This is a genomic window from Inhella sp., from assembly GCF_027532025.1.
Taxonomy (GTDB): domain Bacteria; phylum Pseudomonadota; class Gammaproteobacteria; order Burkholderiales; family Burkholderiaceae_C; genus Inhella.
In genome coordinates this window covers 1-54,717 of the sequence record NZ_JAPZSY010000006.1, presented here as the reverse complement: position 1 = coordinate 54,717, position 54,717 = coordinate 1, and the positions used below count along the sequence as shown (strand labels likewise).

The 54,717-nt window shown below is 68.0% G+C and carries 56 protein-coding genes and 1 tRNA gene (1 of these 57 only partly in view); 25 read left to right on the top strand and 32 right to left on the bottom strand.

Annotation, left to right across the window (positions count from 1 at the left end; genetic code table 11):
• Positions 1–365 carry the 5' portion of a BadF/BadG/BcrA/BcrD ATPase family protein gene (locus tag O9335_RS01840; RefSeq protein WP_298382685.1) on the bottom strand. The gene continues 571 nt to the left of window position 1, outside the view, so 365 of the gene's 936 nt are visible here — the first part of the coding sequence; its start codon is at positions 363–365; its stop codon lies off the left edge, out of view.
• 172 nt (positions 366–537) lie between these two features.
• On the opposite strand from O9335_RS01840, the gene O9335_RS01835 reads away from it, so the two are divergent.
• Positions 538–1,593, top strand: coding sequence for a hypothetical protein (locus O9335_RS01835; protein ID WP_298382682.1), 1,056 nt, complete (start codon positions 538–540; stop codon positions 1,591–1,593).
• 56 nt (positions 1,594–1,649) lie between these two features.
• On the opposite strand, the gene gstA is transcribed toward O9335_RS01835, so the two are convergent.
• Positions 1,650–2,258: a glutathione transferase GstA gene (gene gstA / locus O9335_RS01830; RefSeq protein ID WP_298382679.1), complete on the bottom strand. Its 609-nt coding sequence runs from the start codon at positions 2,256–2,258 to the stop codon at positions 1,650–1,652.
• Positions 2,255–4,558 carry an EAL domain-containing protein gene (locus tag O9335_RS01825; RefSeq protein ID WP_298382676.1) on the bottom strand — a complete coding sequence of 768 codons (2,304 nt, stop codon included), beginning with the start codon at positions 4,556–4,558 and terminating at the stop codon, positions 2,255–2,257. Before O9335_RS01825 ends, gstA begins: the two co-directional genes overlap by 4 nt.
• A 237-nt stretch (positions 4,559–4,795) precedes the next feature.
• On the opposite strand from O9335_RS01825, the gene O9335_RS01820 reads away from it, so the two are divergent.
• The 4 genes from O9335_RS01820 to O9335_RS01805 all read left to right on the top strand — a co-directional run bounded on the left by O9335_RS01820 (position 4,796) and on the right by O9335_RS01805 (position 8,886).
• Positions 4,796–6,325: an alpha/beta fold hydrolase gene (locus O9335_RS01820; protein ID WP_298382673.1), complete on the top strand. Its 1,530-nt coding sequence runs from the start codon at positions 4,796–4,798 to the stop codon at positions 6,323–6,325.
• Positions 6,322–7,116 carry an ATP-binding cassette domain-containing protein gene (locus O9335_RS01815; RefSeq protein WP_298382670.1) on the top strand — a complete coding sequence of 265 codons (795 nt, stop codon included), beginning with the start codon at positions 6,322–6,324 and terminating at the stop codon, positions 7,114–7,116. Before O9335_RS01820 ends, O9335_RS01815 begins: the two co-directional genes overlap by 4 nt.
• The gene (locus O9335_RS01810) at positions 7,113–8,339 is read left to right on the top strand and encodes an ABC transporter permease (protein WP_298382667.1); all 1,227 of its coding nucleotides are present in this window, start codon (positions 7,113–7,115) and stop codon (positions 8,337–8,339) included. The genes O9335_RS01815 and O9335_RS01810 overlap by 4 nt, the downstream gene beginning before the upstream one ends.
• Before the next feature lie 61 nt (positions 8,340–8,400).
• Positions 8,401–8,886, top strand: a complete 486-nt coding sequence (locus O9335_RS01805) for a hypothetical protein (protein WP_298382665.1) — start codon at positions 8,401–8,403, stop codon at positions 8,884–8,886.
• A gap of 30 nt (positions 8,887–8,916) precedes the next feature.
• On the opposite strand, the gene O9335_RS01800 is transcribed toward O9335_RS01805, so the two are convergent.
• The 5 genes from O9335_RS01800 to O9335_RS01780 form a co-directional block, all read right to left on the bottom strand.
• Positions 8,917–9,762 carry an ABC transporter substrate-binding protein gene (locus tag O9335_RS01800; protein WP_298382663.1) on the bottom strand — a complete coding sequence of 282 codons (846 nt, stop codon included), beginning with the start codon at positions 9,760–9,762 and terminating at the stop codon, positions 8,917–8,919.
• Positions 9,759–11,012: a DEAD/DEAH box helicase gene (locus tag O9335_RS01795; RefSeq protein ID WP_298382661.1), complete on the bottom strand. Its 1,254-nt coding sequence runs from the start codon at positions 11,010–11,012 to the stop codon at positions 9,759–9,761. The genes O9335_RS01800 and O9335_RS01795 overlap by 4 nt, the downstream gene beginning before the upstream one ends.
• On the bottom strand, positions 11,009–11,317 hold the full coding sequence (locus O9335_RS01790; RefSeq protein WP_298382658.1) for a VOC family protein: 309 nt from the start codon (positions 11,315–11,317) through the stop codon (positions 11,009–11,011). Before O9335_RS01790 ends, O9335_RS01795 begins: the two co-directional genes overlap by 4 nt.
• Before the next feature lie 276 nt (positions 11,318–11,593).
• Entirely contained in the window at positions 11,594–12,283 is a 690-nt protein-coding gene (locus O9335_RS01785) for an NAD(P)-binding oxidoreductase (RefSeq protein ID WP_298382656.1), read from the bottom strand.
• Between the two features lie 9 nt (positions 12,284–12,292).
• Entirely contained in the window at positions 12,293–12,949 is a 657-nt protein-coding gene (locus tag O9335_RS01780; protein WP_298382655.1) for a hypothetical protein, read from the bottom strand.
• Between the two features lie 55 nt (positions 12,950–13,004).
• Here O9335_RS01780 and O9335_RS01775 point away from each other — a divergent pair, with 55 nt between their 5' ends.
• Positions 13,005–14,009 carry an AraC family transcriptional regulator gene (locus O9335_RS01775; RefSeq protein WP_298382652.1) on the top strand — a complete coding sequence of 335 codons (1,005 nt, stop codon included), beginning with the start codon at positions 13,005–13,007 and terminating at the stop codon, positions 14,007–14,009.
• A gap of 263 nt (positions 14,010–14,272) precedes the next feature.
• Here the strand turns inward: O9335_RS01775 and O9335_RS01770 are convergent.
• The 6 genes from O9335_RS01770 to cysS all read right to left on the bottom strand — a co-directional run bounded on the left by O9335_RS01770 (position 14,273) and on the right by cysS (position 19,746).
• Positions 14,273–14,365: transfer RNA gene (locus tag O9335_RS01770), tRNA-Ser, on the bottom strand.
• Between the two features lie 28 nt (positions 14,366–14,393).
• Positions 14,394–15,662, bottom strand: coding sequence for an aspartate kinase (locus O9335_RS01765; protein ID WP_298382650.1), 1,269 nt, complete (start codon positions 15,660–15,662; stop codon positions 14,394–14,396).
• Positions 15,663–15,746: 84 nt separating this feature from the next.
• A complete protein-coding gene (gene tilS / locus O9335_RS01760; RefSeq protein WP_298382647.1) occupies positions 15,747–16,667 on the bottom strand; it encodes a tRNA lysidine(34) synthetase TilS in 921 nt (306 codons plus the stop codon).
• Between the two features lie 16 nt (positions 16,668–16,683).
• Positions 16,684–17,655, bottom strand: coding sequence for an acetyl-CoA carboxylase carboxyltransferase subunit alpha (locus O9335_RS01755; RefSeq protein WP_298382645.1), 972 nt, complete (start codon positions 17,653–17,655; stop codon positions 16,684–16,686).
• Positions 17,656–17,719: 64 nt separating this feature from the next.
• Positions 17,720–18,370: a DNA-3-methyladenine glycosylase gene (locus tag O9335_RS01750; RefSeq protein ID WP_298382643.1), complete on the bottom strand. Its 651-nt coding sequence runs from the start codon at positions 18,368–18,370 to the stop codon at positions 17,720–17,722.
• Positions 18,370–19,746, bottom strand: coding sequence for a cysteine--tRNA ligase (cysS, locus tag O9335_RS01745; protein ID WP_298382641.1), 1,377 nt, complete (start codon positions 19,744–19,746; stop codon positions 18,370–18,372). The genes O9335_RS01750 and cysS overlap by 1 nt, the downstream gene beginning before the upstream one ends.
• Positions 19,747–19,905: 159 nt before the next feature.
• Here cysS and O9335_RS01740 point away from each other — a divergent pair, with 159 nt between their 5' ends.
• From O9335_RS01740 to O9335_RS01720, 5 genes are all read left to right on the top strand, one after another.
• Complete coding sequence (locus tag O9335_RS01740; RefSeq protein ID WP_298382638.1) at positions 19,906–20,427, top strand: tetratricopeptide repeat protein; 522 nt, start codon at positions 19,906–19,908, stop codon at positions 20,425–20,427.
• Between the two features lies 1 nt (position 20,428).
• Positions 20,429–20,992 (top strand): peptidylprolyl isomerase, encoded by a 564-nt coding sequence (locus O9335_RS01735; RefSeq protein ID WP_298382635.1) that lies wholly within the window; start codon positions 20,429–20,431, stop codon positions 20,990–20,992.
• The gene (locus O9335_RS01730) at positions 20,989–21,492 is read left to right on the top strand and encodes a peptidylprolyl isomerase (RefSeq protein WP_298382631.1); all 504 of its coding nucleotides are present in this window, start codon (positions 20,989–20,991) and stop codon (positions 21,490–21,492) included. The genes O9335_RS01735 and O9335_RS01730 overlap by 4 nt, the downstream gene beginning before the upstream one ends.
• Positions 21,493–21,626: 134 nt before the next feature.
• A complete protein-coding gene (locus O9335_RS01725) occupies positions 21,627–22,259 on the top strand; it encodes a UDP-2,3-diacylglucosamine diphosphatase (RefSeq protein WP_298382629.1) in 633 nt (210 codons plus the stop codon).
• Complete coding sequence (locus O9335_RS01720) at positions 22,256–23,020, top strand: zinc-dependent peptidase (protein ID WP_298382626.1); 765 nt, start codon at positions 22,256–22,258, stop codon at positions 23,018–23,020. Before O9335_RS01725 ends, O9335_RS01720 begins: the two co-directional genes overlap by 4 nt.
• A 42-nt stretch (positions 23,021–23,062) precedes the next feature.
• On the opposite strand, the gene clpA is transcribed toward O9335_RS01720, so the two are convergent.
• Complete coding sequence (gene clpA / locus O9335_RS01715; protein WP_298382622.1) at positions 23,063–25,399, bottom strand: ATP-dependent Clp protease ATP-binding subunit ClpA; 2,337 nt, start codon at positions 25,397–25,399, stop codon at positions 23,063–23,065.
• On the bottom strand, positions 25,396–25,755 hold the full coding sequence (gene clpS / locus O9335_RS01710; RefSeq protein WP_298382619.1) for an ATP-dependent Clp protease adapter ClpS: 360 nt from the start codon (positions 25,753–25,755) through the stop codon (positions 25,396–25,398). Before clpS ends, clpA begins: the two co-directional genes overlap by 4 nt.
• 246 nt (positions 25,756–26,001) lie before the next feature.
• Here clpS and O9335_RS01705 point away from each other — a divergent pair, with 246 nt between their 5' ends.
• A complete protein-coding gene (locus O9335_RS01705) occupies positions 26,002–26,226 on the top strand; it encodes a cold-shock protein (RefSeq protein ID WP_298382616.1) in 225 nt (74 codons plus the stop codon).
• Between the two features lie 108 nt (positions 26,227–26,334).
• On the opposite strand, the gene O9335_RS01700 is transcribed toward O9335_RS01705, so the two are convergent.
• Both O9335_RS01700 and asd read right to left on the bottom strand, forming a co-directional pair.
• Positions 26,335–27,204 (bottom strand): UDP-2,3-diacylglucosamine diphosphatase, encoded by an 870-nt coding sequence (locus O9335_RS01700; protein WP_298382613.1) that lies wholly within the window; start codon positions 27,202–27,204, stop codon positions 26,335–26,337.
• 22 nt (positions 27,205–27,226) lie between these two features.
• Positions 27,227–28,138, bottom strand: a complete 912-nt coding sequence (asd, locus tag O9335_RS01695) for an archaetidylserine decarboxylase (protein ID WP_298382610.1) — start codon at positions 28,136–28,138, stop codon at positions 27,227–27,229.
• A 64-nt stretch (positions 28,139–28,202) separates the two neighbouring features.
• Between asd and O9335_RS01690 the strand changes: the two genes are divergently transcribed.
• Positions 28,203–29,846 (top strand): aminotransferase class III-fold pyridoxal phosphate-dependent enzyme, encoded by a 1,644-nt coding sequence (locus O9335_RS01690; protein ID WP_298382608.1) that lies wholly within the window; start codon positions 28,203–28,205, stop codon positions 29,844–29,846.
• A 54-nt stretch (positions 29,847–29,900) separates the two neighbouring features.
• On the opposite strand, the gene O9335_RS01685 is transcribed toward O9335_RS01690, so the two are convergent.
• Positions 29,901–30,515, bottom strand: a complete 615-nt coding sequence (locus O9335_RS01685; protein WP_298382604.1) for a hypothetical protein — start codon at positions 30,513–30,515, stop codon at positions 29,901–29,903.
• A gap of 128 nt (positions 30,516–30,643) precedes the next feature.
• On the opposite strand from O9335_RS01685, the gene O9335_RS01680 reads away from it, so the two are divergent.
• From O9335_RS01680 to phoR, 9 genes are all read left to right on the top strand, one after another.
• Positions 30,644–31,855, top strand: a complete 1,212-nt coding sequence (locus O9335_RS01680) for a glycosyltransferase family 1 protein (protein WP_298382599.1) — start codon at positions 30,644–30,646, stop codon at positions 31,853–31,855.
• 35 nt (positions 31,856–31,890) lie between these two features.
• On the top strand, positions 31,891–32,562 hold the full coding sequence (locus O9335_RS01675; protein WP_298382596.1) for a winged helix-turn-helix domain-containing protein: 672 nt from the start codon (positions 31,891–31,893) through the stop codon (positions 32,560–32,562).
• Positions 32,563–32,663: 101 nt separating this feature from the next.
• Positions 32,664–33,647: a PstS family phosphate ABC transporter substrate-binding protein gene (locus O9335_RS01670; protein WP_298382593.1), complete on the top strand. Its 984-nt coding sequence runs from the start codon at positions 32,664–32,666 to the stop codon at positions 33,645–33,647.
• Positions 33,648–33,774: 127 nt separating this feature from the next.
• Positions 33,775–34,728: a phosphate ABC transporter permease subunit PstC gene (gene pstC, locus O9335_RS01665; protein ID WP_298382590.1), complete on the top strand. Its 954-nt coding sequence runs from the start codon at positions 33,775–33,777 to the stop codon at positions 34,726–34,728.
• Positions 34,728–35,663, top strand: a complete 936-nt coding sequence (gene pstA, locus O9335_RS01660; RefSeq protein WP_298382587.1) for a phosphate ABC transporter permease PstA — start codon at positions 34,728–34,730, stop codon at positions 35,661–35,663. Before pstC ends, pstA begins: the two co-directional genes overlap by 1 nt.
• Positions 35,664–35,716: 53 nt before the next feature.
• Positions 35,717–36,511 (top strand): phosphate ABC transporter ATP-binding protein PstB, encoded by a 795-nt coding sequence (gene pstB / locus O9335_RS01655; RefSeq protein ID WP_298382584.1) that lies wholly within the window; start codon positions 35,717–35,719, stop codon positions 36,509–36,511.
• A gap of 13 nt (positions 36,512–36,524) precedes the next feature.
• Positions 36,525–37,229, top strand: coding sequence for a phosphate signaling complex protein PhoU (phoU, locus tag O9335_RS01650; RefSeq protein WP_298382581.1), 705 nt, complete (start codon positions 36,525–36,527; stop codon positions 37,227–37,229).
• Positions 37,230–37,276: 47 nt separating this feature from the next.
• Positions 37,277–37,969: a phosphate regulon transcriptional regulator PhoB gene (gene phoB / locus O9335_RS01645; RefSeq protein ID WP_298382578.1), complete on the top strand. Its 693-nt coding sequence runs from the start codon at positions 37,277–37,279 to the stop codon at positions 37,967–37,969.
• 6 nt (positions 37,970–37,975) lie between these two features.
• Complete coding sequence (gene phoR / locus O9335_RS01640; protein ID WP_298382575.1) at positions 37,976–39,214, top strand: phosphate regulon sensor histidine kinase PhoR; 1,239 nt, start codon at positions 37,976–37,978, stop codon at positions 39,212–39,214.
• 55 nt (positions 39,215–39,269) lie between these two features.
• Here the strand turns inward: phoR and icd are convergent, their stop codons facing one another.
• Genes icd through hemN form a run of 3 tightly spaced genes read right to left on the bottom strand, consistent with a single transcriptional unit; the run spans position 39,270 to position 42,677 of the window.
• Positions 39,270–40,523 (bottom strand): NADP-dependent isocitrate dehydrogenase, encoded by a 1,254-nt coding sequence (gene icd / locus O9335_RS01635; RefSeq protein WP_298382573.1) that lies wholly within the window; start codon positions 40,521–40,523, stop codon positions 39,270–39,272.
• Between the two features lie 49 nt (positions 40,524–40,572).
• A complete protein-coding gene (locus O9335_RS01630) occupies positions 40,573–41,232 on the bottom strand; it encodes a sulfite exporter TauE/SafE family protein (RefSeq protein WP_298382570.1) in 660 nt (219 codons plus the stop codon).
• The gene (gene hemN / locus O9335_RS01625; RefSeq protein WP_298382568.1) at positions 41,232–42,677 is read right to left on the bottom strand and encodes an oxygen-independent coproporphyrinogen III oxidase; all 1,446 of its coding nucleotides are present in this window, start codon (positions 42,675–42,677) and stop codon (positions 41,232–41,234) included. The genes O9335_RS01630 and hemN overlap by 1 nt, the downstream gene beginning before the upstream one ends.
• Positions 42,678–42,771: 94 nt before the next feature.
• Here hemN and fnr point away from each other — a divergent pair, with 94 nt between their 5' ends.
• Entirely contained in the window at positions 42,772–43,509 is a 738-nt protein-coding gene (gene fnr, locus O9335_RS01620) for a fumarate/nitrate reduction transcriptional regulator Fnr (RefSeq protein ID WP_298382565.1), read from the top strand.
• A 41-nt stretch (positions 43,510–43,550) separates the two neighbouring features.
• Entirely contained in the window at positions 43,551–44,849 is a 1,299-nt protein-coding gene (locus O9335_RS01615) for an NAD(P)/FAD-dependent oxidoreductase (protein ID WP_298382562.1), read from the top strand.
• Here O9335_RS01615 and O9335_RS01610 read toward each other — a convergent pair whose 3' ends face one another.
• From O9335_RS01610 to O9335_RS01570, 9 genes are all read right to left on the bottom strand, one after another.
• Complete coding sequence (locus O9335_RS01610; RefSeq protein ID WP_298382559.1) at positions 44,850–46,223, bottom strand: UDP-glucose/GDP-mannose dehydrogenase family protein; 1,374 nt, start codon at positions 46,221–46,223, stop codon at positions 44,850–44,852.
• A 113-nt stretch (positions 46,224–46,336) separates the two neighbouring features.
• Positions 46,337–46,555 (bottom strand): hypothetical protein, encoded by a 219-nt coding sequence (locus O9335_RS01605; RefSeq protein ID WP_298382556.1) that lies wholly within the window; start codon positions 46,553–46,555, stop codon positions 46,337–46,339.
• A 25-nt stretch (positions 46,556–46,580) separates the two neighbouring features.
• Positions 46,581–48,014, bottom strand: a complete 1,434-nt coding sequence (ccoG, locus tag O9335_RS01600; RefSeq protein ID WP_298382553.1) for a cytochrome c oxidase accessory protein CcoG — start codon at positions 48,012–48,014, stop codon at positions 46,581–46,583.
• A gap of 7 nt (positions 48,015–48,021) precedes the next feature.
• A complete protein-coding gene (ccoP, locus tag O9335_RS01595; protein ID WP_298382551.1) occupies positions 48,022–48,948 on the bottom strand; it encodes a cytochrome-c oxidase, cbb3-type subunit III in 927 nt (308 codons plus the stop codon).
• Complete coding sequence (locus O9335_RS01590) at positions 48,941–49,114, bottom strand: cbb3-type cytochrome c oxidase subunit 3 (protein ID WP_298382549.1); 174 nt, start codon at positions 49,112–49,114, stop codon at positions 48,941–48,943. Before O9335_RS01590 ends, ccoP begins: the two co-directional genes overlap by 8 nt.
• Positions 49,111–49,779 (bottom strand): cytochrome-c oxidase, cbb3-type subunit II, encoded by a 669-nt coding sequence (ccoO, locus tag O9335_RS01585; protein WP_298382547.1) that lies wholly within the window; start codon positions 49,777–49,779, stop codon positions 49,111–49,113. The genes O9335_RS01590 and ccoO overlap by 4 nt, the downstream gene beginning before the upstream one ends.
• A gap of 10 nt (positions 49,780–49,789) precedes the next feature.
• Entirely contained in the window at positions 49,790–51,223 is a 1,434-nt protein-coding gene (gene ccoN / locus O9335_RS01580; RefSeq protein ID WP_298382545.1) for a cytochrome-c oxidase, cbb3-type subunit I, read from the bottom strand.
• A 180-nt stretch (positions 51,224–51,403) separates the two neighbouring features.
• A complete protein-coding gene (gene ccoS / locus O9335_RS01575) occupies positions 51,404–51,610 on the bottom strand; it encodes a cbb3-type cytochrome oxidase assembly protein CcoS (protein WP_298382542.1) in 207 nt (68 codons plus the stop codon).
• Positions 51,611–51,621: 11 nt separating this feature from the next.
• Positions 51,622–53,790: a heavy metal translocating P-type ATPase gene (locus O9335_RS01570; RefSeq protein WP_298382539.1), complete on the bottom strand. Its 2,169-nt coding sequence runs from the start codon at positions 53,788–53,790 to the stop codon at positions 51,622–51,624.
• A 35-nt stretch (positions 53,791–53,825) separates the two neighbouring features.
• Between O9335_RS01570 and O9335_RS01565 the strand changes: the two genes are divergently transcribed.
• On the top strand, positions 53,826–54,275 hold the full coding sequence (locus O9335_RS01565) for a DUF192 domain-containing protein (RefSeq protein WP_298382536.1): 450 nt from the start codon (positions 53,826–53,828) through the stop codon (positions 54,273–54,275).
• Positions 54,276–54,318: 43 nt separating this feature from the next.
• Here the strand turns inward: O9335_RS01565 and O9335_RS01560 are convergent.
• A partial coding sequence (locus tag O9335_RS01560; RefSeq protein ID WP_298382533.1) for a Fe-Mn family superoxide dismutase occupies positions 54,319–54,717 on the bottom strand: 399 nt, incomplete at its 5' end.

Sequence of the window (54,717 nt, the reverse complement as noted above, 5' to 3'; positions counted from 1 at the left end):
CGGCCGTCGGTGTCCAAAGCGATGGCCAACTCCGCCGGGCGGGCGACCAAGAAGGCTTGCGCCAGCGGCGCCGACGCCGCACCGGACAAACCCAGGCCGAGGGCGCAATCGGCCCAATCGGGCGCGCGCTCCAGCCCGGCGTCGCGGGCGGCTTCGTGCAGGGCCTCGCCCACGTGCTGCCAAGCCTGGTGGGCGCCCTGGCCCAAGGCCGAAGGGCCTGCCCGGCCCTCGCCCAGGCGGCGTCCCTGGGCATCGCTCAAACGCAGGCGGGTGGTGGTGCCGCCGCCGTCCACGCCCACCCAAAAACGGACCCGTGCAGCCCCCGTGGGCGGGCGATGGTGATGGCGAACGGTCCAAGGCGGCATAATGGATACCACTCTAATACCAACAAGAAGCGTGGTCAATTGGTATTTGAGTGGAATGAAGTCGCAGGCCGTTGCAACCGCCCTGACAGTGTGCCCGCCCGTGCCACCCGCAGACCAGTCGGGTGGACCCGCTATCCTCAGGGCTTCAGCCCCGGTTGTTGTTCTTCGTCCCGTGAGCACGCACTTCCCCGCCAAGGCCGCCGCCATGACCCGCCTGTTGGAGCGCCTGACGCGCGCGGCCGCCCGGCACCCACGCTGGGTGCTGGCCTGGCTGACGCAGCAGGAGCAGCAGGGCCGCGCCCAGGGCAACCGGGCCGGCGCGTTGGACGCTCTGGTGCTGCGCTTTCACCTGCTGGAACACCGCGGCCGCGCCCTGGAGTTGCAGGGCGAGCTCCAACGCGCCGCGCTGGAAGCCGACCCGGCACAAATGCCGCTGCAAGCCGCCCGCGTGGCCGAAGCCCAGGGCCGACTGGCCTACCAACAGGGCCACTACCTGGACGCGACCGAGCATTGGTCGCGGGCGCTGGACTGGGCCGAAGCAGCGCACGACGCGCACCTGGGCATCTCGGCCCGCATCGGCCTGGGGCAGATCCACTACGCGATGGGCGCCTGGAGCACCGGCTTGCGCTGGCACCGCGACGCCTTGCAGCGCCTGGCGGGCCTGGACGACAGCTACCTGGCCGCCAAGGTCGCCATCAACCTGGGGGTGGGGCACCTCGAAAGCCAACAGCTCGAGGACGCCGAACGCCAGTTCGCCCACGGCCTGGCCGCGGCCCGGCGCGGCGGCCACCGCGAGTTCGAGGCCGAGGCGCATTGGCACCTGGCGCAAACGGCGCTGGCGCGCGGCCAAGTGCCGCTGGCCGTGGCCGACTGCCGACTGGCGCTCAACCTGGCCAGCCAGTTGCAACACCACTGGCTGGAAGCCGCCGCGAGCCGCACCTGGACGGAGATCGCGCTGGTGCGCGGCGACGAGGCGGCCGCCATCCGCAGCACCCGCCACGGCCTGGCCCTGGCCGAGCGCATCCAATCCAAGGCCGAGCAGCGCCGCGCCCACCTGCAGCTGGCCAAGCTGTTGGAACGCCAGGGGGACGCCCAGCAGGCGCTGCACCACCTGTGGCGGGTGGTGGAGCTGCAGGCCGACGTGGAACGCCAAGCCGGCGCCGGCGGCGCCACCGCCCTGACCCGCCTGCCCCGCGCGCTGGACGAGGGACCGGGGTACCGGTCCTAGCAGGCTGCGCGGCAGAAACGCAGGCTGTCGCGCAGACGCCTAGGCGCCCACCGCGATCACTTCAACAGGCCCTCGGCCTTGAGCGCCGCCTGCACGGCCGGACGGGCCGCGATGCGCGCGTGATAGGCGGCCAGGTTCGGCCAGTCGGCCAGGTTCAGGCCGACGTAGTGGCCCCAACCCAGCACGGTGAACAGGTAGGCATCGGCCACGCTGAAGCCGCTGTCCAACAAGAACTCGCGGCCCGCAAGGCGGGCGTCGGTCCAGCTCAGGCGCTTTTTCAGGGATTCGGCTGCCACGGCCTTGGCCGCTGCGTCGTAGGCTGGGTAGAACAAAGGCCCGAAGCCCTTGTGCAGTTCGCTGGTGATGAAGTTCAGCCACTCCTGCAAGCGCGCGCGGGCCAAAGTGCCGTTGGGCGGTGCGAGGTGTTGGTCCGGCACTTGGTCGGCGATCCACTGGACGATGGCCGGGCCTTCGGTGAGGCGCTCGCCGTCGTCGAGCTCCAGCACCGGCACGTAGCCCTTGTCGTTGATGGCGTGAAAGTCGCCGCCGTCGGCCGTTTTGTGGCTCTTGGTGCTGACGCGCACCGTCTCGAACGGCAGGCCCGACTCCAGCAGAACGATGTGGGGCGACAGGGAGCAAGCTGCAGGGGCGTAGTAAAGCTTCATGAGCGGGTCGTTTCAGGGGGTGTCGGGAGGGGGGGCTGCTGACGCAACCAGGTGGTGAGTTCGTCGGCGGTCAGTGGCTTGGCGAACAAATAGCCCTGGGCGCCTTCACAGCCGCAGGCGATCAGCAAGTCTCGCTGCGCTTCGGTCTCCACGCCCTCGGCCAGGGTGCTCAAGCCCAAGGCCTTGGCCATTTGCACGACGGCGCGCACGATGCCGGCCGCGCCCTCGCTTTCGGTGGCGTCGCGCACGAAGCTTTGGTCGATCTTCAGCTTGTTGACGCGCAGCCGCTTGAGGTAGCTAAGGCTGGAGTAGCCGGTGCCGAAGTCGTCGATGGACAGCCCGATGCCCATCGCCCCCAGGCGGTCGAGCGTGGCGATGACAGCGTCCTGCTCTTGCATCATGACCGACTCGGTGACCTCCAGCTCCAAGCACTCGGCGGGCAAGCCGGTGAGCGCCAGGGCTTCGGTCACCTGCTCGTCCAAACGGGAGCGGCGGAACTGCAGCACGCTGATGTTGACGGCCACCCGCAACAGCGGCAAGCCCATGCCCATCCAGGTGGACGCCTGGCGGCAGGACTCGAACAGGGCCCAGGCGCCCATTTCGACGATGAGCCCGCTGTCCTCGGCCACCGGGATGAATTGCGCGGGTGAAACGGGGCCCCACTCCGCCGAGTTCCAACGCATCAGCGTCTCCACGCCCACGACGCGGCCACTGGCCAAATCCACCTGCGGCTGGTAGCGCAGCGACAGCTCACCTCGCTCCAGCGCCTTGCTCAGGCGCGAGCGCAATTGCATCCGGGCCACGGCCTCGGCGTTCATGGCCGGGTCGTAGAAGCGGTAGCCCTGGCGGCCTGCCGCCTTGGCGCGGTACATGGCGGTGTCGGCCGCCTGCATCAGGGTGTTGAAGTCGGCCGCGTTGTCGGGGAACAGCGCGATGCCGACCGACAAGTGCAAGGGCAGGTCGTGGCCCTCGATGGCCACACTGCGCTGCGACAGGGCCATCACCTTTTCGGCCACGGTGGCCACCTCGTTCTGGTCCTGCACCTCGGGCAGCACGATGCAGAACTCGTCGCCCCCCTGGCGCGCCACGGTGTCGGCCTGACGCAGCAGGCCTTGCAATTCGTGCGCCAGGTGCTGCAGCAAGGCGTCGCCCGCTGCGTGGCCCAAGGTGTCGTTGACCTCTTTGAACTGGTCGAGGTCGATGAACAGCAGCGCCACCCGGTGGCGCTGGCGCGCAGCCATGGCCATGGCGCGCTCGGCGCGGTCGCGCAGCAGCTGCAGGTTGGGCAAGCCGGTCAGCGCGTCGTGCTGCGCTTGATGCTCCAGGGCGGCGCGGCTTTCGGCGACGGCGCGCTCGGCCTCCAAGAGACGGTCGCGGTCGCCGAGCTGTTGGGTCTGACGCAGCACGGCCAGCAGCAGGATGACCAAGCCCAGCACCACGAGCACGCCGCGCGGCGTGTCGCCCAGGCGGTCGGTCAGCACCAGCAAGCCCAAGGCCGCCGAGGCCAGGCCCACCATGGTGAGCGGCAACAGGCGCAGCGCGCCCTCGCACAGGCGGTCGTAAGCCGGGTCGCGGTTGATGTCGGTGCGCAAGCCCGCCGAGCCCAGGCCCAGCAGCAAGGCCGAGCCCGAAAACCACAGGCTCAAGAGCGACCCGTTCGCCACCGAGCCGCCCAGCAGGCCCACGTTCCAGGCCATCCATCCCGTGGCTTGGCCCACCAAACCCAGCCCGATGAGCGTGCCGGCCCAACTCGGGCGCTGGCGCTGGTGCAGCATGGCAATGACGGTGGTGACCGCCGCACTGACCATCACCACCGGGTAGGCGGCCGATGCAGCCACCAGCCAGGCCGAGCCGCTGGGCGCGCGCGGCAGGTACAGGGTGAGCGCAAACGCCAAGGCGGCCGTGGCGCCGCCCAGCACGTCCAAGCCCACACGGCGCCACACCGGCGGCTTGGCTGGGTCCTCCAACAACCCCAGGAAGCCCAGCAAGAAGCCCAGGCCCAGGGCCAGGAAGAAGAGGTCCGACGGCGCCACCGGCGGCCACCAGTCGAAGACCAGCTGAACGGCGTACGCCAGTTGCCCGAACATCAGCAGCAGCAAAGACACCGCAAAGGTGCGGCGCGCCCGGTTGTCCAGCGCCCAATCGGCCCGCCCGACGCCCAGCCAAGCCACCCAGGCGGCCGTGGCGTAGGCCACCGTCCAGTGCGCGTTGTCGGCCCACTCGGCCCAGGGGGCTTGGGGATCGGCGGCGGCCCAGGCCCACAGGGCCCAGGCCAAGGCGCCGCCCGTCAGGGTCAGCACCAGCGGCAGTCGTCGTGGCTCGTTGCGGCCCAATCCATCCCCTTGGCTGTTCGATCGACCGGCGCAGTGTAAGAAGGCGTCCGGATGCCGGCCACCCCGAAGTCGCAGGGGCGCCACTCGTGCGCTCAAGACAGCCGTCTGCCCGTCGGATGGGCCATTCGCCGACGCAGGGCGCCGCGCATCGCCACCGACCCGAATAATCCGCCCCACTTCGACGACCTTGGAGGGCCCCCGCCCATGAAACCTGCCCGTCTTTGCTTGCCTCAGCGCCTGGGCGTGCCAACCGCGATGCTGGTGGCCGTGCTGGCCAGCCTGGCCGCCGCCGATGCCGCCGCCGCGCCCACGCTCACGCTCAAGGGCTGCCGCCTGCCCGGCTACCCCACCGAGTTGCAATGCGGCACCTTGGCGCGCCCCTTGGACCCCGCCCGGCCACAGGGCCCGCAGATCCAGCTGCGCGTGGTGGTGGTGCCCGCGCTGGCGCGCAACAAGCTGCCCGACGCCGTCACCATCCTGGCCGGCGGCCCGGGCCAAGCGGCCGCGGAAATGGCCCCGCTGATCGCGCCTCGCTTCAGCCGCTTGAACCAACGGCGCGACCTGGTGTTCGTCGACCAACGCGGCACGGGCGAAAGCGCCCCGCTGGAGTGCAAAGAGGAAGAGGAGCCGTACCGCGGCCTGGAGGCCCTGCTCGACCTGGAGCAGCAGTACGCCTTGATCGACCGCTGCCGCGAGCGCCTGATGAAGCTGCCGCACGGCGACTTGCGCTTCTACACCACCACCCTCGCCATGCAGGACCTGGACGCCGTGCGCCAAGCCCTGGGCGTGCCGCACTGGAACCTGATCGGGGCCAGCTACGGCACGCGCGCCGGCCTGGAGTACCAGCGCCTGTTCCCTCAGGCGGTGCGCCGCAACGTGCTCGACGGCCTGGCCCCACCCGACATCGCGCTGCCCAAGAGCTTCAGCACCGACACCCAGGCCGCGCTGGACGCGCTGCTGGCCAGTTGCCAGGCCCAGCCCGGCTGCCAAGCCGCTTACCCCAAGCTGGCCGAGCAATGGCAGCAGGTGCTGGCCGGTTTGCCCCGGCGGGTGGAGCTGCGCCACCCCCTGACGGGCAAGGCCGCCACCGTGACGCTGGACCGCCAGCACGTGATCAGCGCGGTGCGGCCGCCGCTCTACATGCCGGCGCTGTCGGCCGCCGTCCCCGCGGCCATCGCTGCGGCGGCTCAGGGCGACTTCAACAGCCTGCTGGCGCTGTCCAACGGGCTGGGCGGGGGCCGACGGGGCGGCTTGGCCGCGGGCATGCACTTCTCGGTGGTCTGCGCCGAAGACCTGCCCCGCGTGGCCGACAACCGCGACGCCCCCGGCCGCGACTTCAGCGATTTCGACCGTCGCCGCTACGAGCGCATCTGCGCCAACTGGCCGCGCGGCACCGTGGACCCGGCCTTCTACACCGTGCCGCCCGCCACCGCGCCCGTGATGTTGACCAGCGGTGGCGCCGACCCCGTGACCCCGCCCCGCCACGGCGAGCGCGTGACCGCCGCGCTGGGCGCCCAAGCGCGACACGTGGTGGTGCCGGCCGCCGGCCATGGCGTGACCAACCTGCCTTGCATGCGCGACGTGGTGGCCCGCTTCATCGAAGCGAAGAGCGATGCCGAGGCCCTGGCCGTGAAGCTGGACTGCGCCGCCACCATGCCGCGGCCCCTGGCCTACGTGCCGCCCAACCCCGAGCTGCCGCCCGTCAAGAAGAACCAACCGGAGGGTTCGAAGTGATCCACATCGACCAAGTGGCCAAGCGCTTTGCCGTGCCGGCCCCCAAGACATCGAACTTGATGGGGTGGCTGAAGAAGCCCGCCCCGAACTGGGTGGAAGCCGTCAAGGGCGTCAGCCTGAAGGCCGACAACGGCTGCATCACCGGCCTGTTGGGCCCCAACGGCGCCGGCAAGACGACGACGCTGCGCATGCTGGCCGGCTTGTTCGCGCCCGACCAGGGCCGCATCCAGGTGGACGGCCTGGATGTGGTGACGCAGCCCCAGGCAGCGCTGGCGCGCATGGGCATCCTGGGTGACGCCCACGGCCTGTACCCGCGCCTCACGGCCCGCGAGAACATCGTGTACTTCGGGCGCCTGCAAGGCATGACGCGCGAGGCCGCGGAAGGGCGCGCCGAACACCTGGCGGACTTGCTCGACATGCGCAAGATCCTGGAGCGCCGTGCCGACGGCTTCAGCCAGGGCGAGCGCATGAAAACCGCCTTGGCCCGCGCCCTGGTGCACGACCCGGCCAACCTGGTGCTGGACGAACCCACCAACGGCCTCGACGTGCTGGCCACCCGCGCGCTGCGCGAGACCCTGCGCAGCCTAGCGCGCGACCAGGGCAAATGCATCGTGTTCTCGACGCACATCATGCAAGAGGTGGAGTACCTGTGCGACGAGGTGGTGGTCGTCAGCCAAGGCCGTTCGCTGGCCCACGGCAGCGTGCCCGAGCTGCTGGCCCAAACCGGCCGCGATCGTTTCGAGGACGCCTTCGTGGCCCTCGCCTTCCCCGACATCCAGGAGGCCGCATGAGCCGCACCCTCAACCAAGCGGTGACGCACCCCAACGCTGGTGTGCTGAACCACATCGTCATCGTCTTCATCAAGGAGCTGGTGGACGCCCTGCGCGACCGCCGCACCCTGATGCGCATGGTGCTGCCCGGCATCTTGGTCGGCCCGATCATGCTGTTCGCGCTGAGCGCACTGATCGCCCAGTTCGAAGCCCAGTTTGAGAAACGCGAGGTCCACGTCTACGGCGCCGCCCACGGCCCGACCTTGGTCAACTTCATCGAGCGGCAGAACTACACCCTCGTCAAGCTCGACGGCGCGGGCCCTGAAGAGGCCTACGAGAAAAAGCTGCGCAGCGGCACGTTGGGCTCGCCCGTCCTCGTCATCCCGGCCGACTTCGAGGCCGAGCTGGCGCGCGGCGATCAGCCCACGGTGGAGGTGGTGACCGACAGCGCCAACATGCGGGCCCAGGTGGGCTCAGGCGCCGTCGCGAACCTGGTGCGCAACTTCGGCAGCGAGCGCGCCCAGCTGCAGCTCCTGCTGCGCGGCGTGTCGCCCGAGGTGATGCAGCCGGTGCAAATGACCGAACGCGACCTCGCCAGCCCCGGTGCCCGCGCCACGCGCATCACCAGCATCGTGCCCTTCGTGCTCATCATGCCGGTGCTCTACGGCTGCTTGGCCGCCGCGCTGGACGCCACCAGCGGTGAGCGCGAGCGCGGCTCGCTGGAGCCCTTGCTGACCAACCCGACCAGCCACCACGCCATCACCCTGGGCAAATGGATGGCGGTGGCGCTCATGGGGGCAGCCGTGGCCGCCTTGTCGGCCTTCGGCTTCCTGCCCGGGCAGTGGCTCATCAAGAGCGATGCCCTGGCCGCGCAGTTCCGCTTCGGCTGGCAGGAGGCCAGCCTCTTTACCGCCCTGCTGGCGCCCCTGGCCATCGCCGCGGGCGGGCTGTTGATGGCCATGGCCATCCGCACCAAGACCTTCAAGGAGGCCCAGGCCAGCGCCAACCTGGTGCTCATGGTGTTCAGCCTGGTGCCACTGATCCCGATGCTGAACCCGGGCGCCGACGCCGCCTGGCACTACTGGGTTCCGGGCTTGGCCCAGTACCAGCAGATGATGTTGGTGCTCAAGGGCGAAGCGCTGGGTCTGGCGCGCGTGCTGCCCCCGCTGCTGGCTGCAGCGGCCATCGCGGGGGTCAGCGTCTGGTACGTGGCCCGCGAGATGCGAGCCGCCGCCAGCCGCTGAAAGGGGCATCGCTCGGCACCTACAGTTCGGGGGCCTCTTCGGAGGCCCCTTGTTCATGCGCATGGCCCAGCCCCCCCAAGCTCCACTGCCCGCCCACCTGCAAGCCGCCCTCGAGCAGAGCCGCCGGCTGGTGCGCAAGCGCGCGCTGATGGCCGCCGGGGTGGCGGTGGTGCCCTTGCCCGGCTTGGACTGGGCCACCGACGTGGCCGTTCTAATGCGCGTGCTGCCGCAAATCAGCCAGGCCTTCGGCCTGAGCCCCGAGCAGGTGGAGCGCCTGGCGCCCGACCGCCGCGTGGTCGTCTACAAGGCCATCTCCACGGGGGGCAGCCTGCTCATCGGACGGCTCGTGACGCGCGACTTGGTGATGAAGCTTCTGCAGGTGGTGGGCGTGCGGCTGACCACCCAGCAAGCCGCCAAGTTCGTGCCGCTGGCCGGGCAGGCGGTGTCGGCCCTGTTGACCTACACCGCTCTCAAGGCCGTGTGCGAGATGCACATCCAGCAATGCCTGGCCGTGGCGCAGCAACTGGCCCTGCCCGCCCCGGATTGAAGCGGCCGGCCCCGCCCTGATCCACCCCGCTCAGTCCGCCGGGCCCTTCGCGGCTTCGAGCAGCTGCTGCACCTCGCCCGCCTTGGTCATGCGCTCCAAGGCCTGCGCGAAGCGTTGGGCCACGCTGCCAGGCGCGGCCCGCACCCGCTGGTTGTCGGCCCCCTCGGGTTGGTCGGATCGGAAGTGGGGGTTGGGCTCCAAGCGCATGTGGGGCGAGGCCTTGGCAAAGGCCGCGTGGTAGCGGCTGTCGCCCCCGCAGCAACGCCGGTGCACCTTGAGCTGGCTGCGCCATTCGGGCCGCATGCGCAGCAGGTGATCGACCGACAACTGGCTGTAGACGTAAAAGTCGCCCCGCTCGCGCAACAGCATTTCCACACCCCGCTGCAGCGAGGCCGACACCACCTTTTCGATGGGAATGGCGGCGCGCTCGGCCTCCGTCAGGTCCTCCAGGTACTGCGGCTGACCGGGGTTGCGCAACAGCCGGCGGCCGGCCAACTGGCGCAGGTGGGTCACCTCGGGCAGGTCGGGGCGCGAAACGCCGACCAATCCCCCCGGCAAGCCGTTGGACATGAACAGCAGGTAGGTGTTGCGCTCGTCGTCGAAATCCATGCCGGGGTAGAAGTCCACCTCGCCGCGCTTGAGGGCCTCGATCATGCGCAGCTTGGGCAGGCGCTCGACGCGCAAGTCGCAGCCGATGCGTTTGGCCGCACGCGTGAAGAGTTCCAGGTACACGCCCGAGTCGTCGGGCGCCTCGGCCATCAAGGGCGGTCGGGCTTCGGGCCGGTAACCCATGGTGAGGGTGCAGGCCTGGGCCAAGCCCGCGCCCCAGAAGGCCCAGGCGACGAGCCCATGCCGCCATCGATGCCCAGGTCTCATGCGGTGCTCCCGTTGGGTGGATGCAGGCCGGCGGCCCGCAGTTTGTCCTTCTTGCTCGGGCGCCGGCCCTCGATGCCGCCGGTGGCCTGCATCTCCGAGGCCACGGCCCGGGGCTCGAAGCCGCGCACCTGCTCGCGCGGCACACGTTGTCCCTGGCGCTTTTCGATGAGGCGGAAGTGCGACTCGGCGTTGGTGGGGCTGTCGGCGCAAACGAAGCTGACCGCCGTGCCGGCATGCCCCATTCGGCCGGTGCGCCCGATGCGGTGCGTGTAATCGGCCGCCGAGCGGGGCAACTCATGGTTCACCACCGCGTCCAAGGCCGGGATGTGCAGACCGCGCGCCGCCACGTCGGTGGCCACCAGCACCCGCACCCGGCCTGACTGCAGGGCCGCCAGCACCTCGGCCCGGCCCCCTTGGCTGAGCTCGCCGTGCAAGGCCGCCGCCTGGATGCCATGAGCCCACAGCTTGTCGGACACGTGCTCAGCGGCATACCGCGTGGCCACGAAGACGATGACGCGCTGCCAGCCTTCGGTGGCCAGCAGGTGGCGCAGCAGCGGCGTGCGCTGCGCTGCATCCACCTGGATGCAGCGTTGCCGGATGTCGGGCGGCGCACTGGCCAAGGCGATGCGCAGTGGGTCGCGCAGCAGCCCCTCGGCCAAGCCCTGCAAGGCTGCGGGGAACGTGGCGCTGAACAGCCCCGTCTGCCGAGTTGCGGGCAGCAGGCCCTCGATGCGCCGCCACTCGGCCTCGAAGCCAGCCGCCAACAAGCGGTCGGCCTCGTCCAGCACCAGGGTGCGCACATGCGCCAGGGTGAGACCGTTGTGGTCGATCAGGTCGAGCAACCGACCCGGCGTGGCCACCATCAAGTCACAGCCGCCGCGCAGGGCCATGAGCTGCGGGTTGATGGAAACGCCGCCAAAGGCCAGGCCGATCTTGAGCCGCCGCGGCAACGCAGCGGCCAGGCCCCTCAGGGTTTCGGCGGTTTGCACCGCCAGCTCGCGCGTGGGGGCCAGCACCAAGCCACGGGGCCCCGCGGCCGCAGGAGCCTCAAGGGCCATGGCCAGCAGCGGCAAGGCAAAGGCCGCCGTCTTGCCCGAACCGGTTTCCGCCAGCGCCAGCACGTCGCGGCCCGCCAACCCCGGGGGGATGGCGGCGACCTGGATGGGCGTGGGCTCGATGAAGCCCGCCTCACGGGCCGCGTTGAGCACGGACGGCGGCAAGCCCAGTTCGGCAAACGACCGGGGCGTCATGCCAAGACCTGCCCGACCACGAGGCGATGCCCATCGGGCGTGACGATGGCGAACTCGCGCTGGCCCCAAGGTCGGTCGGCCAAGGGCAGCCAGATCTCGACGCCCTTCTCCAGGACCTCGCGGTACATCGCCTGGGCGTCGTCCACGTGCAGGTAGGCGAACCAGGAATGATCTTGCGCCTTCGACATCGGCACCGCGTCGGGGCAGTGGCCCAGGCGAAGCTGGCAAGCGCCGCGGCTCAAAAAGGCCCAACCCTCGACCTGAAAGTCCTCCTCGAAGCCCAGTTGGTCGACGTAGAAGCGCACCGAGCGCGCTAGGAGTCTGCGCGGCAGAAGCCCAGGCCGTCGCCGAGATTTCGGGGGCGACAGGCTAGGCGCTGGCGACGCCGCGTGGCGGGCTACGTCAGGAGCCGGCAACGACGCTTGTCGCCCCCGGGGCTCGGCCCGAAGGGTGGCCCCTGGATCCGGCGCATGCGGTGTCGCTCCGTCTTGTGACACGAGTCCACGGCGGCGTCGCGCCTAGCCAGCGCCGGACCAGGGGCCCCGCCGGCCTGGGCTTCTGCCGCGCAGACTCCTAGACGGTCATGCGTGGCTCGTGGTGGTGGCGGACATGTGAGCCTTGCCCGCGACGAGCGCCACCGCGCGGCCATGGGTCAACGGTTCACCCAGCACGGCCACGACCCTGCGCGCGAGGGATTCGCGCGAGACTTTGGACAGGAGCGAGTCGCCCGGCCGCATCTCCTGAGCTGGCAGGGCGGACGGTGCGTCGTCCAGCAGCATCGGCCGAAGAGCGGTCCACTCGAGACCGGAGCCCGCCAGCAGGCGTTCGCTGCGGGTGTGGTCGAGCATCGAGTGGCGCACCTGGCTCAGCCGCAGGAATGCGCGGCCCCACCAGGGGATCCGGGGCCAGCTGTCGCCCGCCCCGAAAGCACTGACATAAACGATGCGGCGCACGCCCTCGCGCTGCATCGCTTGCACGATCGTGGCCACCGATCGCGACGTCAGGTCCGCGGGCGACACCAGTGGCGCGAATGGCGAACGTGTGCGGCGCGAGATCCCCAGGCACACAGCCACGGCATCAGCACCGCCCATCACGCGCGCCACATCGGCGGGCTCAGTGGGGTCGCCCAGGATGGGCTCATCCGCGCCCGTGAGCGTGCTGCGCTGCGCCTCGGATCGAACGACGGCCCGCACGGACCATCCATCCTTGGCGGCCAGGCTCACGACGTGCCGGCCAGTGGCGCCGGAGGCGCCAAACACCACGAGTCTCATCGTCACTCCTCAAACGTCGGGCAGCACGACATCAAAGGCGCCCATCGGCAGGCCATCGATGCCCGGGACCAGGCGGACCAGCATGCGCTCGCGCAGTTCCGCGTCTGTGATCCGACGGACGAACGAGTCGCGCTCGTTGCCGGGCTCGCCCGCGAACCAGACTTCGGTGGCCAGCGGCGCCCGTCCAGCCATGGAGACCCTCAGGTGGATGTGCGCCGCGCGCTTGATGAGCCCGCCGTAGCGCCCGTAGCTGCGGGGCCGGATGGTCGTGAACGCATAGCGGCCGCTCGCGTCGGCCTGCTGCACGCCGTAGCCGGAAAAGCCGGGGTCGCGATCAGCCCGGCTCTCCACCGCGTAGCGGCCCCGAGCATCCACCTGCCAGATTTCGACCCGGGCGCCCGCCAGGGGCTGGCCGGCGGTGTTCATGACACGGCCCTGGAGCAGCATCCGCTCGCCCTCGGCACGGCGACCACCAGCGCCCGCAGTCAAGTCATTGCCCTCGGGCAGTGGGCTGAGCGGTCGGGCGCTGAAAAACGGAAGTCCCCTCGGATCGGGCGGGTAGAAAGGCCCGACTGTGACCGCAGGTGTGGGCTTCATCCGTCCGGACGCCTGCGCGGCTCCCATGAACGGAAGGATGGTCACCACACGGGCGATCCAGCCCAGCATGCGGCGCCGGCCTGCGTGAGAAACTGGTTTCATCAAACGTGCTCCTGCATCACCAATGGCCACGACGATAGGCATGCATGCGGCGCCACGCGCGGCCGAAAGTGCGGCACACGATGCCGATCGTTCGCCCCGGGCAGTGTTGATCGCGCAGGTCTTGGATTCCCTGCGCTTCCACGGCTGGTTCTTCTGCGTCAGTGAGTTGAGCGCGCCATGGGCGCTGCAACTGCCGGGCGGACGCCTGGCGGCCATCCATGCCGTCCTTGAAGGCGAATGCGTCGTGACTTTGGCGGGCGACGGAACGACCCTGCATCTGAGTGCCGGAGATGTCGTCGTGCTGCCGCGCGACGAGGTCCACGCGATGTCCGACCGTGCGGGCCGACCCGTTGTCGCGGTCACGGCGATCGCCGGCATCGACAGGCGCGATCGCCGCGCGAGCAGCCTCAGCTACGGGGGTGGCGGGGCACTGACCCGACTGCTGACGGCCAGCTTTACGGCCGAGATGCGTTCGGCACAGGCCATCGTGGCCGGTCTGCCCGCGATCATGGTCCTGCGTGCGGCGACACCGGAGTGCAAGCGGCTGTCACCTGCGCTGGCCCTCGTTCGGGAAGAGGCCGCGCAGCCCGGCGGTGTGTCATCCGCAGTGCTGCGGCGTACCGCCGAGATCCTGTTCGTCCAGGCCCTGCGTGAGGCACTGCTGGACACGCGGCCCGCCACCGGCTGGCTGGCTGCCGCCTCCGATTCACGGCTGGCCCCCGCGCTCCTGGCCCTGCACGAGCAGCCTGAGCGTCGCTGGACACTGGTCGAACTGGCCCACTGCACGCATCTGTCACGTACTGCGTTCCTCGAGCGCTTCCAGGCTTGCCTGGGTCAGACGCCGACGGAGTACCTGCAAGGGTGGCGCCTGCAACTGGCAGCGCAGAGGCTGCGCGAAACCCAGGACAGCGTGACCCAGATCGCGATGAGCGTCGGATACGACAACCCCTCAGCCTTCGCCCGTGCCTTCAAGCGACTGCTGGGTCAGTCACCGAACGAATTCCGCGCCGCGCGGCCGGCAGTCTGAACCAAGCTGAGCCCACCGTCTGCGGGATCGTGACCCATGCGCCGACTCTCAGGTCGAGACGGTTCGTCTGCAGCGAGAGTCACTTGCCGTTGTCCACGGGGGCGTCGACGTACGACATGCTGATCTCGGCGACGAGCCGCTTGCCCCCCCATCAGTCGGACCGACCAGAGGTGCAGTCAGGCGCTCCAAAAGCAAAAAGCCCCGCGTGGTGCGGGGCTCTGTGCGCCTCTTGGGCCCGCTGAGCAGGCTGGAAGGCTTTGTTTTGGCGGAGTCGGAGGGATTCGAACCCTCGATGCAGGTTTTGCCCACATACTCCCTTAGCAGGGGAGCACCTTCGGCCACTCGGTCACGACTCCAGCGCGAAGCCGCGCATTATGGCAGAAATCAGGCGGCGACCTGATCCAGGTCGAAGGCCTTGTGCAGCGCGCGCACGGCCAGCTCCATGTACTTCTCGTCGATCACCACCGAGGTTTTGATTTCGCTGGTCGAGATCATCTGGATGTTGATGGCCTCCTCCGACAGGCAACGGAACATCTTGGCGGCAATGCCCACGTGCGACTTCATGCCGATGCCCACGATGGACACCTTGCAGATCTTCGGGTCGCCCAATACCTCGGCGGCCTGCACAGCGGGGCCCACGGTGTTTTTCAGCAGATCCAGCGTGCGCGCGTAGTCGTTGCGGTGCACGGTGAACGAGAAGTCGGTCTTGCCGTCGTGGCTGACGTTTTGAATGATGACGTCGATGTCGATGTTGGCATCGGCCACCGGGCCCAGGATCTGGAAGGCGATGCCCGGCTTGTCGGGCACGCCCAGCAGGGTCACCTTGGCTTCGTCGCGGTTGAACGCGATGCCGGAGACGACGGCTTGTTCCATCTTTTCGTCCTCTTCAAACGTGATCAGGGTGCCAGATTTGGCTTCTTCGTGAATGTCGATGTCCCAGGGCGTGAAGCTGGACAGCACGCGCAGGGGCACGCGGTACTTGCCCGCGAACTCCACCGAGCGGATCTGCAGCACCTTGCTGCCCAGCGACGCCATCTCCAGCATTTCTTCAAAGCTGATGGTGTGCAAGCGCCGGGCCTCGGGCACGATGCGCGGGTCGGTCGTGTAGACGCCGTCCACGTCGGTGTAGATCAGGCACTCGTCGGCCTTCATCGCCGCGGCGATGGCCACCGCCGAGGTGTCCGAGCCGCCGCGACCCAAGGTGGTCACGTTGCCGTCGTCGTCCACCCCCTGAAAGCCCGTGATGACGACCACCTTGCCAGCCGCCAAGTCGGCGCGCACTTTGGTGTCGTCGATGCTTTGGATGCGGGCCTTGGTGTAGCTCTGGTCGGTGCGAATGGGCACCTGCCAGCCGCTGTAACTCACGGCCTCCAGGCCTTCGTTCTGCAACGCGATGGACAGCAGCCCGACCGACACCTGCTCGCCCGTGGCGGCAATGGCATCGAGTTCGCGCTGGATGGTGGGCGTGACGACCTCGGGGCTGAGTTCCTTGGCCAGCCCGAGCAGGCGATTGGTCTCGCCCGACATGGCCGAGGGCACCACCACCAGTTGGTGGCCGGCGCGCACCCACTTGGCCACGCGTTTGGCAACGTTGCGAATGCGCTCCGTGGAGCCCATGGACGTGCCGCCGTATTTATGAACGATCAAAGCCATGCGGTGTGCAAGTGGTTGACTGGCGAAAGAGCCGGCGATTCTAGGCACCCGCGCCAGCGCGACCCGGGGAAACCCGGGGCAGCGTCACTTCGTGGCTGGCGAATGCTCAAAGGCCAAGAGGCCCTGCTGCGAACGCAGCCAGCCACCCGGCGCAGGCCATCGCGCCCCCTGCCCCCTCCACTCGCGGCCCAGGCGCTCCAGCAAGGCCACCGGCACCCCGGCAGGCAACTGGGCCTGGAGCCAAGCGCGCAAGGCGTTGTGTCGGCGGGCCGGTGGCAGGCGAACCCAAGCGGCGTGGCACAGGCGACCGCCGTCGCCGACGCAAGGCGGGAGGTCCTCCTCGGCCACCTCGTCGGCCAGCGCGCGGGCTTGCGCGGCGTGAGCGGCCACCTGCCCCAGCACGGTCACCGCGTGCGGGAAGGCCTCTTCCAAGGCAGGCATCACGGCCCGACGCAGTCGGTTGCGGGCGAAGCGCGGGTCGGCGTTGCTCGGGTCCTGGACCCAAGGCAGTCCGCTGGCCTCGGCCACGGCAAGCAGCGTCGCACGGCGGTGGTGCAGCCAGGGGCGCTGCCAGGCGATGCCGTCGGCCGACACCCAGCGCTCGGGCATGGCCGCCAAGCCAGCGGGCCCAGCCCCGCGCAAGGCCTGCAACAAGACGGTCTCGGCCTGGTCGTCGGCATGGTGAGCCAGCAGCACGAGCGAGGCCCGCACCTCCCGGGCGGCCTCCGCCAAGGCGGCGTACCGGCCGCGCCGCGCCCAGGCCTCGACACTCTCGCCGACGGCCGGCGCACCGGCCAAGCGCCGCACCCGCAAGCGCACCGGCAGCCCGGCGGCCGTCAGGCGCTCGACCACGGCCTGCGCCTGCGCCTCCCAGGCAGCGGCTTCAGGCTGCAGGCCATGGTTGACATGCAGTGCCACGACCTCGACGCCCAGCAAAACGCCCTGCCGGGCGGTGGCCCACAGCAGGGCGGTGGAGTCGGCGCCGCCGCTGAACGCGACGGCCACCGTGGGGCGCAAAGGGTCAGCGGGCCTTGGTGTCGCTGAATCGGCCATAGGCCAGCAGGCGCTCCTGACGGCGGTCGAGCAGTTCGCGGGGGCGCAGATCGCTGAGCTGGCGCAGCGCCTCGCCCAGGGCCCGCTTGAGCGCCGCGGCCGTGGCCTTGGCATCGCGGTGGGCGCCGCCGATGGGTTCGTTCACGATCTTGTCGATCAAGCCCAGCGCCTTGAGCCGGTGGGCGGTGATGCCCAGCGACTCGGCCGCCTCGGACGCCCGGTCGGACGACTTCCAGAGGATGGACGCACAGCCTTCGGGCGAGATGACCGAGTAGGCGCTGTACTGCAGCATCAGCACTTGGTCGGCCACACCGATGGCCAGCGCGCCGCCGCTGCCGCCCTCGCCGATCACGGTGGCGATCAAGGGGACTTCCAACTGGGCGAACTCAAAAATGTTGCGGCCGATGGCCTCGCTCTGACCGCGCTCCTCGGCGCCGATGCCGGGGTAAGCGCCCATGGTGTCGATGAAACAAAACACCGGCAAACCGAACTTTTCGGCCAGCTTGGCCAAGCGCAATGCCTTGCGGTAGCCCTCGGGGCGCGGCATGCCGAAGTTGCGCAGCGCGCGCTCCTTGGCGTCGGCCCCGCGCTGGTGGCCGATGACCATGCACGCCTGGCCGTTGAAGCGAGCCAGGCCGCCCACGATGGCGAGGTCGTCGGCGAAATGACGGTCCCCGTGCAGTTCGACAAAGTCGGTGAACATCTCGCGGGCGTAGTCCAGCGTTTGTGGGCGCTGCGGATGGCGGGCGATCTGGTAGATCTGCCACGGTGCCAAGCCGGCGTAGATGTCCTTGGTGAGTTGCTGGCTCTTCTTGGAGAGACGGTCGATCTCCTCCGAGATGTCCACCGCCGACTCGCTTTGCACGTAGCGCAGCTCGTCGATCTTGCTTTCCAGCTCGGCGATGGGGGACTCGAAGTCGAGGAAGTGACGTTTGCTCATGGCGCGATTGTCTCAGCTTGGGCCCGGTTGACCAACCGATCGGTCGGGAAACTCCCAGGTTGGATCAGTAGTCCACCGGCAGCGGATCCAGGCTGCGCCAGAGGTACCAAGTGGCGACTGAGCGGTAAGGCGCCCAGGCTTCACCCACCTCGCGCGCCTCCGCCCGGCTCACGGGCTCGCCCGAAAAATAGTGAACGCTGATGCCTTTTAGTAGCCCGATGTCATCCAAAGGCAGCACGTTAGGGCGCATCAAGTGGAAGATGAGAAACATCTCCGCCGTCCAGCGGCCGATGCCGCGGATGGCCACCAACTCGTCGATGATGGCCTCGTCGTCCATCTGCGCCCACTGGCGGACGTGCACCTGACCGGCTTCGAAATGCTGCGCCAGGTCCCGCAGGTACTCGGCCTTGCGCGCCGACAGCCCAGCGGTGCGCAGCGCGGCGACGTCCTGCTGCAGCACCGCGGCCGGCGCGATTTTGTGGGTGGGCGCTTGGAGCAAGGCCGCGAAGCGCTCCCACACCGATTGGGCCGCCTTGACCGAGATCTGCTGCCCCGTGATGGAGCGTGCCAGGGTGGTGAACGCGTCGCCCCGGCTGGACAAGCGGGCTTCGCCGAACCGCGGGATCAGCTTTTTCAGCACGCGGTCGCGACGGATCAGGTGCTTGCAAGCATCGTCCCAGTAGTCGGGGGCAGCCCCGGCGTGGCGCGGTCCCATCAGCCTTTGACCCAGGTGGTGCCGCTGGGGCCATCTTTGAGGATGATGCCCGCCGCGCTCAGCTCGGCGCGGATGGCGTCGGCACCGGCGAAGTCACGTGCCACCTTGGCCGCAGCGCGCGCGGCGATGCGCTCGGCGATCCAGGCTTCGTCCACCGCGCCGCCGCGACGCTGCAGGTAAGCGCGCGGGTCGCTTTGCAACACACCCAGCGTGCCAGCCAAGGCCTTGAGCAGGCCTGCGCGCTCGACCGAGCGGGTGCGATTGACCTCGCCCGCCAGCTCGAACAGCACGGCCAGCGCCTGGGGGGTGTTGAAGTCCTCGTCCATCGCCGCCTTGAAGGCGGCGGCGCTGGGCTCGCTCCAGTCGATCGCGACCTCGACCGGAGCCACGGCGTCGAGCGCGGTGTACAGCCGGGTGAGCGCCACTTCGGCGTCGTCCAGGTGGGCGTCGCTGAAGTTGAAGGGACGCCGGTAGTGCGTGCGCAGCATGAAGAAGCGCAGCGTCTCACCGTCGTACTTGGCCAGCACATCGCGGATGGTGAAGAAGTTGCCCAGGCTCTTGGACATCTTTTCGCCGTCGACGTTCAAGAAGCCGTTGTGCAGCCAGTACGTGGCAAAGGCCATGCCCGCCCCCTGGCTCTGGGCGATTTCGTTCTCGTGGTGCGGGAACTGAAGATCGGCACCGCCGCCGTGGATGTCGAACGCTTCACCCAGCAGCGCGCAGCTCATGGCCGAGCACTCGATGTGCCATCCAGGCCGGCCGGGACCGAACCGTCCGCCATCGAACTTGGCATCGGCGGGCTCCTCGGGCTTGGCGGCCTTCCAAAGCACGAAGTCGAGCGGGTCGCGCTTGCTGTCGTCGACCGCGATGCGCTCGCCGGCGCGCAAGTCGTCCAGGCTCTTCCCGCTGAGCTTGCCGTAGCCCTCGAAGCGGCGAACGGCGAAGTTCACGTCGCCGTCGTCGGCTTGGTAGGCCAAGCCCCGGGTTTCCAGGCGCTCGATGAGGCCGATCATCTGCGGCACGTACTCGGTGGCGCGGGGCTCGTGGGTGGGCGGGGTGATGCCCACTTGGGCGAAGTCCTGGTGCATCGCCGCGGTCATCTCCTGGGTCAACTGACGGATGGGGATGCCGCGCTCCAAGGCGCGCTTGATGATCTTGTCGTCGATGTCGGTGATGTTGCGCGCGTAGGTCACCTCGTACCCCGACGCCCGCAACCAGCGGTAGACGACGTCGAACGCCATCATCATGCGCAAGTGCCCCATGTGGCACAGGTCGTAGATGGTCATGCCGCACACGTACATCCGGACGTGGCCCTCTTGCAAGGGGCGGAACGCTTCGAGCGAGCGGGTCAGGGTGTTGTAGAGACGCAGCGACATGGACCGTCAGCAGAAACCAACGGCCCCGAGGTGGGGCCGTCTTCGAGCAGGGGGCAAGGGTAGTCGGGGCGCCCGGTGTGTGGGGTTCGGGCCATCCCTAGAATGACGAGTCAGTATAGCCAGGGGGGTCTGCCGGCCCGCCTGCCCCGCCTCGCTCCCATGCCCCGTCTTTCCCTCTTATTGGTCGTGTTCTCTTCGTGGCTTTGGCTGGCCCAGCCCAGCGCCGCGCAGGCCACGAACGGCAACCCCCTCGACCAAGCGCAAACGCATTGGTATGCCGGTCGACAACAGCAAGCGCTGGACGTGCTGACCCAAGCCATCACCGCCGACCCGCAACAAAGCCGCTGGCGATTCACCTTGGCTTGGATGCGCCTGGATCGCGGCGAAACGAGCGAGGCCGAGGCGTTGTTGAGCCGCCTGGTCGAAGATTTCCCCGATTACGCAGAAGCGCACAACAACCTGGCGGTCATCCTGGCGGGGCGGGGCGACTTGGATGCCGCCCAGCACAGCCTGGCGCGGGCCGTGCTGTTGAACCCCGACCATGCGCAGGCCCAAGAAAACCTGGGCGACGTGCTGCTTCGCCTGGCCCAGCGCGCCTACAACAAGGCGCAAGGTCTGCAGCCTCAAGCCCGTTTGCAGCTCAAGATTTCACAACTCGACGCGCTGATGCGCGCCCGCTGACATGCTCAAACCCCTCGTGTTCACCGCCCTGCTGGCTGGGGCCGGCGTGGCAGCCGCCCAAACCGTGGTGCTGTCCACCAGCGCCGGCGACATCAAGATCGCCCTGGACGCCGAAAAGGCCCCCAAATCGACGGCCAACTTCCTGGCCTACGTGAAGGCCGGCCACTACAACGGCACGGTCTTTCACCGCGTCATCGCCGATTTCATGATCCAGGGCGGCGGTTTCACCGCGCAGATGCAGCAAAAGCCCACCAAAGCCCCCATCCCACTGGAAAGCCGCAACGGCCTGCGCAACGTGCGCGGCAGCGTGGCCATGGCCCGCACGGGCGACCCCAACTCTGCCACGGCCCAGTTCTTCATCAATGTGGTGGACAACGGCTTCCTGGACGCCGAGCAGGCCCAGGACGGCAACGGCTACGCCGTGTTCGGTCATGTCGTGGCCGGCATGGAGGTGGTCGACAAGATCCGTGCGGTGCCCGTCACCAACCAAGGCATGTTCCAAAACGTGCCCACCACTCCCGTCACCATCAAACTGGCGCGCATCGAGGCGGCCCCGAAAAAATGAAGCACACCGTCGAACTCCACACCAACCACGGCCTGATCAAGATCGAGCTGGACGCCGACAAAGCGCCGGCTTCGGTCGAGAACTTCCTCGGCTACGTGCGCCGCGGCCACTACGACGGCACGGTGTTTCACCGCGTCATCAAGGGCTTCATGGTCCAAGGCGGCGGCATGACCGCCGACATGAAGCAAAAGGCCACCCAGGCCCCGATCCAGAACGAGGCCAACAACGGCCTGAAGAACGTCAAGTACACGCTGGCCATGGCCCGCACCAACGACCCGCACTCGGCCACCGCCCAGTTCTTCATCAACACGAAGGACAACGACTTCCTGAACTTCACGCGCGAGAGCGGCTCGGGCTGGGGCTACGCCGTGTTCGGTGCCGTGGTGGAAGGGCAATCTGTGGTCGATGCCATCGAAAAAGTGCGCACCGGCCGCTCGGGCTTCCACGATGACGTGCCGCTCGAAGCCGTGGTGATCGAAAAGGCCGTCGAGGCCGCGTGATCGTTTGATCCGTCACCTGCAAGCGCCGCCCGCATGGCGGTGCCTGGCCTTCGTGTCCGACCTGCACCTGGCCCGACACGCCGAACACCCTGGCCGCGTTCGAGCGCCTGCTGGGCAGCCTGCAGGCCGATGCCTTGTTCATCCTCGGTGATCTCTTCGAGGCCTGGGTGGGTGACGACGCGCTGGACCTGGCCTATGCCCAGCGCGTGGCGCGCGCCCTGATGGCGAGCGGGCGTCAGCGCCCGCAATACTTCATGGCCGGCAACCGCGACTTTCTGGTGGGCGACACCCTGGCCCAGGCGGGTGCCTTCCAGCGCGTGGACGAGTTGCTGACCCTGGACGCTTGGGGCGACCGCTTCCTGGTGGCGCACGGCGATGCCCAGTGCTTGGACGACGCCGGCTACCAAGCCTTCCGGGCGCAAGTGCGCCAACCCGCCTGGCAGCAGGCCTTCCTGCAGCGCCCGCTGGACGAGCGCCTGGCCCAGGCCGCGCAGATGCGCGACGCCAGCCGGCAAGCGCAGGCTCAGCAGCAGCACGAGGGCCTGCCCTTCGCCGACCCCGACGCCGATCTCTGCCGCCAGTTGCTGAACACCGCTGGCGCGCGCATGTTCATCCATGGTCATACCCACCGGCCGGGCTGCTTCTCCCTGGGGCAAGGCCTGTCGCGCCTGTGCCTGAGCGACTGGGACCTGGACCACGGTGGCGCAGCGCGGGCCGAGTGCCTTTACCTCGGTCCCGAAGGCATCCAGCGCGACGCTTTGATGTGAGCTGGCTGACCCGCTGGCAGGCGTGGCGCGAGCAGCGCTTGATCGCCAAGCACCCCATCCCAGACGCACTGTGGGCGGCCACGCTGGCACGCTTTCCCTTTTTGCCTGCCGACGAGCCCCGGCTTCGGTCGATGTGCAGCCTGTTCTTGGCCACGCGGGAGTTTCATGGGGTGGGCGAGCTGCAAGTGAGCGATGCCATGGCCGTGGCCGTGGCCGCCCAGGCCTGCCTGCCCGTGCTGGCCCTGGGGCTGGGCGTGTACGGGCGCAGCCGAGGCATCGTGATGCACGCCGGCGAGGTCGTGGCGCCTCGCGAGGACGTCGACGACTTCGGCGTGGTGCACACCTGGGAGGAACCCTTGGCTGGCGAAGCGATGCCGGGCGGGCCGGTGATGCTGACCTGGGACGCGGTGGACTGGAACGACGACGGCGGGCCGGTCTTCAACGTGGTGATCCACGAATTCATCCACCTCATCGACTTGGCCAACGGCGAGGCCGACGGCATTCCGCCGCTGCCCGACGCCGACGCCATGCGCCGCTGGCACGACGGGCTGACCCTGGCCTGGGATCGCTTCGCCGATCGGGTGGCCCACCGCGAGCCCAGTTGCATCGACGACTACGGCACCCGCGCGCTGGACGAGTTCTTTGCCGTGGCCAGCGAGGCTTTCTTTGTCGATCCGCGGGCCCTGCGCGCCGAAGACCCGGCCCTGTACGCGCAATTGGCCGGCTTCTTTCGGCAAGACCCGGCCGCGCACCGCCCATGAACAACGCCCGGCCAGGCCGGGCGTTGTCGGGAGGCTCGGCGCTCAGGCCGCGGGCTCGGATTCGACCTTCTTGTCGGCCTTGCCCTTGCCGGGCTTGGTCGGCAAAGCCTGGATGTCGAGCTGCACCTCGCCTGCCTCGTTGACGTCCACCGTCAAGCGCCCACCCTCGGTCAGGCGCCCGAACAATAGTTCGTCGGCCAAGGCGCGGCGGATGGTGTCTTGAATCAGACGTTGCATCGGACGCGCACCCATCAGGGGGTCGAAACCCTTCTGGCCCAGGTGCTTGCGCAGCGCGTCGGTGAAGGTGACTTCGACCTTCTTCTCGGTGAGCTGGCCTTCCAGTTGCAGCAGGAACTTGTCCACCACGCGCAGGATGATGGTTTCATCCAGCGCGCGGAAGCTGATGATGCCGTCCAGGCGGTTGCGGAACTCGGGCGTGAACAAGCGCTTGATGTCGCCCATCTCGTCGCCCAGTTGGCGCTGCGTGGTGAAGCCGATGGTGCTCTTTTGCAAGGCCTCGGCGCCCGCATTGGTCGTCATCACGATGATGACGTTGCGGAAATCGGCCTTGCGTCCGTTGTTGTCGGTCAGCGTGCCGTGGTCCATGACCTGCAGCAGCACGTTGAAAACATCGGGGTGCGCCTTTTCGATTTCATCCAACAGCAGCACCGCGTGCGGCTTCTTGGTGATGGCCTCGGTCAGCAAGCCGCCTTGGTCGAAGCCCACGTAGCCCGGGGGCGCACCGATGAGGCGGCTGACGGCGTGACGCTCCATGTACTCCGACATGTCGAAGCGGATCAGTTCGATGCCCAGCGTGAACGCCAACTGTTTGGCCACCTCGGTCTTGCCGACGCCCGTGGGGCCGCTGAACAGGAAGGCGCCGATCGGCTTGTCGGGCTTGCCCAGACCGGAGCGGGCCATCTTGATGGCAGCGGCCAGGGCCTCGCTGGCCGGGTCTTGCCCGAACACCGTGGCCTTGAGGTCGCGCTCCAAGGTCTTGAGCTTGCCGCGGTCGTCGTTGCTGACCGAGGTGGGCGGGATGCGCGCGATCTTGCTGACGATGTCTTCGACCTCGGCGCGCGTGATGGTTTTCTTGCGCTTGCCCACCGGCAACACGCGCTGAGCGGCGCCGGCCTCGTCGATGACGTCGATGGCCTTGTCCGGGAGGAACCGGTCGTTGATGAACTTAGCCGCCAACTCGGCCGCCGCCTCCAGCGCGGCGCTGGCGTACTTGACGCCGTGGTGCTCTTCGAAGCGGCTCTTGAGCCCCTTCAAGATCTCAATGGTTTGGCTGACGGTGGGCTCGACGACGTCCACCTTCTGGAACCGCCGCGACAGGGCCGCGTCCTTTTCAAAAATGCCCCGGTACTCGGTGAAGGTGGTGGCGCCGATGCACTTGAGTTGGCCGCTGGAGAGCGCCGGCTTGAGCAGGTTGCTCGCGTCCAGGGTGCCCCCGCTGGCCGCACCCGCCCCGATGAGGGTGTGGATCTCATCGATGAACAACACGGCGCCGGGCTGGTCCTTCAGTTGCTTCAATACCGCCTTGAGCCGCTGCTCGAAGTCGCCACGGTACTTGGTGCCAGCCAGCAGGGCGCCCATGTCCAGGGCGTACACCGTGCTGTCGGCCAGCACCTCAGGCACCGTGCCTTCGGTGATGCGCCAAGCCAGTCCCTCGGCGATGGCGGTCTTGCCCACGCCGGCTTCGCCCACCAAGAGCGGGTTGTTCTTGCGTCGACGGCACAGCACCTGGATGACGCGCTCGACCTCGCTTTCGCGGCCGATCAGTGGGTCGATCTTGCCGTCCCGGGCGGCGGCATTCAGGTTTTGGGTGAACTGCTCAAGGGGCGACGCCTTGGTCGGCTGGCCTTCGCCTTCTTCCTGCGGCTGCGATCCACCTTCGCCTTCGGACTTGCCTTCGCTCTTCGGCGGTTCGGGCGGGTCGGACTTGCGGATGCCGTGGGCGATGAAGTTCACCACGTCCAAGCGGGTCACGCCCTGCTGGTGCAGGTAGTAAACCGCGTGCGAATCCTTTTCGCCAAAGATGGCCACCAGCACGTTGGCGCCGGTGACTTCCTTCTTGCCGTTGCCCGTGCTTTGCACGTGCATGATGGCGCGCTGGATCACCCGTTGGAAACCGAGTGTGGGCTGGGTGTCCACCTCGTCGGTGCCGCCCACGGTGGGCGTGTTGTCCTTGATGAACTGCGCCAAGTTCTTGCGCAGGTCTTCGATGGTGGCGGCGCAGGCGCGCAGCACCTCGCTGGCGGACGGGTTGTCGAGCAGGGCCATCAGCAGGTGCTCGACCGTGATGAATTCGTGCCGCTGCTGCCGGGCGTCCACGAACGCCATGTGCAGACTGACTTCGAGTTCTTGGGCAATCATGCGGCCTCCATGACGCATTGCAGGGGATGGCCGTCCCGCTGTGCAGCGGCGGCAACGAGTTCAACCTTGGTGGCCGCCACGTCCTGGGTGTAGACCCCACAGACGCCGCGCCCTTCGTGATGGATCTTCAGCATGATGAGCGTGGCGCTGTCGAGATCGTGCCGGAAATACTCCTGCAACACCATGACGACGAACTCCATCGGTGTGTAGTCGTCGTTCAACATCACCACTTGGTACAGCCTGGGCGGCTCGGTGCGCTGATCTTGGCGCTCGGCCACGGTGGCCGCATCGCCCCCGTCGGGCAGCGGGCCTGGCGCTGGCGAGCCCGGCGGGGTGGAAAGAAGCGGAAACGGCATGCCTTGATTCTAGGGAGCCATCCGCCGATCCGCTGACGCTGACTCGCCATGCCCGGGCGGCTTGCACGGCATCCCCCCAGGTCCAGCAGGGCGGGAAGACGGCGGCCTCGCGCGCCGCAGCATGCGGCCCTGCCAGCGCCGGGACCTGGGGTCTGCCCCATCCGGGCAGGCCCTGAATTGACGCCAGCGGCCACCGAGACCAACAATCCAGCGCCTCATTTTTGAGCACTTCCCAAGGATGCAGTCATGCCGCTCGGTACGGTCAAGTGGTTCAACGACGCCAAAGGCTTCGGGTTCATCGAACCGGAATCCGGCGGTTCTGACGTCTTCGCGCACTTCAGTGCCATCAACATGGAAGGCTTCCGCACCCTTCGCCAAGGCAGCAAGGTCAGCTTCGAGTTGATCGAAGGCCCCAAAGGCGTGCTGGCCCAAAACATCCAGCCACTCGACCCGGCCCAGGGCACCCACTGAGCCCACACCGGGCGTCCCGCTCACCCACCCCGCCCTGAACCCCGCCCTGAACCCCGCCCCGAATCCCGCCCCGAATCCCGCCCATGAGGCGGGTTTCTTTTGGGCGCTTCAGGCGGTGGGGGCCGGCAGGGCCAAGGGCAACTTGGGGCGCACGGCTTGCGCCCAGCGCTCGGTCCAGTCGATGACCTCCAGCCTTCCGTCGGCGTGCTCGGCCAGGGCGGTCAGGCTTTCCACCCAGTCGCCGTCGTTGGCGTACAGGATGCCGTCGATGTCGCGCAATTCGGCATGGTGGATGTGCCCGCACACCACCCCATCCAGTCCACGGGCGCGGGCTTCGCGCGCCACGGCGCGCTCGAAGTCGTCCACGTAAGCCACCGCCCGCTTGACCTTGAGCTTGAGGTAGCGCGACAGGCTCCAGTAGGGCAGTCCCAAGCGGGCGCGCAGGGAGTTGAGGGCATGGTTGGCCTCCAGCGCACGGGTGTAGGCCCAATCGCCCAGGTGGGCCAGCCACTTGGCGATTTGGATCACGCCGTCGAAATGGTCGCCATGGGTGACCCACAACCGCCGACCATCGGCCAAGGTGTGGATGACCTCGCCCAGCACCTCGATGCCGCCAAAGCTGTGGCCCAGGTACTTGCGGGCGAACTCGTCGTGGTTGCCCGGCACGAAGACAACACGCGTGCCCTTGCGCACCTTGCGCAGCAGTTTTTGGACGACGTCGTTGTGCGCCTGGGGCCAAAACCAGTGCCGGCGCAACTGCCAGCCGTCGACGATGTCGCCCACGAGGTACAGGGTGTCGCAATCGACATGGCGCAGAAAGTGCAGCAGCGCTTGCGCCTGGCAACCCGGGGTGCCCAGGTGCAGGTCGCTGATCCACACGGTGCGCAGTCGCAAGCCGCCGGGCTCGCCGCCCTCGTCGGGGTCGTTTCCGGGCGGCGGCAAGAGGGCCGCGAGTTCGGGCAGGGCGTCGCGTTGCATGACTGCCCATGCTGCCCAGGGCTCACGACACCGGCATGACAACCGAGCGTCGCAACAGGGGCTGCCCCATGCGCAAGCGCTCCCCGGGGGTCACCAAGGGCTGCAGGTCGGGCGGTACCAAGAGCACCAGGGTGGAGCCGTGCTCGAACCAGCCCAACTCTTGGCCGCGCCGCACTGGCGCGTGGCAACGCGTGTCCCGCGGCCCGCGCCAGCGCAAGTGCAGCAGCACGTCGAGGCAGTGCAGTCGCATGCTGGCCACCAAAATGGCCGCCACCGGCACGATCAGCAGGGGACGGTCGTCATGCAAGCGCAGGCGCAGCACGGCGCGCTCGTTGCGGCAGAACAGGCGCTCCACGCGCTTCAGGGCAATGGGGTTGACGTTCCAGGTGTCGCCGCTGAGGTAACGCACATCGGTCACGGTGGCGTCGTCGGGCGCATGGAAGCGGTGGTACATGGCCGAGGTCAGCCGCAGGGTCAGGTAGTGGCCGCCCTCGAACTCGGCGGCGTCGTCGGCACTGCCCAACAACTCGGCCAGGGGGTAAGGCATGCCCTTGGCCTGCAACACGGTGCCGGCCTCGACCCGACCGAGCGCACCCACGATGGCGTCGCTCGGGCTGACCAGCACGGCCGGGTCGGCAGCAATGGGCCGCGCGCCGGGCACCAACTCGCGGGTGAAGCAGGCGTGCAGGCTGTCGAAGCGCTGCTGCTTGGCGTCGCTCAGGTCCAAGTCGGTGAACTGGCGCCACACCCACAGGCTCAGCCGCGTCAACGCGGGCGAGCGGACCTTGCTGAACCAGCCCATGAAGCGCGTCAAGGCGATGCGGGGCACGCGGTTGGTGAGCAGGAAGTTCAAGTCCTCGTTCAGCAACAAGCGGTCGCGCCAGCGGCGGCGGGGCGTGGGGGAGGCGGAAGTCGGTGAGGTGACAGGGTTCATGACGTTGTCAAGACAAGGAACTACACCCTCGGACATCGATGCACTCGACCTCCAAGGAACGACGATGACGGAATGGATGACGCTGGCCGCGGCCGGCACCGGGCTGGCCCTGCTGCCCAAAGCCGTGAGACGCTTGCAGCTGTCGGTGGCCAAGCACCCCAGCCTGACCGGCCACAGCAAGATGGCCCTGCGCCTGGCGCGCTGGCTGCCGGGCTACCGGCTCGAGGGCGACGCTTTTTATGGCGCCGACGGCGCCAGCCTGGCGCTGCAAAGCCGCCGGCGCGAAGGCTTGCAGCGCCTGGCCCACAAGCTGAATACCCGCCATGCGCGCAGCCTGGCGGCCACCCGCGAGGCGCGCGAGGGCTTGAGCGACTTGCAGCTGACGGGCGCCTACCGCGTGCCCTTCCCTTTCAGCGCCACCCTGCGGGGCCTGCTCGGCGTCGGCGCCTTCGTGCAACGGGTGGATGGCGCCTGGGTGGTCGACCTGGACGGCGAGCGCCTGCTGGACCTGACCGGCAGTTACGGCGTCAACGTGCTGGGCCACGCCTTCTACCAGCGCAGCATGGCCGAAGCCCAGCGCCGCGCCTTGCCCTATGGCGTGGGCCTGGGCACCTACCCCGAAGCCATGCTGGACGTGGTGCAGCGCCTGCGTCGCCTCTCGGGCCAGGACGAGGTCAGCTTTCACATGTCGGGCACCGAAGCGGTGATGCAGGCCGTGCGCCTGGCCCGCTACCACACAGGGCGCCGCAAGCTGGTGCGCTTTTGCGGGGCCTACCACGGCTGGTGGGGCGATGTGCAGCCCGGCCCGGGCAACCCCATGCCCGCTCAAGACACCTACACCCTGCGCGACCTGGACGAGCGCAGCCTGCGCGTGCTGCGCACCCGGCGCGACATCGCCTGCGTGCTGGTCAACCCCTTGCAGGTGCTGCACCCCAACAAGGCCGCTCCGGGCGACAGCGGCTTGATGGGCGCACGCACGCTGCCCGCCGTCGACGCCGAAGCCTACCGCGCATGGCTCGAGCAGCTGCGCGCGGTGTGCAGCGAGCGCGGCATCGCCCTCATCTTCGACGAAGTCTTTATGGGCTTCCGGCTGGCCCCGGGCGGCGCGCAAGAGCGCTTTGGCGTGCAGGCAGACTTGGTGACCTACGGCAAGACCCTGGGCGGCGGCTTCCCGCTGGGGGTGCTGTGCGGGCAGGCGCGCTGGATGAAGCGCTACCGAGACGACCGACCGGCCGACCTTTGCTTCGCCCGCGGCACCTTCAACGCGCACCCGCACGTGGTCATGGGCATCCAAGTGTTTCTCGAGCAGCTCGACACCCCCGAGGTCCAGGCCCTGTACGCCGGCCAGGAGTCGCGCTGGGACGCCCGTGCCGCGCGCCTGAACCGGATCCTGCAAGACGGCGGCTGGCCGGTGCGCGTGTCGCATTGGAGTTCGGTGTGGAGCGTGGCCTACACGCAGCCAGGGCGCTACCACTGGCTGCTGCAGTTCTACTTGCGCGAGCAAGGCGTGGCGCTGTCGTGGGTGGGTACGGGCCGCATGGTGTTCACGCTGGACTTCAGCGCAACCGATTTCGACACCCTGTGCCACCGCTTTGCGGCCGCCTGCGCGCAAATGCAAGCCGACGGATGGTGGGACGAAGCGCCCGCCGCCCCGGCGCTGCGGCGCCGGCTGATCCAGGAAACCTGGGCCGCCTGGCGCCGGCGCTGAGCGCCCACAAAAAGGCCCGCCGGGGCGGGCCTGCGCGTGCTGCACGCGAACCCCTCAGTGGGCAGGGGTTTGGGCGTGCGGCATCGGGTCGATGAGCTCGCCGCGCAGCAGGTGCAGCGGCGCACGCCAGTACAGCATGACGTCGTGGAAGGGGTCGGTCAGGATCTTGGTGGCCCACACGATGCCGGTCTGCACATCGGCCAGCACGAACAGGTGAAGGGTGCGGAAACTCAGCCCGACCACGCCCAACGCGAACCAAGCCATGCCCACGTCGTGCGCGTACTCCGTGAGGTTCGCGGCCGGCTGAATCAGGCCGGCCCAAGTCGGATCCAACCACAGCCACACGGGCAACGCCGCCCAAGCGGCCATCAGAACCACCTTGCGGCGCAGGTTGTAGCCCACCTTGATGGCCTCCTTGTGCTCGTGCGTGGCCTGGTTGACGTGGTCGTAGCCTCGCGGCTCGAAGAAGAAGTGACCCGCTTGCCGCGAGGTCATCGACACCCCCCAGGCCAACAAGGCGGCCCAAGCCGGGTCCACGAACACGAGGCCGTAGGCGACCAAGAAGCTCAGCGCGCTCAACAGGTGCAGGCTCTGGTTGATGCGGCTGTGGTGGTAGTAGCGGTGGTCGTCCCAGCGCTGCGTGCGCAGCGCTTCCATGAATGCAGTCACTGGGGGCTCCAGGTTGATGACGGAGCCGTGATGCTCCCGTGCACGCGTGAATCGGCGATGACGGTTCGATGCCAATGCGGTGAAGGGAGCGTCATCAAGCCGTCGCATCTCCGGGCCACGATGGCCGCATGAACAGCAACGACATCGCCATCGAAAACAGCGCCCGCCGCTGGCTGCGCATCGCCGTCGTCACCGAGACCTACCCGCCCGAGGTCAACGGCGTGGCTGGAACCATCGCCCGCGTGGTGGAGGGCCTGCGGGAGCACGGACACGAGCTGCAGCTCATCCGCCCCCGCCAGGGCCGCGACGACGTCGCCCGCGTGCAAGAAGGTTTTGCCGAGATGCTGATGCGGGGTTTGCCCATCCCGCGCTACCCGGAACTGAAGATGGGGTTGCCGGCCAAGCGCGCCCTGGTGCGGCGCTGGAGCTTCGAGCGGCCCGACGTCGTTCACCTGGCCACCGAAGGCCCGCTGGGTTGGTCGGCGCTGCAAGCCGCTCGCCATTTGCGCTTGCCCGTGGTCAGCGAGTTCCGCACCAATTTCCATGCCTACAGCCAGCACTACGGCGTGGGTTGGCTGCGTCACCCCATCCTGGCCTACCTGCGCAAGTTCCACAACCAATGCCAGCGCACCCTGGCTCCGGCCCCCGACTTGCGCGACCAGCTGCTGGGCCAGGGCTTCCAGCGCGTGTTCGCCAGTGCCCGTGGCGTGGACACGCAACGCTTCCGCCCCGAGCGCCGCAGCACCGCGCTGCGCCGCCATTGGGGCGCCGAAGACGGTGCTCCGGTGCTCATCTGCGTGGGCCGTTTGGCCGCTGAGAAGAACCTGGGCACCGCCGTGGATGCCTTCGAGGCCCTGCGCCTGGTCGAGCCCCGGGCCAAGCTGGTGTTCGTGGGCGATGGCCCGGAGCGCGAACGCCTCCAGGCCCGCTGCCCCGACGCCCTGTTCGCCGGCACTCGACATGGCGACGACTTGGCCGCGCACTACGCCAGCGCCGATTTGTTCGTCTTCCCCAGCCTGACCGAAACCTTCGGCAACGTGGTGCCCGAGGCCATGGCCTGCGGCCTGCCGGTGGTGGCCTACCACTACGCGGCAGCAGCCGTGCTCCTGAGGGATCACCGAGCCGGCGCCTTGGCGCCCATGGGCGATGCCGCCACCTTTTGCCGCGCCGTGGTGGATCTGGGTCGACTGCCCACCGCCTTGCGCGCCCTGGGCCGCGAGGCCCATGCCGTGGCCCTGACCCTGGGCTGGGACCGCATCGTGGCCGAGGTGGAAGGCCACCACCGCGCCGCCATGGCCGAACTCGCACCCGAACTGCCCCCCGCGTTGCGCTTGGCGTGAGGATCGTCACGCCCGTGTCACAGCCCGAGCGCACCATGCCGGGCTCGTCACTCTCGCGTCGCACCGTGCCCACCCTGCCCACCGTCTTGATCGCCTGCCCGCCCCACCCGGTGCTGGAGCCGGTCGTCAGCGCGGCCAAATCGCACGGCGTGGTGGTGGCGCGCACCGACGACCCCTCGCAAGCAGAGCGCTGGCTGGGCGTGCTGCAACCCGACCTCGTCGTGGCACCGCCCGACGACCTCGCCCGCCTGACCCAAGCGCCGCTCGCCGCCCACTGCCGCCCCTTGCCCTGGCAAGGCGATGCGCAAGCCCTGCGAAACGCCCTGGCCCATTGGGTGCCCGAGTTGGCCGACCCGTTGCCCCTCCTGAAAGTGGGGCCCTTGCGCGTGGACGAAGCCCGCGGGCTCGTCGGGCGCGACCTGCCCGCCGGCCGGCTGATCCAAGCCGAAGTGCCGCCGGTAGAGCTGCGCCTGCTGGTCTGCCTGGCACGCCAACCCGGTCGCCTCATCACCCGGCAAGAGCTGCAAGAACGCGTGTGGCCGCCTCACGCCCAACCCCAGCCCCGCACCGTGGACCAAGTGGTGCGGCGCCTGCGCAAAGTCTTGGCCGCCATCGGGCTGCCGGACTTGGTGCGCGCCCAACGCGGCCTGGGCTACCAGTTGGACCTGCCCTCCACCCGATCCCCGGCCCCATTCCCTTCGCTCTGAGGCCGTCATGGGTGACGTCACAAAGTCGTCATGAAGCGCCCCTAGAGTGCACAACAACCCCGGCGAGTACCGCCAAATCCCCCCTCACAGGAGTTCCTGAGATGCGCAAAATTGCCCAAGCCCTGGCCCTGATCGGCCTGACCGCCGCCTTCGGCGCCCACGCCCAGGTCGTGAAGATCGACGGCTCTTCGACCGTGTTCCCCATCATCGAGGGCGTGGCGGAAGACTTCCAGAAGGCCAAGAAAGGCGCCATGAAGGTCACCGTCGGCATCTCGGGCACCGGCGGCGGCTTCAAGAAGTTCTGCCGTGGCGAAACCGACATCAGCAACGCCTCGCGCCCCATTTCCAAGAAGGAAATGGACGACTGCAAGGCCGCCGGCGTCGAGTACTACGAGTTGCCCGTCGCCTTTGACGCGCTGACCGTCGTCATCAACCCGAAGAACCCCTTCATCAAGCAACTGACCGTGGCCGAGCTGAAGACCATCTACGGCCCCGATTCGCAAGGGAAAGTCACGCGCTGGAACCAAGTGAACCCGACCTTCCCAGACGCACCGATCAAGCTGTTTGGCGCTGGCGCTGACAGCGGCACCTTCGACTACTTCACCGAAGCCATCAACGGCAAGAGCAAAGCCAGCCGCGGCGACTTCACCGCGTCGGAAGACGACAACGTGCTGGTGCAAGGCGTCAGCTCCGACATCAACGCCATCGGCTACTTCGGCTACGCCTACTACGCCGAGAACACCAGCAAGCTGAAGGCGGTACCCATCGTCAACCCCAAGGGCCAAGCCGTCGCTCCGAGCGAGGCCTCCGTGCTGGCCGGCACCTACGAGCCGCTGAGCCGCCCGGTGTTCGTCTACGTCAACGCCAAGTCCCTGGCCAAGCCGGAAGTCAAGGAGTTCGTGGACTACCTGATGAAGAACGCGGCCAAGATCGCCAAGGAAGTGAAGTACGTGCCCCTGCCGGCCAAGGCCTACACCCTGGCGCTGGAGCACGTGGCCAAGGGCAAGAAGGGCACCGTGTTTGGCGGCAAGAACGAGGTCGGTTTGACCATCGACGAACTGCTGGCCCGCGAAGCCCAACTGTGATGACCCCACGGGCGCGCGCCCTGGTGAGCGTCCGTTGATGAAAGTACAGTGACAACGGGTCCGGCACCACCGGGCCCGTTTCACCATCCGCAACAGACCCCCTGTTGCCTCCGTCCGAGACCCCTCCATGGCCATCGCCCCTGCCGAGACCGGCGCCTCCGCCGCTGGTGCCGCCAAGCTCGCCGAATTCGCCGCCCTCAAGCGCGCGCGCCAACGCCGTGAACGCGTCATCGAAATGGTGCTGCTCGCCGCCGCCAGCGTGTCGGTGTTCACGACGCTGGGCATCGTGTACATCCTGGTGCGCGAATCGATCAGCTTCTTCTCGAACGTCCCCATCTGGGACTTTCTGACCGACACGCAGTGGACACCGCTGTTCGACGACGCCCATTTCGGCATCATGGTGCTGATGGCCGGTACGCTGTCCAGCTCCTTCGTGGCCCTGTGCGTGGCCATCCCGCTGGGCACCATCATCGCCATCTACCTGAGCGAGTTCGCCGGCCACAAGACCCGCGAAACCCTCAAGCCGATGCTGGAGTTGCTGTCGGGCGTGCCCACCATTATTTACGGCTTCTTCGCGCTGCTGGTCGTCACGCCGCTGTTGCAAAAGATCTTCCCGGAGCTGCCGGGCTTCAACATCTTGTCGGCGGGTTTGGTCATGGGCGTCATGATCATTCCCTACGTGGCCAGCCTGAGCGAAGACGCCATGCGAGCCGTGCCCATGAGCTTGCGCGAAGGCGCCTACGCCATGGGCAGCACCCGGTTTCAAACCGCGGTGAAGGTGGTGGTCCCGTCGGCGCTGTCCGGCATCGCCGCGGCCTACATCCTGGGCATCAGCCGCGCCGTGGGCGAAACCATGATCTTGGCCGTGGCCGCCGGCATGCAGCCCAACCTGACCCTCAACCCCATGGAGTCGGCTGCCACCATCACCAGCTTCATCGTGCAAGTGGCGCTGGGGGATTTGCCCCATGGCTCCATCGGCTACCAAACCATCTTTGCAGCCGGCCTGTCGCTGATGCTGCTGACCCTGACCTTCAACTTGGCCGGCTACTACCTGCGCAACAAGTTCCGCGAGGCCTACTGATGACCATCGACAAGACCGCGCAGCTTCGTGCGCTGATCAAAAAGGCACGGCGCTTTGACATCCTGTTCGCCCTGCTGGGGCTGATGGCGTTGTCGGTCGCCATCCTGACCCTGGCTGCCCTGTTCATCGACATGGCGGTAACGGGCATTCCCCGCCTCACCCCCGAGTTCTTCACCAACTTCCCCTCTCGCCGGCCGGCCGAGGCCGGCATCTTGTCCAGTTGGGTGGGCTCGGTGCTGGTGATGACCGTCACGGCCTTGTGCGCCGTCCCCATGGGCATCGCGGGCGCGATCTACTTGGAAGAGTACGCCCGCAAGAACTGGTTCACGGGGGTGATCGAGATCAACATCACCAACCTCGCCGGCGTGCCGTCCATCATTTACGGCCTGTTGGCCTTGGGCCTGTTCGTCTACACCTTCGGTCTGGGCCAGTCGATCCTCACCGCCGGCCTGACCCTGGGCCTGCTCATCTTGCCCATCGTCATCACGGCCACGCGGGAAGCGCTGCGCTCCATCCCGCAGCAAATCCGCGAAGCGGCTTACGGCTGCGGGGCGTCGCAGTGGCAAGTGGTGAACGACCACCTGCTCAAGTACGCCACCCCCGGCATCTTGACCGGCGTGATCATCGGCATGAGCCGCGCCATCGGCGAAACGGCGCCCATCATCACCATCGGGGCGCTGACCTTCATCGCCTTCTTGCCGCCGGCGCCGGGTCAACTCAGCATCGAGACCGGCCAAACCGCGGGCTTGTTCGATTGGCTGTGGTCGCCCTTCTCCGTGATGCCCATCCAGATCTTCAACTGGACCAGCCGGCCCGACCCGCGCTTCCATGAAAACGCCGCCGCCGCCGCCTTCGTGCTGGTGCTCATGACCCTGTCCATGAACGCCATCGCCATCTGGCTGCGCTACCGCTTGCGCAAGAACATCAAATGGTGATCGGCCGCTTGCGCCCCGCCCACCGCCCCTGAAATTCATCGAGGACTGACCGAATGCCCTCCACCATCACCCTGCCGACGAACCCGCCCCCGCTCAAGGCCCACGCCGAGAACCTGGACTTTTATTACGGCGACTTCAAGGCCCTGAAGGGCGTGAACCTGCCCGTGTATGAGAACAAGGTGACGGCCCTCATCGGCCCCAGCGGCTGCGGCAAGAGCACGCTGCTGCGCTGCTTCAACCGCATGCACGACCTCTACCCGGGGCACCGCTACGACGGCAGCATCCGCCTGCACCCGGACGAGGTCGACATCCTGCACAAGGACGTCGACCCCATCGAAGTGCGCATGCGCATCAGCATGGTCTTCCAAAAGCCCAACCCCTTCCCGAAGAGCATCTTCGAGAACGTGGCCTACGGCCTGAAGGTGCGGGGCGAGCGCAACCGCACCGTGCTCGAAGACAAGGTGGAAGCAGCCCTCAAGGGCGCCGCGCTGTGGAACGAGGTGAAGGATCGCTTGGACGAGTTGGCGGTCAACCTGTCGGGGGGGCAGCAGCAACGCCTGTGCATCGCCCGCGGTCTGGCCACCGACCCGGAAATCATCCTGTTCGACGAGCCCACCTCGGCGCTGGACCCGATCGCCACCGGCTCCATCGAAGAGTTGATCGGCGAGATCAAGCACAAGGTCACCATCCTCATCGTGACCCACAACATGCAGCAGGCCGCCCGCGTGAGCGACTACACCGCCTACATGTACCTGGGCGAGTTGATGGAGTACGGTGAAACCAACGACATCTTCATGAAGCCCAAGCGCAAGGAAACCGAGGACTACATCACCGGCCGGTTCGGTTGATCAGGAGCACGACATGAGCGACAAGCACCTTTCCACCCAGTTCGACGCCGAACTCAGCTCCATCTCCACCCGCGTGCTCGAAATGGGCGGCCTGGTGGAACAACAGGTGGCCGCCGCCGTCGAGGCGCTGGCCAACTTCGATGAAGCCCAAGCCACCCAGGTCATCAAGACCGAAGAGCGCGTCAACCAGATCGAGATGGAAATCGACCGCGACCTCTCGGGGATCATCGCGCGGCGCCAACCGACGGCGCGCGACTTGCGCCTGCTCATCGGCGTGTCCAAAACCATCGGCAACCTCGAGCGCGTGGGCGACGAGGCCGCGCGCATCGCCCGCATCACCCACCGGCTCATTCACGGTGGCACGCACGGCCGCCTCTTCCCGACCACCCAGATGAGCGCCGAGGCCACCTTGGCCAACTCCAGCCTGCGCAAGGCCCTGGACTCCTTCGCCCGCCTGGACGCCAACCTCGCGCTGCAGGTCATCAAGTCGGACAACGAGATCGATGCCGAGTTCGACGGGCTGATGCGCAAGCTGGTCACCTACATGATGGAGGACCCCCGCACCATCAGCGCCTCCATTGACCTGGTCTTCGTCGCCAAGGCCTTGGAGCGTGTGGGCGACCACGCCAAGAACCTGGCCGAGCAGGTGATCTACATCGTCAAGGGCGCCGACGTGCGCCACACCCCGCCCGAAGGCCTGGAATCGGCCGTCGCCTGACCCTGAATCGGCCGCGCTGAGCGGCCGACCAACCGCGAGCAAACACCATGGGACGCGTCCTCGTCGTGGAAGACGAGCTGGCGATTGCGGAGCTCATTGCCCTGCACCTTCGCCATGAGGGGCACCAGCCCCGCATGGCCGCCAGCGCCGCGGAGGCTTTGGCCGCCGTGACCGAACAACTGCCCGACCTGGTCATCCTCGACTGGATGCTGCCGGGCGACCCCGGCACCACCTTGCTGCAGCGCTGGCGCCAAGACCCGCGCACCAAGAGCCTGCCGGTCATCATGCTCACCGCCCGCGTGCAGGAGAGCGACAAGATCCGAGGCCTGGACGCAGGCGCCGACGACTACCTGACCAAGCCGTTCTCGCCGGGTGAACTGATGGCCCGCGTGCGTGCCTTGCTGCGTCGGCGCGCGCCAGAGGCCCTCGAGGCCCCGCTGCACATCGGCTCGCTGCGGCTGGACCCAGCGGCCCGCCGCGTCTACCACCTCGAGACCGAGTTGCACCTCGGACCCACCGAGTTCCGCCTGCTGCGCTACATGATGAGCCACCCCGAGCGCGTGCACACCCGGGCGCAACTGCTGGACAAGGTCTGGGGCGATCACGTCTTCATCGAGGAGCGGACGGTGGACGTGCACATCAAGCGGCTGCGCGACGCGCTGGCCCCCGCAGGCTGCGCCGAATTGATCGAGACCGTGCGCGGCTCGGGCTACCGCCTGAGTCAATCCGCCCCCGGCTGATCGGCCATGAGCGGAGCGTGGTGGTGCGCGGCTCTCGCGGTCGGCGCGGCGTCGCTGTGGGCTTTGGATCGCTGGCGACTGCACCGGTTGCTGCGGTGGGTGGGCCGAGACCCCGCCGGCCCCGCGCCGCGGCTCCATGGGGCGCACGCCGAACTGGCCTACCGCGTTGAAAAGGCGCTGCGCGTGCGCGAAGCACGGGCCCAACGCGAGCGCCAACGGCGCGAGCAGTTCCTGCAAGCCTTGGAGGCCTACCCCAACGGCTTGGTCTTGCTGGACGCCGACGACCACATCCAGTGGCTGAATCACGTGTCCGGCGAGCACCTGGGCCTGGACTTGCGGCGCGACCTGCAGCAAAACGTGCGCAACCTGGTGCGCGTGCCGGCCTTCGTGGAACTGCTCTCCAGCCCCAACACGGAAGGCCAAACGCAAATCGCCCTGCACAACGGCAGCCTGAAACTGGCGCTGTCATTGCGCCGCTATGGCGACGACGGCCGCGGCCCGATGAGCCTGCTGGTGTCCCAGGACATCACCGAATCGGCGCGCATGGAACGCATGCGGCGCGACTTCGTGGCCAATGTGTCCCACGAGATCCGCAGCCCGCTCACCGTGCTGAGCGGATTTCTGGAGAGCCTCCAAGCCCTGGACTTGACCGGCGACGAGCGCCAGCGGATCTACGGGCTGATGCAGCAGCAGTCGCAACGCATGCAGTCTTTGGTCACCGACCTGCTGACCTTGGCGCAACTGGAGGGCAGCCCGCCGCCCACCACCGAATCGCGCTTTGCGTTGCGCCCCCTGCTGGAGCGCTTGCTGGCCGACGCCCGCGCGCTCGACGACGGCCACCACCCGCTTGAGGCCGAAGGGTGGGACGACGCCGAGGGCTGGCACCTGGCCGGGCCCGAGGGCGAGTGGCACAGCGCCTTTGCCAACCTCGTCTCCAACGCCCTGCGCTACACCCCCGGCGGTGGCCGGGTGCAACTGCGCTGGTGCGCGCTGCCGGACGGCGGCGGCGAGTTCGCCGTGCAGGACGAAGGCGTGGGCATCGCGGCCGAGCACCTACCGCGCCTCACGGAGCGCTTCTACCGGGTGGACGCCAGCCGCTCCCGAGGCACCGGCGGCACGGGGCTGGGCTTGGCCATCGTCAAGCACGTGCTGCAACGCCACGGCGCCGAACTGGACATCCAATCCCAGCCGGGTCAAGGCAGCCGCTTCGCCATCCGCATCCCGGCCAGCCAGTTGCGGCGCTGAACGGACATGAAAAAGCCCCGCCGCGGCGGGGCTGGGTGATGGGCCGGAGCCCCGATCACATGTGGTCGATCATGACCTGGCCGAAGCCCGAGCAAGACACCTGCGTCGCGCCTTCCATCAGGCGGGCGAAGTCGTAGGTCACCTTCTTGCTCAGGATGGCCTTCTCCATCGCGCTGATGATGGTGTCCGCGGCTTCGGTCCAGCCCATGTGGCGCAACATCATCTCGGCCGACAGGATTTCCGAACCCGGGTTCACGTAGTCCTTGCCGGCGTACTTCGGTGCGGTGCCGTGCGTGGCTTCGAACATGGCCACCGAGTCGCTCAGGTTGGCGCCCGGGGCGATGCCGATGCCACCCACTTGCGCAGCCAGGGCGTCGGAGATGTAGTCGCCGTTCAGGTTCAGCGTGGCGATCACCGAGTACTCGGCCGGGCGCAGGATGATCTGCTGCAAGAAGGCGTCGGCGATGCTGTCCTTGATGACGATGTCCTTGCCCGTCTTCGGGTTCTTGAACGAGCACCACGGGCCGCCGTCGATCAGCTGCGCCCCGAACTCTCGCTGCGCCAGCGCATAGCCCCAGTCGCGGAAGCCCCCTTCGGTGAACTTCATGATGTTGCCCTTGTGCACCAAGGTCACGCTGGGCTTGTCGTTGTCGATCGCGTACTGGATGGCCTTGCGCACCAGCCGCTCGGTGCCTTCTTGGCTGACCGGCTTGATGCCGATGCCCGAGCTTTCGGGGAAGCGGATCTTTTTGACGCCGAATTCGGTCTGCAAGAAGTGAATCAGCTTCTTGGCCTTGTCGCTGCGGGCTTCGTACTCGATCCCGGCATAGATGTCTTCCGAGTTCTCGCGGAAGATGACCATGTCGACCTTGTGCGGCTCCTTCACGGGGCTGGGCACGCCGTCGAAGTACTGCACGGGGCGCAGGCAAACGTACAGGTCGAGCTCTTGGCGCAGGGCCACGTTCAGGCTGCGGATGCCACCGCCCACGGGCGTGGTCAGCGGGCCCTTGATCGACACCACGTAGTCCTTCAGGACTTGCAGGCTCTCTTCGGGCAGCCACACGTCGGGGCCGTAGACCTTGGTCGACTTCTCGCCGGCGTAGATCTCCATCCAATGGATCTTCTTGGCGCCGCCGTAGGCCTTGGCCACGGCCGCATCCACCACCTTGATCATCACGGGGGTGATGTCAAAGCCGGTGCCGTCGCCCTCGATGTACGGAATGATGGGGTTGTTCGGGACATTCAGCGAGAAGTCGGCATTGACCGTGATCTTCTGGCCGCCTTCAGGCACCTTGATGTGCTGGTACATGGATGGACGCTCCAAGTGCGGGGTGAGGAAACGAAATAGAGGCGAGATTCTAGGTACACCAAGCCACCACCTGCGCCCACAGGCCATGGCCCAAAGCCCAGGCAGCGCCGGCCACCAACAGCAGACCGGCCAATCGCGCGGCCCATGCCGTCGCGTTGGTGCCACCCAGCCAGCGCCTCAGCGCCATCGGGGCCAGCACCAGCCCGGGGCTGGACGCCAGTGCGAAGCTGGCCATGGCCGCGGCACCGCCCCATGGCGAGTTGGCCAGCGCGGCCATCAGCAAGGCGCCTTGCAGCAGGCCACAAGGCCAGGCAAACCACAACAACCCAGCGCCGCTGGCCCGCGACCACGGCACGATGGCCACGGCCTGGGCCGAAGGTTTGAAGCCTTGGCGGCCCAGCCAAGCCGGCCACTGCCCGCGAATCAGCAACCACAGGCCCAGGCCCAACAAGGCGGCCTGCAGCACGGTCCACAGGGGACGCAGGGCCGCGCTCCAAGCTGTGGCCTCGCGCAGCGCTGCCATGCTGAACGCCGCCACCGCGCCAGCCGCGGCGTAGCCGATGACCCGCCCCGCCTGAAAGGCCGACACGCCGGCCGCCGAGCCCCCGCCGGCGACGGCCGCACACGGCGCACCGCACATGAGGGCGCAATGGGGCACGCTGGCCAGCCCCATGAGGCCCAGGGTGCCCGTGAGTGCGAGGTCCAGCATCAGATGATCTTCGAGTACCTCTCGCGGGCACGGTCGGCCTGCAGGTGCCGGTCGAACACGGCGGCGATGGAGCGCACGAAGAACCAGCCCAGCGGGGTCACTTCCACCGCTTGGTCGTGAACGGTGACCAAACCGTCGGCCTCCTGCGTGGCCAGGGCACCGAGCTCTGCCGCAAAGTAGGTCCGGGGGTCGATCAGGTGGGCCGCCGCCAAGGCGGAGAAATCCAACCGACCTTGGCACATCAGGGCCATGATGGCGGCGCGGCGCACCAAGTCGTCGCGCGTGGAGACGATGCCGCGCACCACCGGCCACTGTCGCTGAGCCAGGGCGTCGGCGTACTCCTCGAGGGTCTTGGCGTTTTGCGCGAAGGTGGGCCCCACGCGGCTGATGGCCGAAACGCCCAAGCCGATCAGATCGCCATCGGGCTGCACGGTGTAGCCCTGGAAATTGCGATGCAGCCGCCCCTGGCGCTTGGCCTGGGCCAGGGCGTCGTCGGGTAGGGCAAAGTGGTCCATGCCGATGTGCTCGTAGCCCGCGGCCAAAAAGGCGGCGATGGCGTCGGCGTGCAGGTGCAGGCGCACATCGGCCGGCGGCAGGTCGGCGCTGTGGATGCGGCGCTGCGCCTTGAAGCGTTGCGGCAGGTGGGCGTAAGCGTAGAGCGCGATGCGGTCCGGCCGCAGTTGCACCACTTGGGCCAAGGTGTGGGCAAAGCTGGCCGGCGTCTGCAACGGCAAGCCGCAAATCAAATCCAGGTTGACCGACGCGAAGCCGAGGTCGCGGGCATCGACCATCAAGCCGGCCACCGACTCGAAGGTTTGCACGCGGTGCACCGCCTGCTGCACCTTGGCGTCAAAGTCCTGCACCCCAAAGCTGATGCGGTTGAACCCCAGGCCGAGCAGGTGAACCAAACGATCGCGGGTCACGGTGCGAGGATCGATCTCGATCGACGCTTCGATGCCCGGCAGCCAGTCGAAGGCCTCGCGCAAGCGAGCCGCCAAGCGACCGAGCTCGGCATCGCTCAGGAAGGTGGGCGTGCCGCCGCCCAAGTGCAGCTGCGAGACGGCGGCGCGCGGCCCCAGCCCGCGCACCCACAACTCGATCTCCGCATCCAACAAATCCAGGTACTCGGCCCCGCGCTCTTTGTGCTTGGTGACGATCTTGTTGCAGGCGCAGTAGTAGCACAGGGACTCGCAAAACGGCACGTGCACGTAGACCGACAGGGGCGCCGCGCGACCCGGGCCCTGCGCCCGTTGGGTCAGAGCCTGCTGGTGTTGCTGGGGGCCGTGCGCCTCCACGAAGCGGTCGGCCGTGGGGTAGCTGGTGTAGCGGGGGCCGGCGCTGCCGAGGCGGTCCAGCAGGGCGGGCGGCAAAAACTGCACCGCCGCGCCCCCTGCGGAACGGGCAAAGGCTGTGGACGACGACGGGCGGGATGGCTCGGAGTTCATGCCGGCATGGTGCCCCCATTGCCAGCCCGCGGTGTTGATCTATGGCAAGCCGGCCTGTCAGATCGGCGACAAACGGCCGTTGCAGAATGCAGGGATGCAAACCGCCCTGCCCCCGCTGCGCGCCGAGCCGCTGCGCACCGCTTGCTCCGCTTGCAATTTGCGCGAGCTTTGCCTGCCCCTGGGCCTGAGCCCCAGCGACATGGAACGCCTGGATGGCCTGATCAGCACGCGCAAGGTCATCCCGCGGGGCGAAAGCCTGTTCCGCGCCAGCGAGCCGTTCCACGCCTTGTACGCGGTGCGCACGGGCTTCTTCAAGACTTGCCTGAGCGCCGAAGACGGTCGCATGCAAGTGACCGGATTCCAGATGGCCGGCGAACTGCTGGGCCTGGACGGCATCGGCAGCGGCCACCACACGGTGGACGCCCAGGCGCTCGAGGACTCGTCGGTGTGCGTGCTGCCCTTCAGCGACGTGGAGCACCTGGCGCGGGAGTTCGGAGCGCTGCAGATGCAGTTGCACAAGATCATGAGCCGCGAAATCGTGCGCGACCATGGCGTGATGCTGCTGCTGGGCAGCATGCGCGCCGAAGAGCGCGTGGCGGCCTTTTTGCTTAACCTGACCCAACGCCTGCAAGCGCGGGGCTACTCGGCCAGCGAGTTGGTGCTGCGCATGACGCGCGAAGAAATCGGCTCCTACCTGGGCCTCAAGCTTGAGACGGTGAGCCGCACCTTCAGCCGCTTCCAGGACGATGGCATCCTGGATGTCAAGCAGCGACAAATCACCGTCAAGTCGCCCGAGGCGCTGCAGCGCCTGGTGTCATCGGCCGCCTGCTGAGATTTTTGCTGCACCGCACAAAACGGGCGTAGCATGGGCGCATGCCCCCAGCCGAACGCCCGCAAGTGCTCATCGTGGGTTGCGGCTTCGGTGGCCTGGAAGCCGCCCGAGCCCTGCGCCATGCCCCCGTCGACGTGACCGTCGTCGACCGAAGCAACCACCACCTGTTTCAACCGCTGCTCTACCAAGTCGCCACCGGTGGCCTCTCGGCCCCGTCGATCGCGGCACCGGTCCGCAGCCTGTTTCGCCGACAACGCAACGCGACCACGCTGCTGGGCGAGGTGGTGGGCATCGACGCCATCGGCCAGCGCGTGGCGCTCGCCGATGGCCGCCAACTGCCCTTCGACCACCTCATCGTCGCTGCCGGCGCCACCCACAGCTACTTTGGCCATGACGAATGGGCGACGCACGCGCCAGGCCTCAAGAGCCTGGACGACGCCTTCGAGATCCGGCGCCGGCTGCTGCTGGCTTTCGAGCGGGCCGAACTGAATGGTGACACCGAGGCCCTGAACTTCGTGGTGGTGGGCGGCGGGCCGACCGGGGTGGAGTTGGCGGGCACGATGGCCGAAATCGCCCGACACACCCTGCGCGGCGAAATCCGCCGCATCGACCCCGCGCGCGCCCGCGTGGTTTTGCTCGAAGGCGGTCCGCGCGTGCTGGCGGCCATGCCCGAGGGCCTGAGTCAGAGCGCTCGCCAGCAATTGCAAGCCCTGGGCGTGGACGTGCGAACCGGCGCGCGCGTGACGCACATCGACCCCGAAGGCCTGCAGGTCGACGGCGCCAGCGGCACCTACAGGCTGGCCAGCGCCTGCACCGTGTGGGCAGCCGGCGTGGCGGCGTCGCCCCTGGGCCGGGTGCTGGCCGAGGCCACGGGCTGCGCTCTGGACCGGGCCGGTCGGGTCGTGGTCTCACCCGACCTCAGCCTGCCAGGGCACCCCTCGATCAGTGTGATCGGCGACCTGGCCGCCGCCCAAAGCCACGCCCCGGGCCGCAAGCCCCAGGCGGTGCCCGGCGTGTCGCCCGGCGCCAAGCAAATGGGCCGCGCGGCCGCGCGCAACCTGCTGGCTCGGCAGGCCGGAAAACCCACGCAAGCCTTCCGCTACCGCGATTACGGCAACCTGGCCACGCTCGGAAGGCACAGCGCCGTGGTGGACCTGGCCACGCCTGTGGGGCCCCTGCGCTTCTCTGGCTGGGCGGCCTGGGTGTTCTGGCTGTTCGCCCACGTGGTGTTCTTGATCGGCTTCCGCAACCGGCTGGTGGTGCTGACGGACTGGGCCTGGGCCTACTGGACGCACGCGCGCCATGCCCGTGTCGTCACGACGCTGCAGCCGCGCGACTGATCAAGCCCGCAAACGCTCGGGCTCGGGCTGGGCCACCCCAGGCACCACCAAGGTCCCACGACCGATGCCCACATGCTCGAAGCCCAGTGCGCGCACGGTGGTGGGGTCGTACAGGTTGCGGCCGTCGTAGACGATCGGTGTGGCCATTTCGCCCCGCAAGCGCTCGAAGTCGGGGCTGCGGAATTCGCGCCACTCTGTGACGACCAACAGGGCGTCCGCCCCCAGGGCCGCCGCGTAGGGGTCGGGCGCGTAGTTCAGGGCCGTCAAATCGGGCCAATGGCGCGCGGCGCTGGCCATGGCCACCGGGTCGTAAGCGGCCACCTCGGCGCCGCGCTCCAAGAGCTCGGCGATCAGCACGCGGCTGGGGGCTTCCCGAACGTCGTCGGTGCCCGGCTTGAAGGCCAGGCCCCACACGGCGAACCGCCGGCCGCGCAAATCGGGCCCGAAGCGCTGCACCACGCGCGCGGCCAACAGCTCGCGCTGGCGGTCGTTCACGGCCAGCGTGGCGTCCAACAACCGGGAGCCCACCCCTTGGGCGTGCCCTAGGTGGGCCAAGGCCTTGACGTCCTTGGGGAAGCACGAGCCCCCCCAGCCGCAACCGGCGTACAGAAAGTGCGTGCCGATGCGCGGGTCGCTGCCGATGCCTTGCCGCACCTGCTCCACGTCGGCGCCCACGGCGTCGGCCAGCAGCGCCATCTCGTTCATGAAGCTGATGCGCATGGCCAGCATGGCGTTGGCGGCGTACTTGGTGAGCTCAGCGCTGCGGGGGTCCATGGTGAGCAGGCGGTCGCGATTGCGCAGGAAAGGCGCATACAGCGAGCGCAGCAGGTAGAGAGCGCGGTCGTCGTCGGCCCCCACGATGACGCGGTCGGGGGACATGAAATCGTCCACGGCCGCGCCTTCTTTCAGGAACTCGGGGTTGGAGACGACCGAAAACGGCAGCACCGCCGCGCGCGCCTGCAACTCACCGGCGAGGGTGGCGCGCACCTTCTCCGCCGTGCCCACCGGCACCGTGCTCTTGTTGACCACCACCTTGTAATCGTTCATGTGGCGTCCGACCGTGGCCGCCGCGCTCAGCACATGGGCCAAGTCCGCGGAACCGTCTTCGGCGGGCGGCGTGCCCACTGCGATGAAGACGATGGAGCCGTGGGCAATGGCATCGCCTGCGTCGGTGGTAAAGCGCAGGCGGCCGGCTTGCTGGTTGCGCACCACCAGTCCGTCCAAGCCGGGCTCGTGGATGGGCAAGATGCCTTGACCCAGCGAGGCCACGCGCGCCTCGTCCACATCCAAGCCCACCACGCTGTTGCCCATGTCCGCCAAGCAGGCGGCGGTGACCAGGCCGACGTAACCGGCACCGATGACGGTGATCTTCATGCTCGCTCCAGGCGCCATCCGGGCGCCTGGTGATCATGGGCAGGGGGCGTGACGGGGCGGTGACGCCCGCATGAAGCCTGCGTGTCGGCTCGGCGACGGGCGCCTCGGCGCGCTTACTTCTTGCCGCCCGTGGCCGCGTGGTTGCGGCCCTCGAGGGCTGGGCGCTCAGGGGCCTGCTGGGCGGTGGGCTTGATGACTTCATCGGCGTTGTTCACCGCCACCGCCACCAGGCTCAGGCTCCCTGCCACGGCCACCAAGGGCAGACCCAGCACCAAGTACATGAAGGAGGTGCGCCACCAAGGCTGACGCGGAAGGGCTTGTCGGGGGTTCATGGCATGGCCTCCAATGAAGGCGTCGTCAGCGCGGAACGACGAAGGTGGAATGCTCGACGATGTCGCGTGCGCCGTCGGCGCCCCGCGCGACGCGCTCGACGATAAAACGAACCGGGTGGGCGCCCTCCTTGGGGCTGGCGGCATCGGTGGGCTGGTGAACGCTCACCGGCACCCATCGCGCCTCGATGCTGCCCAGCGTCACCTCGGCAGGTTGGCCCACGCTCAAGCCCGGAACCGCATCGCTTTCCACGCGGATGCGGTAGGTCTGCGAGCGCTCCACCAGGTTCATGAGTTGCAACCGGTACACGTTTTCCAGCTGGCCCTGCTCGTTCCAGCGGGCCAGGGCGCCACGGTCGCGCACCACGTCCACGCGCAGCGGTGGCCGCATCCACAAGCTGGCGCCCACCGCGGCCACGATAAGCCACATGACAGCGGTGTAGACCCAAACCCGCGGGCGAAAAACGCGCAGCCACTCGGTCTTTCGATCCAGGTGCTGTTGGATGCCGTTTTCGGTGTCGTACCGCACCAGGCCCCGCGCGTAGCCCATCTTGTCCATGACTTGATCGCAGGCATCCACGCAGGCAGCACAGCCGATGCATTCGTACTGCAGTCCGTTGCGGATGTCGATGCCGGTCGGGCAAACCTGCACGCACAGGCCACAGTCGATGCAATCGCCCAGCTGCTTGGCCTTCAGGTCGTCTTTGCGGCCGCGTGGACCACGGGGCTCACCGCGCTCCGCGTCGTAGCCGATGATGAGCGTGTCGCGGTCGAACATGGCACTCTGGAACCGCGCATAGGGGCACATGTACTTGCACACCTGCTCGCGCATGAAGCCGGCGTTGCCCCAGGTGGCAAAGCTGTAGAACAAGATCCAGAAGGTTTGCCAGGGGCCCAGGCTGGCGCTGAGCACCTCGCCCGCCAGGGCTCGGATGGGCGTGAAGTAGCCCACAAAGGTGAAGCCGGTGACCAGGGCCATGGTCAACCAGGCGCTGTGCTTGGCCCCACGGCGCCACAGCTTGTCCCAACGCCAGGGCGCCGTATCCAGGCGCTCGCGCTGGATCTTGCTGCCCTCGATCTTTTGCTCAACCAAAAGGAACAGCGAGGTGTAGACCGTCTGCGGGCAGGCATAGCCGCACCACAAGCGCCCCGCCACCGCGGTGAACAAGAAGAGCGCATAAGCGCAAACCACCAACAAGGCCGTGAGGTAGATGAAGTCCTGCGGGTAGAAGACCACGCCGAGCAGGTAGAAGCGGCGGGCCTCGAGGTCGAACAACACCGCTTGGCGCGCGCCCGCCTCGGTGGCCCATTGCAGCCAGGGCAGTCCGTAGAACACAGCCTGCGTGAGGAACACGAACACCCAGCGCCAGTTCTGAAAGCGGCCCGCGATCTCACGAGGGTGGATCTTCTGTCGCTTCCGGTACAGGTGCACCACGCTGGGTGCTGGGCTCGTGTGGCTCATCGGACGATCACGGCGCCGTCGCCACCCGACCGGCAGGCGGCTTGTTGGACAGACTCCACACATAGCCCGCCAGCACGTGAATCTGCTCCGGCGTCAGCAACCGGTCTTGGGCGGGCATGACGTTGTGCTTGCCGTTTTGGATCATGGCCAAGATGGACGCCTCACCCCGGCCATGCAGCCAAATCTTGTCGTTCAAGCGGGGGGCACCCAAGGCCGTGTTGCCCTCGCCTTTGCCGCCATGGCAGGCCGCGCACGAAGCAAACTTGGGCTTGCCCAACTGCGCCTTGAGGCTGTCGTGCGCGCTGTCGGACAGGCTCAGCACGTAGTGGGCCAAGTTGCGCTGTTCGTCAGAGCCGCCCACGGCCGCGCCCATCGGGGGCATGTTGCCCTCTCGACCCTGGCTGATCGACTGCTTGATGGTGTCGAACTCGCCGCCCCACAACCAGTCCGCGTCGGTCAGGTTGGGGAAGCCTTTGCTGCCTTTGGCGTCCGAGCCGTGACACTGCGCGCAGTTGTTGATGAACAGGCGCTGGCCAATGGCCAAGGCCTCGGGCTGTTGCGCCAGCTCCTGCGGCCCCATGGCCGTGAAACGGTCGTACAGCGGCGCCACTTTGGCGTGAGCGGCCTGCTGCTCTGCGTGCCACTGCCCCTCCTGACTCCACTTCAGCGAGCCTTGGGCGCCGCCGAGCCCGGGATACAGGTAAAGGTAGACGGCAGCGAACAGCACGGTGATGACGAACAGCCCCAGCCACCAACGCGGCAGGGGGTTATTCATCTCACGCAAGTCCTCGTCCCAGACGTGCCCGGTCGTGCCGTCGTCGGACATGGCCGTGGTCTTGCTGCTGGCCAGCAGCAGCCAAATGCAAAACACCAGGCCCAGCACCGTCACGCCGGCGATGAACCAGTGCCAGCCACTCGAAAAGAAATCAGTCACGGGCATCTCCTTGTGGCGCGCGGGCATCGTCCTGGAAGGGCAGCGCCGCGGCGCGATCGTGTTCGGGTTGGGCCGAGCGGCGCCAAGTGCGCCAAACCAGCAGCATGAAGGCCACAAAGCCCAGCAGCGTCGCCACGCTGCGCAGGGTGTTCAGGTCGAGGCTCATGGCGCGACCCCCGACGTGACGACCGCCTGCTGGGTCTTGGCGGCCTCACGCGGCGCCGTGCCCAGCACCTGCAGGTACGCAATCAGGGCCTCCATCTCGGTCTTGCCCTTGACGGCCTCGCCGGCGGCGGCGATTTCGCCGTCGCTGTACGGCACGCCCACCATGCGCAGGGCCTGCATGCGCGGCCCCACGCCCGCGGCGTCCACGGTGGCCGTGGCCAGCCAGGGGTAGGCCGGCATGTTGGACTCGGGCACCAAGTCGCGCGGGTTCATCAAGTGAAGGCGGTGCCACTCGTCCGAGTAACGCCCGCCCACGCGGTGCAGATCCGGGCCAGTGCGTTTGCTGCCCCATTGGAAGGGGTGGTCGTACACGAACTCGCCGGCTTTGCTGAACTCGCCGTAGCGCAGGGTCTCAGCGCGGAAGGGGCGGATCATTTGCGAGTGGCAGTTGTAGCAACCCTCGCGCAGGTAGACATCGCGCCCCACCAACTGCAGCGCGCTGTAGGGCTTGAGGCCCGGTGCGGCTTCGGTGGTGCTGCGCTGGAAGAAGAGCGGCACGATCTCGACGAGGCCGCCGAAGGCGACGGCCACGAGGATCAGCACGATCATCAAAAAGTTGTTGGTCTCGATGCGCTCGTGACCGCGGGTGGGCTTGTTGTCGGCCATCTTGTTCTCCTTAAGCCGCGGCCAGTTTCGGGACCATCACCGGCGCCTGGCGGCCCCGGACGGTCATCCACACGTTCCAGGCCATGACGCCCATGCCACCGAGGTACAGCAGCCCGCCCAGCAAGCGGATCAGGTAGTACGGGTACGTGGCCTTGACGCTTTCGACAAAGCTGTAGACCAAGGTGCCGTCGGCGTGAGTGGCACGCCACATCAGGCCCTGCATCACGCCGGCGATCCACATGGCGGCGATGTAGAGCACGATGCCCAGGGTGGCGATCCAGAAGTGCAGCTCGATGGCGCGCTTGCTGTGCATGCCCGGCAGGCCCCACAGGCGCGGGATCATGGCGTACAGCGCCCCCATCGACACCAGGCCCACCCAGCCCAAGGCACCGCTGTGCACGTGGCCGATGGTCCAGTCGGTGTAGTGGCTCAGGGCGTTCACCGTCTTGATGGACATCATGGGGCCCTCGAAGGTGCTCATGCCGTAGAACGACAGGGACACGATCAAGAACTTGAGCACCGGGTCGTCGCGCAGCTTGTGCCAGGCGCCGCTCAGGGTCATGATGCCGTTGATCATGCCGCCCCAGCTGGGGGCCAGCAGCACCAAGCTGAACACCATCCCCAAGCTTTGCGCCCAGTCGGGCAGCGCGGTGTAGTGCAGGTGGTGAGGGCCCGCCCACATGTAGGTGAAGATCAGGGCCCAGAAGTGCACGATGGACAGGCGGTAGCTGTACACCGGGCGTTCGGCCTGCTTGGGGATGTAGTAGTACATGATCCCCAGAAAGCCCGCGGTCAGGAAGAAGCCCACCGCGTTGTGGCCGTACCACCACTGCACCATCGCGTCTTGCACCCCGGCGTAAGCGCTGTAGCTCTTCCACAGCCCCACGGGCACCGCGGCGCTGTTCACGATGTGCAGCAAGGCCACCGCGATGATGAACGCGCCGAAGAACCAGTTCGCCACGTAGATGTGCTTGACTTTGCGGATGCCCACGGTGCCAAAGAACACCACGGCGTAAGCCACCCAGACGACCGCAATCAGCAGGTCGATCGGCCACTCCAGTTCGGCGTACTCCTTGCCCTGCGTGATGCCCAGTGGCAGCGTGACGGCAGCCAGCAAGATCACGAGCTGCCAACCCCAGAACGTGAACCACGCCAGCTTGGGCAGAAACAGTCGCGTCAAGCCCGTGCGCTGCACCACGTGGTAGCTGGTGGCAAACAGCACGCAGCCGCCAAAAGCAAAGATCACCGCGTTGGTGTGCAGCGGCCGCAAACGCCCATAGCTCAGCCAGGGGATGCCAGCGGTGAGGTCGGGGAAGGCCAGCTGGGCGGCAATCACCACCCCCACCAGCATGCCCACGATGCCCCACACGACGGCCATCAGTGCGAACGCACGGATGGGGCCGTCCTCGTACGCGGCAGCCGCCGCAGGGGTGTTGGATCGCATCTTCAAGTTCCTCCAAGGGATGCCCGGCATTCTTCAGGGTCATTCCCGGGGAGGGCTTGACGCGCATCAAGAGGCGGCCGGTTCCCTGGGGGGGGGGCGCGTGCAGCGGAACGCTCTGGGGGTCCTTCGGAGTCGAGCACCGAAGGTGGGCGTCTCCCGGCGCCTCTCCTGGTGCGACGCCTACCGAGACGGCTCCGGACGGTCGGCGCTCGCCTGCGCCTCGCCCGCGCCAACGGCGCCCCCCTGCGGCGCTTCGTCCACGAGGATGCGCTCCCCTTCGGCCTCCACGTCCTCGAACTGCCCGCCCTGCAAGGCCCAGGCGAACACGCCCAGCACGCCCAGCGCCAACAGCACCGACACCGGCACCAGCAGGTAGAGGATGTCCATGCGGCGGATTGTCAGCGCACCAAGCGCATGGCGTTGCCCACCACCAAGGCGGAGCTCAGCGCCATGCCAAGGCCAGCCGCCCAAGGCGGCAACCAGCCCATCAGGGCCAGCGGAACGGCCAGCGCGTTGTAGGCAGCCGCCCAGGTCAAGTTCTGCCGCACGATGCGGTGCGTCGCGCGGGCCTGCAGCAACAGGTCCGCCAGAGCCCCCAAGTCGGCGCGCAGCAGCACCGCATCGGCAGCCCGGCCGGCCAAGGCACTGGCACCCCCCACAGCCACCGCGGCATCGGCCTGCGCCAGCACCGGTCCGTCGTTGACGCCGTCGCCCACCATCAGCACCCGATGGCCCTGTGCTTGCAGGCCCTCCACAGCGGCGCGCTTGTGCTCCGGGGTGCAGGCCCCTTCGGCCCGATCCAAGCCCAATGGCACGGCCATGGCGCGCACGCGCTCCGGCCGGTCGCCCGACAACAAACGCAACGTCAAGCCCATGGCCTTCAGGCGCTGCACCAACCGCCCGGCACTGGGCAAGGGCTCCTCGTCTTGGTCGAAGCCCAGCACCGCCTCCTGCCCCTCGGGACCGAACACCAGGGCCGATTGCGCCCAGGAGCCTGAGGCCCCCACCCACGCGGGCGCCCCCAAGCACCAGGCCCGGCCTTGCGGGTCCAAACCACGCAGACCCGCGCCGGGCTGCTCGCTCACGCTGTGCCAGACCCAGGGGGGCGCCGTCGTGGGCAGCGGGAGGCGGGACACCGCACGGGCCATGGGGTGCTGGGACCAACTGGCCAAGGCCTGGGCTGCCGCCTGCAAGGCCGCTGCGCCTGTGGGCGCACTCGGCCTCACGGCGGGCCGGCTGAGCGTGCCGGTCTTGTCCAGCACCACCTGATCCACGCCAGCCAAGACCTCCAAGGCATCGAGGCGCTGCAGCACCACGCCACGTCGCGCCAGCGCCCGTGCGCTGGCCACGCGGGCCGCCGGGGCCGCCAGAGCCAAGGCACAGGGGCACGTCACGATGAGCATGGCACAAGCCACCATCACCGCCCGGGAAGGCTCGATCCACCACCAGGCCACACCCGCCCCGAGAGCCAGGGTGAGGACGGCCGCCAGAAACGGCCCGGCCCAACGCTCGGCTTCGGGTCGCAGCCGGGGGCGCTCCGTCAGGGCCTGCGCCAACCCCTGGGCCAGGCGCTGCGCCTGACTGTCGGCCCAGGGGCGCTCCACCCGCACGCGAACGGGGCCACCCAAGTTCACGCTGCCACCCCAGACCCGATCGCCCGCCGCCTTGGGCACCGGCAGGGATTCGCCGGTCAGCAAGGCTTCGTCGCACTGGGTGATGCCTTCCACCAACCGGGCATCGCAAGCCACGCGCTCGCCCAAAGCGACCCGCAGCACATCGCCCACCGCCACCGCGGTCGCCGACACGGTGCTGACGCTGCCATCGGCATGTTCGCGCGCCACGTCCGGCGTGTCCGAGGCCGTCAAGGCAGCCAGCTCTTGCGCTGCACCGTGTCGGGCCTTCATCTCCAGCCACCGCCCGGCGAGCAGGAAGGCCACGAACATGGTCAGCGAGTCGAAGTAAACCGCCTCTCGCCCGCTCGGGTCGTTCAAGGCCCAGGTGCTGGCTGCGAAGGTGATGACGATGCCCAGCGCCACCGGCACATCCATGCCCAATTGGCGGCGGCGCAGCGAACGCCAAGCCCCCTGCAAGAACGGCTGCGCGCTGAACAGCATGACCGGCCACGACAGCACCCAACTGCCCCAATGCAGCAAGCGCCGCAGGTCGGCTGGCACCTCGGCGCCGGCGGCGAAGTAGGTGGGCGCCGCCAGCATCATGACCTGCATCATGCAAAAGGCGGCCACAAACAAGCGCCACAACAAGACGCGGGCCTCGCGCTGGCGCAAGGCAGCGGCATCGGCCGGCGTGGCGGGGGCCAGCCCGTAACCGGCACGATGCGCCGCCGCCGGCAATCCCTGCTGCACCGCCGGTGCCGCCCGCACCACAGCCAGGGCCGCGGCATAGCCCACATCGGCGTGCTGCACGCCTGGCTGGGCGCGCAACCAATCGGCCAGCGCATCGGCGCAGGCCGCGCAATGCAGCCCCGACACGGACCAAGCCTGCAGGCTCGGCGCCGCTTCAGCAGGCGTCGGGATAATGGCGGCTGTGCCGACCGCTGGCTGGTCCATCGGGCGGATTGTTGGTCAACCTGCCCCCTGCCGTCATGACGCACATCAAGCCATGGGTCCTGTTCCTGAGCCTGGCACTGGCTGGCAGCGTGGGGGCGCAAAGTCCCCAGCGCCTTCCCACGGTGCCGCTGCGCGCCGGCATGTTCCAAATCCAGGCTCAGGTGGCGCAAAGCCCCGAGCAGCGCGCCATCGGCCTCATGCACCGCAAATCCATGCCGGCGCACGAAGGCATGCTGTTCGTGTTCGAGTCGCGCGAGGTGCAATGCTTCTGGATGAAGAACACGCACCTGCCGCTGTCGATCGCCTTCGTCGCCGACGACGGCCGCATCGTCTCCATGGCCGACATGCAACCGATGGACGAGACCAGCCACTGCTCCAAAGAGCCGGTGCGCTACGCCTTGGAAATGAACCAGGGCTGGTTCGCGCAAAAAGGCATCAAACCTGGCAGCCGGTTGAGCGGCGCCCCGTTCAGCGCCTCCCAATAAAAAGGGCCCCGCGAGGGGCCCTGTGACGACGGCTTGAGTTCGGTCAGGCGAAGTTGGCCTGCGCGAATTCCCAGTTCGCCAGCTTGTCGAGGAAGGTCTCGACGAACTTTTGGCGCAGGTTGCGGTAGTCGATGTAGTAGGCGTGCTCCCACACGTCCACGGTGAGCAGCGCCTTGTCGGCGGTGGTCAGCGGCGTGCCGGCGGCGCCGGTGTTGACGATGTCCACCGAGCCATCGGCTTTCTTGACCAGCCACGTCCAGCCGGACCCGAAGTTGCCCACGGCCGACTTGACGAAGGCTTCCTTGAAGGCGGCGTAGCTGCCCCACTTGGCCTGAATGGCCTCGGCCAGCGCGCCGCTGGGCTCGCCGCCGCCGTTGGGCTTCATGCAATGCCAGAAGAAGGTGTGGTTCCAGATCTGCGCGGCGTTGTTGTAGATGCCGCC

What these genes read in the sequence shown, in the direction of transcription:
- gstA (WP_298382679.1), bottom strand. Translation starts at nt 2,258, where the DNA reads ATGAAGCTTTACTACGCCCCTGCAGCTTGCTCCCTGTCGCCCCACATC.
- O9335_RS01820 (WP_298382673.1), top strand. Translation starts at nt 4,796, where the DNA reads ATGAAACCTGCCCGTCTTTGCTTGCCTCAGCGCCTGGGCGTGCCAACC.
- O9335_RS01810 (WP_298382667.1), top strand. Translation starts at nt 7,113, where the DNA reads ATGAGCCGCACCCTCAACCAAGCGGTGACGCACCCCAACGCTGGTGTG.
- O9335_RS01805 (WP_298382665.1), top strand. Translation starts at nt 8,401, where the DNA reads ATGGCCCAGCCCCCCCAAGCTCCACTGCCCGCCCACCTGCAAGCCGCC.
- O9335_RS01800 (WP_298382663.1), bottom strand. Translation starts at nt 9,762, where the DNA reads ATGAGACCTGGGCATCGATGGCGGCATGGGCTCGTCGCCTGGGCCTTC.
- O9335_RS01795 (WP_298382661.1), bottom strand. Translation starts at nt 11,012, where the DNA reads ATGACGCCCCGGTCGTTTGCCGAACTGGGCTTGCCGCCGTCCGTGCTC.
- O9335_RS01785 (WP_298382656.1), bottom strand. Translation starts at nt 12,283, where the DNA reads ATGAGACTCGTGGTGTTTGGCGCCTCCGGCGCCACTGGCCGGCACGTC.
- O9335_RS01780 (WP_298382655.1), bottom strand. Translation starts at nt 12,949, where the DNA reads ATGCTGGGCTGGATCGCCCGTGTGGTGACCATCCTTCCGTTCATGGGA.
- O9335_RS01775 (WP_298382652.1), top strand. Translation starts at nt 13,005, where the DNA reads ATGGCCACGACGATAGGCATGCATGCGGCGCCACGCGCGGCCGAAAGT.
- O9335_RS01765 (WP_298382650.1), bottom strand. Translation starts at nt 15,662, where the DNA reads ATGGCTTTGATCGTTCATAAATACGGCGGCACGTCCATGGGCTCCACG.
- O9335_RS01755 (WP_298382645.1), bottom strand. Translation starts at nt 17,655, where the DNA reads ATGAGCAAACGTCACTTCCTCGACTTCGAGTCCCCCATCGCCGAGCTG.
- O9335_RS01750 (WP_298382643.1), bottom strand. Translation starts at nt 18,370, where the DNA reads ATGGGACCGCGCCACGCCGGGGCTGCCCCCGACTACTGGGACGATGCT.
- cysS (WP_298382641.1), bottom strand. Translation starts at nt 19,746, where the DNA reads ATGTCGCTGCGTCTCTACAACACCCTGACCCGCTCGCTCGAAGCGTTC.
- O9335_RS01740 (WP_298382638.1), top strand. Translation starts at nt 19,906, where the DNA reads ATGCCCCGTCTTTCCCTCTTATTGGTCGTGTTCTCTTCGTGGCTTTGG.
- O9335_RS01735 (WP_298382635.1), top strand. Translation starts at nt 20,429, where the DNA reads ATGCTCAAACCCCTCGTGTTCACCGCCCTGCTGGCTGGGGCCGGCGTG.
- O9335_RS01730 (WP_298382631.1), top strand. Translation starts at nt 20,989, where the DNA reads ATGAAGCACACCGTCGAACTCCACACCAACCACGGCCTGATCAAGATC.
- clpA (WP_298382622.1), bottom strand. Translation starts at nt 25,399, where the DNA reads ATGATTGCCCAAGAACTCGAAGTCAGTCTGCACATGGCGTTCGTGGAC.
- clpS (WP_298382619.1), bottom strand. Translation starts at nt 25,755, where the DNA reads ATGCCGTTTCCGCTTCTTTCCACCCCGCCGGGCTCGCCAGCGCCAGGC.
- O9335_RS01705 (WP_298382616.1), top strand. Translation starts at nt 26,002, where the DNA reads ATGCCGCTCGGTACGGTCAAGTGGTTCAACGACGCCAAAGGCTTCGGG.
- O9335_RS01700 (WP_298382613.1), bottom strand. Translation starts at nt 27,204, where the DNA reads ATGCAACGCGACGCCCTGCCCGAACTCGCGGCCCTCTTGCCGCCGCCC.
- asd (WP_298382610.1), bottom strand. Translation starts at nt 28,138, where the DNA reads ATGAACCCTGTCACCTCACCGACTTCCGCCTCCCCCACGCCCCGCCGC.
- O9335_RS01690 (WP_298382608.1), top strand. Translation starts at nt 28,203, where the DNA reads ATGACGGAATGGATGACGCTGGCCGCGGCCGGCACCGGGCTGGCCCTG.
- O9335_RS01680 (WP_298382599.1), top strand. Translation starts at nt 30,644, where the DNA reads ATGAACAGCAACGACATCGCCATCGAAAACAGCGCCCGCCGCTGGCTG.
- O9335_RS01675 (WP_298382596.1), top strand. Translation starts at nt 31,891, where the DNA reads ATGCCGGGCTCGTCACTCTCGCGTCGCACCGTGCCCACCCTGCCCACC.
- O9335_RS01670 (WP_298382593.1), top strand. Translation starts at nt 32,664, where the DNA reads ATGCGCAAAATTGCCCAAGCCCTGGCCCTGATCGGCCTGACCGCCGCC.
- pstC (WP_298382590.1), top strand. Translation starts at nt 33,775, where the DNA reads ATGGCCATCGCCCCTGCCGAGACCGGCGCCTCCGCCGCTGGTGCCGCC.
- pstA (WP_298382587.1), top strand. Translation starts at nt 34,728, where the DNA reads ATGACCATCGACAAGACCGCGCAGCTTCGTGCGCTGATCAAAAAGGCA.
- pstB (WP_298382584.1), top strand. Translation starts at nt 35,717, where the DNA reads ATGCCCTCCACCATCACCCTGCCGACGAACCCGCCCCCGCTCAAGGCC.
- phoU (WP_298382581.1), top strand. Translation starts at nt 36,525, where the DNA reads ATGAGCGACAAGCACCTTTCCACCCAGTTCGACGCCGAACTCAGCTCC.
- phoB (WP_298382578.1), top strand. Translation starts at nt 37,277, where the DNA reads ATGGGACGCGTCCTCGTCGTGGAAGACGAGCTGGCGATTGCGGAGCTC.
- phoR (WP_298382575.1), top strand. Translation starts at nt 37,976, where the DNA reads ATGAGCGGAGCGTGGTGGTGCGCGGCTCTCGCGGTCGGCGCGGCGTCG.
- icd (WP_298382573.1), bottom strand. Translation starts at nt 40,523, where the DNA reads ATGTACCAGCACATCAAGGTGCCTGAAGGCGGCCAGAAGATCACGGTC.
- O9335_RS01630 (WP_298382570.1), bottom strand. Translation starts at nt 41,232, where the DNA reads ATGCTGGACCTCGCACTCACGGGCACCCTGGGCCTCATGGGGCTGGCC.
- hemN (WP_298382568.1), bottom strand. Translation starts at nt 42,677, where the DNA reads ATGAACTCCGAGCCATCCCGCCCGTCGTCGTCCACAGCCTTTGCCCGT.
- fnr (WP_298382565.1), top strand. Translation starts at nt 42,772, where the DNA reads ATGCAAACCGCCCTGCCCCCGCTGCGCGCCGAGCCGCTGCGCACCGCT.
- O9335_RS01615 (WP_298382562.1), top strand. Translation starts at nt 43,551, where the DNA reads ATGCCCCCAGCCGAACGCCCGCAAGTGCTCATCGTGGGTTGCGGCTTC.
- O9335_RS01610 (WP_298382559.1), bottom strand. Translation starts at nt 46,223, where the DNA reads ATGAAGATCACCGTCATCGGTGCCGGTTACGTCGGCCTGGTCACCGCC.
- O9335_RS01605 (WP_298382556.1), bottom strand. Translation starts at nt 46,555, where the DNA reads ATGAACCCCCGACAAGCCCTTCCGCGTCAGCCTTGGTGGCGCACCTCC.
- ccoG (WP_298382553.1), bottom strand. Translation starts at nt 48,014, where the DNA reads ATGAGCCACACGAGCCCAGCACCCAGCGTGGTGCACCTGTACCGGAAG.
- O9335_RS01590 (WP_298382549.1), bottom strand. Translation starts at nt 49,114, where the DNA reads ATGAGCCTCGACCTGAACACCCTGCGCAGCGTGGCGACGCTGCTGGGC.
- ccoO (WP_298382547.1), bottom strand. Translation starts at nt 49,779, where the DNA reads ATGGCCGACAACAAGCCCACCCGCGGTCACGAGCGCATCGAGACCAAC.
- ccoN (WP_298382545.1), bottom strand. Translation starts at nt 51,223, where the DNA reads ATGCGATCCAACACCCCTGCGGCGGCTGCCGCGTACGAGGACGGCCCC.
- ccoS (WP_298382542.1), bottom strand. Translation starts at nt 51,610, where the DNA reads ATGGACATCCTCTACCTGCTGGTGCCGGTGTCGGTGCTGTTGGCGCTG.
- O9335_RS01570 (WP_298382539.1), bottom strand. Translation starts at nt 53,790, where the DNA reads ATGGACCAGCCAGCGGTCGGCACAGCCGCCATTATCCCGACGCCTGCT.
- O9335_RS01565 (WP_298382536.1), top strand. Translation starts at nt 53,826, where the DNA reads ATGACGCACATCAAGCCATGGGTCCTGTTCCTGAGCCTGGCACTGGCT.